This window comes from Peribacillus sp. Hz7, assembly GCF_042136355.1.
GTDB classification, from domain to species: Bacteria; Bacillota; Bacilli; order Bacillales; family DSM-1321; genus Peribacillus; species Peribacillus asahii_A.
On the sequence record NZ_JBHHJV010000001.1, the window covers coordinates 692,060 to 749,730 of the forward strand.

The 57,671-nt window shown below is 36.8% G+C and carries 51 protein-coding genes, 1 rRNA gene, 3 pseudogenes and 1 riboswitch (1 of these 56 cut by a window edge); of the genes and pseudogenes, 41 read left to right on the forward strand and 14 right to left on the reverse strand.

Going from position 1 to position 57,671, the window contains the following annotated elements; translation table 11 throughout:
- Positions 1 to 580 precede the first annotated feature (580 nt).
- The 7 genes from ACE199_RS03305 (at position 581) to ACE199_RS03335 (ending at position 7,858) form a co-directional block, all read left to right on the forward strand.
- On the forward strand, positions 581 to 1,288 hold the full coding sequence (locus ACE199_RS03305) for a cytochrome c biogenesis protein CcdA (RefSeq protein ID WP_375348554.1): 708 nt from the start codon (positions 581 to 583) through the stop codon (positions 1,286 to 1,288).
- 137 nt (positions 1,289 to 1,425) lie between these two features.
- The gene (locus ACE199_RS03310) at positions 1,426 to 1,785 is read left to right on the forward strand and encodes a response regulator (protein WP_375348555.1); all 360 of its coding nucleotides are present in this window, start codon (positions 1,426 to 1,428) and stop codon (positions 1,783 to 1,785) included.
- Positions 1,786 to 1,874: 89 nt separating this feature from the next.
- Positions 1,875 to 2,354: a CcdC family protein gene (locus tag ACE199_RS03315; RefSeq protein WP_252294751.1), complete on the forward strand. Its 480-nt coding sequence runs from the start codon at positions 1,875 to 1,877 to the stop codon at positions 2,352 to 2,354.
- 268 nt (positions 2,355 to 2,622) lie between these two features.
- On the forward strand, positions 2,623 to 2,877 hold the full coding sequence (locus ACE199_RS03320) for a hypothetical protein (protein ID WP_375348556.1): 255 nt from the start codon (positions 2,623 to 2,625) through the stop codon (positions 2,875 to 2,877).
- 146 nt (positions 2,878 to 3,023) lie between these two features.
- Complete coding sequence (locus ACE199_RS03325) at positions 3,024 to 3,455, forward strand: DUF2621 family protein (RefSeq protein ID WP_127759972.1); 432 nt, start codon at positions 3,024 to 3,026, stop codon at positions 3,453 to 3,455.
- Between the two features lie 126 nt (positions 3,456 to 3,581).
- A complete protein-coding gene (locus ACE199_RS03330; RefSeq protein ID WP_252294753.1) occupies positions 3,582 to 4,727 on the forward strand; it encodes an exonuclease SbcCD subunit D in 1,146 nt (381 codons plus the stop codon).
- The gene (locus tag ACE199_RS03335) at positions 4,724 to 7,858 is read left to right on the forward strand and encodes an AAA family ATPase (protein WP_375348557.1); all 3,135 of its coding nucleotides are present in this window, start codon (positions 4,724 to 4,726) and stop codon (positions 7,856 to 7,858) included. The genes ACE199_RS03330 and ACE199_RS03335 overlap by 4 nt, the downstream gene beginning before the upstream one ends.
- A gap of 3 nt (positions 7,859 to 7,861) precedes the next feature.
- Here ACE199_RS03335 and ACE199_RS03340 read toward each other — a convergent pair whose 3' ends face one another.
- Positions 7,862 to 8,269, reverse strand: a complete 408-nt coding sequence (locus ACE199_RS03340) for an Hsp20/alpha crystallin family protein (RefSeq protein WP_164853170.1) — start codon at positions 8,267 to 8,269, stop codon at positions 7,862 to 7,864.
- A gap of 202 nt (positions 8,270 to 8,471) precedes the next feature.
- Positions 8,472 to 8,618 carry a small acid-soluble spore protein P gene (locus tag ACE199_RS03345; protein ID WP_127759976.1) on the reverse strand — a complete coding sequence of 49 codons (147 nt, stop codon included), beginning with the start codon at positions 8,616 to 8,618 and terminating at the stop codon, positions 8,472 to 8,474.
- Between the two features lie 188 nt (positions 8,619 to 8,806).
- On the opposite strand from ACE199_RS03345, the gene ACE199_RS03350 reads away from it, so the two are divergent.
- The gene (locus ACE199_RS03350) at positions 8,807 to 9,067 is read left to right on the forward strand and encodes a hypothetical protein (protein ID WP_375348558.1); all 261 of its coding nucleotides are present in this window, start codon (positions 8,807 to 8,809) and stop codon (positions 9,065 to 9,067) included.
- Positions 9,068 to 9,121: 54 nt separating this feature from the next.
- Here the strand turns inward: ACE199_RS03350 and sspO are convergent, their stop codons facing one another.
- Positions 9,122 to 9,265, reverse strand: a complete 144-nt coding sequence (sspO, locus tag ACE199_RS03355; RefSeq protein ID WP_119118377.1) for a small acid-soluble spore protein O — start codon at positions 9,263 to 9,265, stop codon at positions 9,122 to 9,124.
- Between the two features lie 402 nt (positions 9,266 to 9,667).
- Here sspO and acnA point away from each other — a divergent pair, with 402 nt between their 5' ends.
- The 7 genes from acnA (at position 9,668) to ACE199_RS03390 (ending at position 14,852) form a co-directional block, all read left to right on the forward strand.
- The gene (gene acnA / locus ACE199_RS03360; RefSeq protein WP_375348559.1) at positions 9,668 to 12,379 is read left to right on the forward strand and encodes an aconitate hydratase AcnA; all 2,712 of its coding nucleotides are present in this window, start codon (positions 9,668 to 9,670) and stop codon (positions 12,377 to 12,379) included.
- Between the two features lie 174 nt (positions 12,380 to 12,553).
- A complete protein-coding gene (locus tag ACE199_RS03365; protein ID WP_375348560.1) occupies positions 12,554 to 13,090 on the forward strand; it encodes a peroxiredoxin family protein in 537 nt (178 codons plus the stop codon).
- 190 nt (positions 13,091 to 13,280) lie between these two features.
- On the forward strand, positions 13,281 to 13,409 hold the full coding sequence (locus ACE199_RS03370) for an FbpB family small basic protein (protein ID WP_252290536.1): 129 nt from the start codon (positions 13,281 to 13,283) through the stop codon (positions 13,407 to 13,409).
- Positions 13,410 to 13,467: 58 nt separating this feature from the next.
- On the forward strand, positions 13,468 to 13,611 hold the full coding sequence (locus ACE199_RS03375) for an acid-soluble spore protein N (protein ID WP_375348561.1): 144 nt from the start codon (positions 13,468 to 13,470) through the stop codon (positions 13,609 to 13,611).
- 75 nt (positions 13,612 to 13,686) lie between these two features.
- Positions 13,687 to 13,932 (forward strand): small acid-soluble spore protein Tlp, encoded by a 246-nt coding sequence (tlp, locus tag ACE199_RS03380; RefSeq protein ID WP_127762510.1) that lies wholly within the window; start codon positions 13,687 to 13,689, stop codon positions 13,930 to 13,932.
- 168 nt (positions 13,933 to 14,100) lie between these two features.
- On the forward strand, positions 14,101 to 14,523 hold the full coding sequence (locus tag ACE199_RS03385; protein ID WP_375348562.1) for an acyl-CoA thioesterase: 423 nt from the start codon (positions 14,101 to 14,103) through the stop codon (positions 14,521 to 14,523).
- Positions 14,524 to 14,558: 35 nt separating this feature from the next.
- A complete protein-coding gene (locus ACE199_RS03390) occupies positions 14,559 to 14,852 on the forward strand; it encodes a hypothetical protein (RefSeq protein WP_252291436.1) in 294 nt (97 codons plus the stop codon).
- A 25-nt stretch (positions 14,853 to 14,877) separates the two neighbouring features.
- On the opposite strand, the gene ACE199_RS03395 is transcribed toward ACE199_RS03390, so the two are convergent.
- Both ACE199_RS03395 and ACE199_RS03400 read right to left on the reverse strand, forming a co-directional pair.
- Complete coding sequence (locus tag ACE199_RS03395) at positions 14,878 to 15,168, reverse strand: HesB/YadR/YfhF family protein (RefSeq protein WP_375348563.1); 291 nt, start codon at positions 15,166 to 15,168, stop codon at positions 14,878 to 14,880.
- Positions 15,169 to 15,370: 202 nt separating this feature from the next.
- Positions 15,371 to 15,508 carry a YycC family protein gene (locus tag ACE199_RS03400; RefSeq protein ID WP_375348564.1) on the reverse strand — a complete coding sequence of 46 codons (138 nt, stop codon included), beginning with the start codon at positions 15,506 to 15,508 and terminating at the stop codon, positions 15,371 to 15,373.
- Positions 15,509 to 16,092: 584 nt separating this feature from the next.
- On the opposite strand from ACE199_RS03400, the gene ACE199_RS03405 reads away from it, so the two are divergent.
- A complete protein-coding gene (locus ACE199_RS03405) occupies positions 16,093 to 17,391 on the forward strand; it encodes a protoglobin domain-containing protein (protein ID WP_375348566.1) in 1,299 nt (432 codons plus the stop codon).
- Between the two features lie 131 nt (positions 17,392 to 17,522).
- On the opposite strand, the gene plsY is transcribed toward ACE199_RS03405, so the two are convergent.
- On the reverse strand, positions 17,523 to 18,113 hold the full coding sequence (gene plsY, locus ACE199_RS03410) for a glycerol-3-phosphate 1-O-acyltransferase PlsY (RefSeq protein WP_127759986.1): 591 nt from the start codon (positions 18,111 to 18,113) through the stop codon (positions 17,523 to 17,525).
- Positions 18,114 to 18,871: 758 nt separating this feature from the next.
- On the opposite strand from plsY, the gene ACE199_RS03415 reads away from it, so the two are divergent.
- From ACE199_RS03415 to parC, 3 genes are all read left to right on the forward strand, one after another.
- Positions 18,872 to 19,285, forward strand: a complete 414-nt coding sequence (locus ACE199_RS03415) for a CoA-binding protein (protein ID WP_375348567.1) — start codon at positions 18,872 to 18,874, stop codon at positions 19,283 to 19,285.
- Positions 19,286 to 19,594: 309 nt separating this feature from the next.
- Complete coding sequence (gene parE, locus ACE199_RS03420) at positions 19,595 to 21,568, forward strand: DNA topoisomerase IV subunit B (RefSeq protein WP_375348568.1); 1,974 nt, start codon at positions 19,595 to 19,597, stop codon at positions 21,566 to 21,568.
- Positions 21,569 to 21,570: 2 nt separating this feature from the next.
- Positions 21,571 to 24,015 (forward strand): DNA topoisomerase IV subunit A, encoded by a 2,445-nt coding sequence (parC, locus tag ACE199_RS03425; protein ID WP_375348569.1) that lies wholly within the window; start codon positions 21,571 to 21,573, stop codon positions 24,013 to 24,015.
- A 136-nt stretch (positions 24,016 to 24,151) separates the two neighbouring features.
- On the opposite strand, the gene ACE199_RS03430 is transcribed toward parC, so the two are convergent.
- Complete coding sequence (locus tag ACE199_RS03430) at positions 24,152 to 24,295, reverse strand: YuzK family famiily protein (protein ID WP_375348570.1); 144 nt, start codon at positions 24,293 to 24,295, stop codon at positions 24,152 to 24,154.
- A gap of 552 nt (positions 24,296 to 24,847) precedes the next feature.
- Between ACE199_RS03430 and ACE199_RS03435 the strand changes: the two are divergent.
- The 16 genes and pseudogenes from ACE199_RS03435 to ACE199_RS03510 all read left to right on the forward strand — a co-directional run.
- A pseudogene (locus tag ACE199_RS03435) lies at positions 24,848 to 25,047 on the forward strand (cytochrome ubiquinol oxidase subunit I); the annotation flags it as partial.
- 138 nt (positions 25,048 to 25,185) lie between these two features.
- Positions 25,186 to 25,953, forward strand: a complete 768-nt coding sequence (locus ACE199_RS03440) for a hypothetical protein (RefSeq protein WP_375348571.1) — start codon at positions 25,186 to 25,188, stop codon at positions 25,951 to 25,953.
- 203 nt (positions 25,954 to 26,156) lie between these two features.
- Positions 26,157 to 26,807 (forward strand): TetR/AcrR family transcriptional regulator, encoded by a 651-nt coding sequence (locus tag ACE199_RS03445; protein ID WP_375348572.1) that lies wholly within the window; start codon positions 26,157 to 26,159, stop codon positions 26,805 to 26,807.
- A gap of 70 nt (positions 26,808 to 26,877) precedes the next feature.
- Positions 26,878 to 28,017: an acyl-CoA dehydrogenase gene (locus ACE199_RS03450; RefSeq protein WP_375348573.1), complete on the forward strand. Its 1,140-nt coding sequence runs from the start codon at positions 26,878 to 26,880 to the stop codon at positions 28,015 to 28,017.
- Between the two features lie 56 nt (positions 28,018 to 28,073).
- Positions 28,074 to 29,711 (forward strand): AMP-binding protein, encoded by a 1,638-nt coding sequence (locus ACE199_RS03455; RefSeq protein ID WP_375348616.1) that lies wholly within the window; start codon positions 28,074 to 28,076, stop codon positions 29,709 to 29,711.
- 13 nt (positions 29,712 to 29,724) lie between these two features.
- A complete protein-coding gene (locus ACE199_RS03460) occupies positions 29,725 to 31,074 on the forward strand; it encodes an acetyl-CoA carboxylase biotin carboxylase subunit (RefSeq protein WP_375348574.1) in 1,350 nt (449 codons plus the stop codon).
- A 14-nt stretch (positions 31,075 to 31,088) separates the two neighbouring features.
- The gene (locus ACE199_RS03465) at positions 31,089 to 31,301 is read left to right on the forward strand and encodes an acetyl-CoA carboxylase biotin carboxyl carrier protein subunit (protein ID WP_119118397.1); all 213 of its coding nucleotides are present in this window, start codon (positions 31,089 to 31,091) and stop codon (positions 31,299 to 31,301) included.
- Between the two features lie 125 nt (positions 31,302 to 31,426).
- The gene (locus ACE199_RS03470; RefSeq protein WP_375348575.1) at positions 31,427 to 32,329 is read left to right on the forward strand and encodes a hydroxymethylglutaryl-CoA lyase; all 903 of its coding nucleotides are present in this window, start codon (positions 31,427 to 31,429) and stop codon (positions 32,327 to 32,329) included.
- An 11-nt stretch (positions 32,330 to 32,340) separates the two neighbouring features.
- Complete coding sequence (locus tag ACE199_RS03475) at positions 32,341 to 33,120, forward strand: enoyl-CoA hydratase (RefSeq protein WP_375348576.1); 780 nt, start codon at positions 32,341 to 32,343, stop codon at positions 33,118 to 33,120.
- Positions 33,121 to 33,276: 156 nt separating this feature from the next.
- Positions 33,277 to 34,812 carry an acyl-CoA carboxylase subunit beta gene (locus ACE199_RS03480; protein ID WP_127759996.1) on the forward strand — a complete coding sequence of 512 codons (1,536 nt, stop codon included), beginning with the start codon at positions 33,277 to 33,279 and terminating at the stop codon, positions 34,810 to 34,812.
- Between the two features lie 582 nt (positions 34,813 to 35,394).
- Positions 35,395 to 36,852 (forward strand): nicotinate phosphoribosyltransferase, encoded by a 1,458-nt coding sequence (locus ACE199_RS03485; protein WP_375348577.1) that lies wholly within the window; start codon positions 35,395 to 35,397, stop codon positions 36,850 to 36,852.
- 20 nt (positions 36,853 to 36,872) lie between these two features.
- The gene (gene nadE / locus ACE199_RS03490) at positions 36,873 to 37,703 is read left to right on the forward strand and encodes an ammonia-dependent NAD(+) synthetase (RefSeq protein ID WP_375348578.1); all 831 of its coding nucleotides are present in this window, start codon (positions 36,873 to 36,875) and stop codon (positions 37,701 to 37,703) included.
- Positions 37,704 to 37,889: 186 nt separating this feature from the next.
- Positions 37,890 to 38,212: pseudogene (locus ACE199_RS03495) on the forward strand (hypothetical protein); the annotation flags it as partial.
- Positions 38,209 to 38,838: pseudogene (locus tag ACE199_RS03500) on the forward strand (class I SAM-dependent methyltransferase). The pseudogenes ACE199_RS03495 and ACE199_RS03500, both read left to right, overlap by 4 nt.
- 269 nt (positions 38,839 to 39,107) lie before the next feature.
- Positions 39,108 to 39,281 carry a hypothetical protein gene (locus ACE199_RS03505; RefSeq protein WP_164853172.1) on the forward strand — a complete coding sequence of 58 codons (174 nt, stop codon included), beginning with the start codon at positions 39,108 to 39,110 and terminating at the stop codon, positions 39,279 to 39,281.
- 233 nt (positions 39,282 to 39,514) lie between these two features.
- Positions 39,515 to 39,693, reverse strand: a riboswitch (cobalamin riboswitch).
- Positions 39,694 to 39,973: 280 nt separating this feature from the next.
- Positions 39,974 to 40,708 (forward strand): alpha/beta hydrolase, encoded by a 735-nt coding sequence (locus tag ACE199_RS03510; protein ID WP_375348579.1) that lies wholly within the window; start codon positions 39,974 to 39,976, stop codon positions 40,706 to 40,708.
- A gap of 66 nt (positions 40,709 to 40,774) precedes the next feature.
- On the opposite strand, the gene ACE199_RS03515 is transcribed toward ACE199_RS03510, so the two are convergent.
- On the reverse strand, positions 40,775 to 41,488 hold the full coding sequence (locus ACE199_RS03515) for a DUF3298 and DUF4163 domain-containing protein (protein ID WP_375348580.1): 714 nt from the start codon (positions 41,486 to 41,488) through the stop codon (positions 40,775 to 40,777).
- 1,750 nt (positions 41,489 to 43,238) lie between these two features.
- Here ACE199_RS03515 and ACE199_RS03520 point away from each other — a divergent pair.
- From ACE199_RS03520 to abc-f, 3 genes are all read left to right on the forward strand, one after another.
- Positions 43,239 to 46,235 carry a PAS domain S-box protein gene (locus ACE199_RS03520; RefSeq protein ID WP_375348581.1) on the forward strand — a complete coding sequence of 999 codons (2,997 nt, stop codon included), beginning with the start codon at positions 43,239 to 43,241 and terminating at the stop codon, positions 46,233 to 46,235.
- 327 nt (positions 46,236 to 46,562) lie between these two features.
- A complete protein-coding gene (locus tag ACE199_RS03525) occupies positions 46,563 to 47,081 on the forward strand; it encodes a hypothetical protein (RefSeq protein ID WP_375348582.1) in 519 nt (172 codons plus the stop codon).
- A gap of 344 nt (positions 47,082 to 47,425) precedes the next feature.
- Positions 47,426 to 49,057, forward strand: coding sequence for a ribosomal protection-like ABC-F family protein (abc-f, locus tag ACE199_RS03530; protein ID WP_375348583.1), 1,632 nt, complete (start codon positions 47,426 to 47,428; stop codon positions 49,055 to 49,057).
- Positions 49,058 to 49,154: 97 nt separating this feature from the next.
- On the opposite strand, the gene ACE199_RS03535 is transcribed toward abc-f, so the two are convergent.
- On the reverse strand, positions 49,155 to 49,658 hold the full coding sequence (locus tag ACE199_RS03535) for a DinB family protein (RefSeq protein WP_375348584.1): 504 nt from the start codon (positions 49,656 to 49,658) through the stop codon (positions 49,155 to 49,157).
- 862 nt (positions 49,659 to 50,520) lie between these two features.
- Between ACE199_RS03535 and ACE199_RS03540 the strand changes: the two genes are divergently transcribed.
- Both ACE199_RS03540 and ACE199_RS03545 read left to right on the forward strand, forming a co-directional pair.
- Positions 50,521 to 50,793, forward strand: a complete 273-nt coding sequence (locus tag ACE199_RS03540) for a hypothetical protein (protein WP_375348585.1) — start codon at positions 50,521 to 50,523, stop codon at positions 50,791 to 50,793.
- Between the two features lie 216 nt (positions 50,794 to 51,009).
- Positions 51,010 to 51,951: a metallophosphoesterase gene (locus ACE199_RS03545; RefSeq protein WP_375348587.1), complete on the forward strand. Its 942-nt coding sequence runs from the start codon at positions 51,010 to 51,012 to the stop codon at positions 51,949 to 51,951.
- Between the two features lie 307 nt (positions 51,952 to 52,258).
- On the opposite strand, the gene ACE199_RS03550 is transcribed toward ACE199_RS03545, so the two are convergent.
- Together ACE199_RS03550 and ACE199_RS03555 are read right to left on the reverse strand one after the other, a co-directional pair.
- Entirely contained in the window at positions 52,259 to 52,837 is a 579-nt protein-coding gene (locus ACE199_RS03550) for a hypothetical protein (protein WP_375348588.1), read from the reverse strand.
- A gap of 99 nt (positions 52,838 to 52,936) precedes the next feature.
- Positions 52,937 to 53,752, reverse strand: coding sequence for a helix-turn-helix domain-containing protein (locus ACE199_RS03555; RefSeq protein WP_375348589.1), 816 nt, complete (start codon positions 53,750 to 53,752; stop codon positions 52,937 to 52,939).
- 204 nt (positions 53,753 to 53,956) lie between these two features.
- Here ACE199_RS03555 and ACE199_RS03560 point away from each other — a divergent pair, with 204 nt between their 5' ends.
- Positions 53,957 to 55,909, forward strand: coding sequence for a primary-amine oxidase (locus tag ACE199_RS03560; RefSeq protein WP_375348590.1), 1,953 nt, complete (start codon positions 53,957 to 53,959; stop codon positions 55,907 to 55,909).
- A 367-nt stretch (positions 55,910 to 56,276) separates the two neighbouring features.
- On the opposite strand, the gene ACE199_RS03565 is transcribed toward ACE199_RS03560, so the two are convergent.
- The 3 genes from ACE199_RS03565 to ACE199_RS03570 all read right to left on the reverse strand — a co-directional run.
- Entirely contained in the window at positions 56,277 to 56,594 is a 318-nt protein-coding gene (locus tag ACE199_RS03565; RefSeq protein ID WP_252294831.1) for a hypothetical protein, read from the reverse strand.
- A 530-nt stretch (positions 56,595 to 57,124) separates the two neighbouring features.
- Positions 57,125 to 57,242 (reverse strand): 5S ribosomal RNA (gene rrf / locus ACE199_RS23500).
- A 114-nt stretch (positions 57,243 to 57,356) separates the two neighbouring features.
- Positions 57,357 to 57,671, reverse strand: partial view of a uracil-DNA glycosylase family protein gene (locus tag ACE199_RS03570; RefSeq protein WP_375348591.1) — the end only. 429 nt of this gene lie beyond the right edge of the window; only the last 315 of its 744 coding nucleotides appear in the window; its start codon lies beyond the right edge, outside the window — the gene reads right to left on this strand; its stop codon occupies positions 57,357 to 57,359.

Here is a 57,671-nt window from a genome sequence, read left to right on the forward strand (position 1 = left end):
TTATCTTTGCATTTTCCTTTCTATACAGTTACATAACAACTTATTTTTATTAAAAGAAGATAACAGGACTGCGTCAAAGTATGAAAGAGAGAAAAAGTAAATCAATTTTGATGGGTTGTCAGGGAAGCGGTAGCTTTTCACAGAGAAAGGCGGTGTTAAGAAGGGGAGATAAACAGGGAAGTTTCATTATTCTTAAAAGTTAAAAATAGGTCAAGCGTGGCAGGATTCGAACCTGCAAAATACATTATTCACTATCGTATAATGTGAACAAGTCGCTCTATCCAGTTGAGCTACACGCTTGCAGATAACAAAGCAATAATCTAATCGTTGCTCTATGTTTCTTATTATGTACTTAATCAGCGTTTTTACTCATACAATTTTTTATTTCTTTACTACATGATTCCCTTTAATTTCATGAAGGTTGGAGTATTCGTACAACAAATCAAAGATAAGCCGAGTTTCTTCCTTATTATAAATGCCTCATCATATTTCGTAAGAGTATAATTGGAAACCAATAAATGTATTTTTATGAAATGCTTTGCTACAATGGATATATACTTTTTATCTAGGGGGGAAAGTATTGGATGATTTGAATATCTTTTTAGCTTTTGGAGCAGGGATACTGAGTTTTATTTCACCATGTTGTTTACCATTATATCCAGCTTTTCTTTCTTATATAACAGGGATGAGTGTAGGAGATATTAAAGCAGAACCGGTTATGCTCCAAAGAAGAAGTTTCTTACATACGCTTTTCTTTTTATTAGGCTTTTCTCTTGTATTTATTGCCCTTGGTTTTAGTACCTCTTTTTTAGGGACCTTTTTTTATGATTATTCTGATTTGATTCGTCAAATTGGGGCCATTCTTATTATTCTTTTTGGTTTAATTATTTTAGGAGTGTTTCAGCCACAATTTTTAATGAAAGATAAGAGGATTGAATTTAAAAATCGACCTACTGGTTATTTTGGTTCTATGATTATTGGTCTCGCGTTTGCAGCAGGATGGACACCTTGCACAGGACCTATTCTTGGTGCCGTTATATCTATGGGGATATCTCAACCGGCTTCTGCGATGTATTATATGATTGCTTATATTTTAGGCTTTGCGATTCCGTTTTTCATGCTATCTTTCTTTATTGGAAAAATGTCCTGGATTAAAAAGTATAGTTCTAGCATGATGAAAGCCGGTGGGTACTTAATGATTGTAATGGGAGTCGTGTTGTTTTTTGATTGGATGACCAAGATTATTAGTGTTTTATCTAGTCTATTTGGAGGGTTTACAGGATTTTAATGGGGATTTTAAACAAATTGTAACATAATATATCTTGATTAAAGGACTTAAGTCTTATATTCTAAAGATACTTTCTAGTTTTTGTATAGATATAGAATAAGATAGTGCTTCGTTGTATGAAATGAGGAGGAATAATCATGGCAAAAATATTAGTAGTAGATGACGCAAAGTTTATGAGGATGACCCTTTCTAACATATTGAAAAAAGCTAATCATCAAGTAGTTGGTGAAGCTGAAAATGGACAGGAAGCGATTGAGCGATATCGAGACTTAAATCCAGACCTTGTAACAATGGATATTACCATGCCGATTATGAGCGGGTTAGATGCGGTAAAAGGAATTAAACAGGAATTTCCTGCAGCTAAAGTGATCATGTGTTCTGCAATGGGGCAACAGAAAATGGTCGTTGAAGCGATTGAAGCAGGTGCCAAGGATTTTATTGTGAAACCTTTTGATGAGGGTCGAGTAATCGAGGCTATAAACCGTACTCTTAGTTAAAGTGTGTCTTCTTGCTTATCTGAATTAGGTAATATATACTTTTATTCGTAATATTATAATGTTACCTAATTTAGTTAAAGGAATGATAGATGGTGATTTATATATCCGCGATAATTGCTATTATTATGGGGATTACTGTATATAAGTTCAGGATGACCGAAACCGAAAGACCTGTGAATGTGAAGAAGATTATTTTGCCGCCTCTATTTATGAGTACGGGGGCTTTAATGTTTATTTTTCCGATGTTTCGCATAACCAGTTATGAATTTATAGAAGCATTTACAGTAGGGCTGTTATTTTCGATTTTATTAATTAAAACATCCAAGTTTGAAGTGAGAGACAATCAAATTTATATGCAGAGATCGAAAGCGTTTGTATTTATTTTGGTTGCTCTTTTATTAATTCGCTTAGTTGCTAAAATTATATTAGGAAGTACACTAGAATTTGGTGTATTAGCTGGCATGTTTTATATTCTCGCGTTAGGAATGATTGTTCCTTGGCGAATTGCAATGTATTTCCAATATCAAAAAGTAAAAGAGTCGCAGTTAGGTAACGGAAAAATGGCTTGATTAATCATATTGCTTAGTATAGTTAATAAGAGGTGAGACTACACAATAGTAGCTCGCTTTTTTTGTTGCTTATGAATAGGAAAGGAGCAATTTCGTTTTCAGGTTGCATGTAGCAATTATTTACATATGGAGTAATATTAATAATTCGTTAATAGTTGGTTAAGGTTTTGTTAACAAAAATGTAAGATTTATGATCAAGGTTTATAGTTCTTTTGTTTTATAATGTGATTAACTTAAATATATTATTATGGAGAATGAGGGAACAAATATGATGCAAGTGTACTGTTGTGAATCATGTCAAAAGGGCTATGAGAATTATCAAGACCTTCAACATATTGATTCCATTATAGAGCAGGGAATATGCTGTGTATGTCGAAACGATGCCGCTTATTGTACGCAATGTAATATGTATTATTTTTATGAGGAAGCTCATGCAATAATAGAAAATGAAAGTAATTTATGTACAGAGCATTATCAGAATTTTTTTGATAAAGAGTACAGTGCTACATTAGTGTTAAAATAAACAAAAAACACAATCGACTAAGAAGTTGAATTGTGTTTTTTGTTTTTTAAACAGAAATATGACATCTTTGAAATAAAGTTGTAAAAAAAAGGAACTTTATCTATAATATAAATTAAGAGAATCTTGTACATATGAGGTGAAGATTCATGCTTGAAGGTTGGTTTCTATGGTTTATTCTGTTTTGGGTCCTTACGTTAGTGCTGCTAATGGGAATTGGTGGTTTCTTTATGTTTCGAAAGTTTTTAAAACGGTTACCAAAGCAGGATGGAAAATCCGATATGGATTGGGAAGAATATTACGTGAAACAAACAAAGGAATTGTGGTCACACGATCAAAAAGTGTTATTAGACGATTTAGTTGACCCTGTTCCAGAATTATTTCGAGATGTTGCTCGTCAGAAAATTGCCGGTAAAATTGGTGAATTAGCATTGAAAGAGAAAGCGAACGAAATTACTGAGGATTTAATCATTCGTGGATATATTATTGCAACACCGAAGCGTGATCATAAGTTTTTAAAGAAAAAACTTCTTGAACGGGAAGTGAATATGAGCCTATATGAGCATTTGTTTGAATCATAACAACAAAATGGACAGGTTCTTTAAGAGCTTGTCTTTTATTACACAATAAAAAAGAACGTGTGTACGCTTTTAAATTTAATATGGATATTTTGCTATAATAATAGAAAAAGAAAGGACGTGAGAGGGATGAAGTTTATTCATACCGCTGATTGGCATTTAGGAAAGGTTGTACATGGTGTTCATATGACGGAAGACCAACGATTTGCGCTGCAGCAGTTTATAGAAGTAGTAGAAGAGGAAAAGCCGGATGCTGTTGTCATTGCCGGTGATTTATATGACCGCTCCGTTCCACCAACCGAAGCAGTGGAGCTTTTAGATCAAACATTATATAAAATCAATGTAGAAATGAAAACACCGATTGTGGCCATCTCAGGTAATCATGATTCGGCGGAACGACTATCTTTTGGTTCGACTTGGTATCGTCAAAGCCAGCTTTATTTAGAGGGGAGAATCGTCAATAGTTTTGAGCCTGCTCGGATTAATGGTGTGAATTTTTATAGTGTTCCTTATGCTGAACCTGGTGTTGTGCGTCAAATTATCGGAGATCCTCATATTCAATCGCATCAAGAGGCAATGAAAGCAATTACAGATCGGATTTCTGAAACGTTGAATCCAAATGAAGCGAATGTGTTAGTCGGTCATGCTTTCGTATTAGGAGGTAAGGAAAGTGATTCAGAGCGTGTACTATCAGTTGGCGGGACGGGGTGTGTGCACGTTGATGTTTTTGATGCCTTTGATTATACAGCGTTAGGACATTTACATAGTCCTGATGCAATCCGCCATCCGAAGGTTTACTATTCAGGCTCACTATTAAAATATTCTTTTTCAGAAGCGACTCAGAAGAAGTCGTTGTCAATTATTGAAATGAAGGAGAATGGTGATTTTGATTTACGCTATCGTTCGTTAACACCGAAGCGGGATGTACGTGAAATCGCAGGGTATATGGAAGAATTATTAGACCCTAGCTTCTATCAACATCAACAAATAGAAGATTACTTGAAAATTACGCTATTAGACGAAGGATCCTTGATAGATCCGATCAATAGACTGCGTCAAGTGTATCCTAATGTGCTTCACCTGGAGCGAAAATGGGATGTTATGGATTTGCGAAGAAAGCAATCTTTTTCTTCTATTAAAGATGAACGGAAATCGGAACTAGATTTATTTGAAACATTTTATAATGAAATGACCGATCGTGAATTCGATCAAAAGAAACGAGATGTCATGATTGCTGTGATTGATTCGGTGAAGCAAGAGGAGGGAGAAAAATGAAACCGCTGAAATTAACGATGCAGGCATTTGGTCCATATGCCAATTGTGAAACGATTGATTTTACTGAACTTGCTAATCGCACGATGTTTGTTATTTCTGGAAAAACCGGTGCTGGAAAAACGACCATTTTTGATGGGATTAGTTTTGCGATTTACGGAAAGGCGAGTGGTGAAGACCGAAATGGTACAGATTTAAGAAGTCAATTTGCAGAAGAGCATATGATAACAAGTGTGTCACTGGAATTTAGGCTACGTGGAAAAACTTATTTTATCCAGCGCTCGCCGCAACAAGAACGAAAGAAGAAATCAGGAGAGGGCACAACGACTATTGGGGCGAAAGCAGAGCTCTATGAATTATCTGTAGATGGTGATAAGAAATTACTTGGAGCGAATGTGCGTGAAGTAGATGAAAACATTAAACACATTATCGGAATTGATGCTAATCAATTTCGTCAAATCTTAATGATTCCACAAGGGGAATTTCGAAAGCTATTAACGTCTGAGAGTAAAGAGAAAGAACAAATTCTTCAGAAGTTATTTCATACAGAACAATATAAACGAATTGAAGAGAAACTGAAAGAAGACGCCTTATCTTTAAAAAGAGAATGTGAAAAAAATTTGCAAGCGCGTATGGATTTGTTAAAAAGTATTATCGTTTCCGATAATGAAGAATTGCAAACCGCGATAGCGGCGGCTGAACCGAATGAACAGCTCATCCTTCCTTTATTAGCAGACGAGATTGCAGCCTCCATCCAACAGCGGGATGCATATAACCGTCAACTAAAAGAGAAACAAGAATCTCGTGATTTATTACATCAAGAGATTACAAAGGCTGAACAAGTACTGCAACTATTTGCTGAAAAGGAAAAGCGACATCATGAGAAAGAAGAGTTAGCAGCTAAGCGAACTCAAATAGAAGAATGGAAAGAAAGTTTGAAAAGAGCTCAGAAAGCTTCGCTGCTTGAAAAGCAGGAACAGTATTATTTGCGTGTCGGTAGAGAAAAACAAAATAATGAAGAAGAACTAAAGAAGTTAGCTGTGCAAGCAGATCATCTAGCTGTTCAACATCAACAACTAGCACAAGTATATGAATCAGAGCTTTCAAAAGCAGGGGAACGGGAAGAAGCGATGCGTGCCGTTCATCAGCTGCAGCAACTAAAAGAGTCTATTTTTTCATTTGTTCAACTTCAGACAGACGTTCAACAAAGTGAAGAGAAGTGGAAGCAAAGTATTGTAAAACGAGAAGCAGCAGAGCAAACTTTAGTGGAAAAAGAACGATTAGTTGAACAAATTTTACAAACGAAAGCTGATGCTGAGCAAGCTACATTGCTTTATGCTGAGAAAGAACGGGAAGCGGAAAAGAATGAAGCATTGTTAACAAAGTTAAATAAGCTCTCGGACAGCCTAATTGCACTGGAAAATGCAGAACAACAAAAAAATGAACAACTACAGCAATTAAGGAATAAAATGGATCTGCAGGCTCAAGAGCAGCAGCGTTTTGCGGAGCTTGAAGAAAAATGGAGAGCAAGTCAGGCTGGTTTATTAGCAAGAACATTGCAAACAGGGCATGCTTGTCCAGTTTGTGGTGCAGAGGATCATCCGAACCCAGCCCATTTGCTTGAAGAAATGCCGTCAGAAGCAGATATGAAGCAGCAAAAGCAACGTTTAACAGAAAGGGAAGAGCAAAAACGCAAAAAAGAGAGTGAATTTTTTCAAGCAGAGTCCCAATTTAATTCGTTGCAAAAGCGGGTTCAGGAACAAGAAGAAGAACTAATCGAAATTGTTTCAACTTTTGAGCGTAATAAATTGTCCTCTTATCAACATGATTATCATGAACAAGCTGCTAGACTTCGTTTAGAGTTAGCTCAATTGCTTCAAAAGAAGCAAGCGCTAAAACATTTAGAAGTAAAACTTTTACAAGTAAAAGAAGAGGTACAGGAGCTAAAAGCAGGTCTTATACAATGGAAAGAAATAGAGGACCAGGCTAAAACGGCTTATATCGAACAGAAAACGAAGCTTACAGGATTAACAGAATCGCTTCCAGAACAAATTCGTACAAAACAAGCTTATTTACTTACCTTGAATGAAGCGATAGCCACACAAAAGAAACTGCAAGAAGCATTTGAGCATGCGCAAATGGCTTTACAAAAAGCGAAGGAACAGGAGTCTGCTATTCGTACGGAAAAAGAAATAGTAGAGAAAAAGGTGACCTCCTTACAGCGAGAATTAGATGAGGAACGAACAAAATTCAGTGCAGATATGACAAAGCAAGGATTTGCCACCTACAAAGAGTATGGGGCTGCGAAACGAACTGAAAGTGAAATAGAGTGGATGGAAAAAGAAATTCAACAGTACGAACAGCAATGGCAAACGATTACGAGTTTGTATCATGATGTTGAATTGAAACTTATGGGAGTTACTCGCCCTGATTTAATTAGTCTTCAAGCCACTTTTAAACGACTTAATGAGGAACTTGAATTGCTTCGTCATCAACAAAACGAAGTAACCGTAGCGCAGCAAAAGAACGAACAGATTCAAGCAACATTAATGGAAATGAAAGAGCAACAACAAGAAATGGAAGAAAGGTATAGTATCGTCGGGCATTTATATGAAATGGCAAGAGGACAAAACCCATTTAGAATCACGTTTGAGCGCTATGTACTCGCAGCTTTTTTAGATGATATTTTAAAAGAGGCCAATACACGTTTATTGAAAATGACGAGCGGACGTTATCAATTGTTACGTAAATTAGATCCGGCACGTAGAAATATTCAAAGTGGGTTAGAACTATCCGTATATGATCAATATACAAGTCAAGAACGTCATGTGAAAACATTGTCAGGTGGCGAAAGCTTTAAAGCAGCACTTGCTCTTGCATTAGGGCTTGCAGATGTTGTTCAAAATCATGCAGGCGGAATCTCATTAGAAACGATGTTTATTGATGAAGGATTTGGGACATTAGATCCGGAATCTTTAGATCAGGCCATTGAGGCACTAATGGATATTCAAAGCAGCGGCCGCTTAGTCGGAATTATTTCGCATGTGCCAGAATTAAAGGAGAGAATTGATGCGCAGCTTGAAGTAATGGCTACTCAAAAAGGCAGTCGAACGGCATTTTGCTTCTCAAGTTAGAAGCTATTCAATTTTAATCGTTGTTTGTATAGGGCAAGTATGAAATTTATGAATGCGAATAGTTAATAGTGAATAAGCATACTCAGCACGTATTTGATGATGATAAAGTGAAAAGGGGAAATGAATCACCCGTTCTATTATGTTTGGGTGTCCTTGTTTGGCTGAGCTAGATTTATCGTGCACGGAAATGGTAAGTGCATCATGTTGAAGTCTCACACTAAGATCTTCTGTTTTATAGTTTTCTAAAGCTGCTTCAATAAAATATTCGTCATCACTTTCATAAATATCAATAAAAAATGTTTCGGCATCTAAAATTTGAGTATGAGGATCGAGAAAAAATTTCTTCACCCATTCGTCAAATAATTGGGCCTCTGTCTGTTGTTTCTTGCTGTCTGGTTCTTGCATATTCATTCCCCCGTAACACCTTTTAAACCCTTTAACTTTATTGTATGTCATGAGTTTGTAGAAAGGTTACGGGATAAAAACTTATTTTTGAAAAGTTAAGTGAAAGAATATTTTTGAGTCACAAATGAACAAACGTTATTAAGCAGAACCTTTTAAAAAATGAATGAAAGTGCGGTGGCTGTTGTAGTCACCGCACTTTTTCATTGTACTACATATCATGATGGCTATTATGTTTTTGACGGCTATGGTTTCGATTTTTTACTTTATGGGAGCCGCTTAGTGGGGCGGGTTGTCCAGAATTATTTCTTCGCGCTGATTGCTTATTACTATTATTTTGCTCATCTTTTTTCGTCATTCGTAATCCCTCCTGTTTTTAGGCTAAGTGAATGAATAGTATGGATTCATACGATTTTTCGTATGAAACTGTGGCTTAACAGTGCCTTTTTTTAAGATAAGCAGTGTTTACAAAATTATTCTGTACATATTCTGTCCAAAAGCGTAACAAGCTATGGAAGCAGACTAAAGTAAGGAGTTGAAAGTGAAGTGCAAGATAAATATGATAAGCGACGTGCTTTTCAAGAAGCACAAAATCAGTACAAACAAGCAATAGATACGTTTCAAGGCATGGAGCCTGACAGTCCAGGGTATGGAAGCGAGCTAAAGCATGTTAAGCAAGAGGTGAATGAAGCCTATCAACAAATTCAAACCGCTTTGACAACAGCTTCTGAACACCAACGTGTGCAATTAGAACAATTTGAAAAAGATTTACAAGGCATTATCCAAGCGGTTAATGAAGAACAATAATAAAGATCTTTCTTATGCATAAACAGCATAAGAAAGATCTTTATCTAAAATAGATTATTGATTCTTCTTCCGTTTCTTATTATTTTGCTTTTGAGCTTCTGTAAGAGGCTCGTTGACAGGAAGTTCTGCATTAAAAGCAGCTCCTTTTTGAGCATCTGTTCCGTTCATCCCAGGATGACCAGCTTTTTGTTTCGACATAAAAATCACCTCCAATAATAGATTTCCATATTAAGTATTTTTTATGTAAAAAAAAGTATTTAAAGTATGCGGTGGTTTCCTAGTATAATATTATGGGATGTGAGTAAGGAGAGTTGTTGAAAATGATTCTCAGTATAGAGCTGTTCTTTCTGAAGATTTAAGAGTAAATACATTTTTTTATAAGAAAAACTTATCAAAAACAATAACTTTCTTGTTATTTACTTATACTATTTTTTATATTAAAATTGAAACGAAGGAAAAGTTAGGATGGAAGAAAAAACCAAAGTTTTCGACAAAACTAGCTTTTTTACTTATATGTAGTGTAGACATGGTTTTAATAAAAACCACGTTTTGCTTCTTTGTGCAGAATTTCTGCGAGTTTTAATAGGGGGTAATATTCTGATGACAAAAAATGATGTTTATCAAGCACGTAAGTCCTTTGAAGTAGAAGGAAAACAGTATAACTACTACAGCCTTGCTGCTGTTGAGCAAGCAGGTGCAGGACAAGTTTCAAAATTACCTTATTCAATCAAGGTACTTCTTGAAGCGGTTCTTCGTCAAGTAGATGGCCGAGTAATTACTAAAGAGCACGTTGAAAACCTTGCAAAATGGGGAACTAGCGAACAAAAAGAAATCGACGTTCCTTTCAAACCATCACGTGTAATCCTACAAGATTTCACTGGTGTACCAGCAGTAGTTGACCTTGCATCTCTTCGTGGAGCAATGGCTGCTGTAGGTGGAGACCCACAAAAAATCAACCCAGAAATTCCAGTTGATCTTGTAATTGACCACTCTGTACAAGTTGATAAAGCAGGTACAGCAGATTCTCTTGCAGCAAACATGGATCTTGAATTCGAACGTAACACTGAGCGTTACCAATTCTTAAGCTGGGCTCAAAAATCATTCAATAACTACCGTGCGGTTCCACCAGCAACTGGTATCGTTCACCAAGTTAACCTTGAGTACCTTGCTAATGTTGTTCACGCTAACGAAAATGCTGATGGCACATTTGAAACATTCCCAGATTCAGTATTCGGTACAGACTCTCATACAACAATGATCAACGGTATCGGTGTTCTTGGATGGGGTGTAGGTGGTATCGAAGCAGAAGCAGGTATGCTTGGTCAACCTTCATACTTCCCAGTTCCAGAAGTAATCGGTGTTAAATTAACTGGTCGTCTTCCACAAGGAACAACTGCAACTGACCTTGCATTAAAAGTAACTCAAGTTCTTCGTGCAGAAGGCGTTGTAGGTAAATTCGTTGAGTTCTTCGGTCCTGGAGTAGGTTTACTACCACTTGCTGACCGTGCAACAATTGCTAACATGGCTCCTGAATACGGTGCAACTTGCGGATTCTTCCCAATCGACGATGAAGCAATTGATTACCTACGTCTAACTGGCCGTGATGAAACACAAATTAAAATTGTTGAAGCATATTGCAAAAACAATGAATTATTCTACACAGCTGATAAAGAAGATCCAACATACACTAAAGTTGTTGAAATCAACCTTGCTGACATTGAGCCAAACCTTTCTGGTCCAAAACGTCCACAAGATTTGATTCCACTTTCTCAAATGAAACAATCTTTCCATGATGCAATCAATGCACCAATGGGTAACCAAGGTTTTGGATTAAGCGAGAAAGAATTGGATAAAGAAATCACTGTTAAATTTGCTGATGGTACAGAAACAAACATGAAAACTGGTGCTATCGCAATCGCTGCGATCACTAGCTGTACAAATACATCTAACCCATACGTAATGCTTGGAGCAGGTCTTATTGCGAAAAAAGCAGTTGAAAAAGGCCTAACTGTTCCTGATTATGTAAAAACTTCTTTAGCACCAGGTTCTAAAGTTGTTTCTGGTTACCTTCGTGATGCAGGTCTACAACCATACCTTGACCAATTAGGATTCAATATCGTTGGTTTCGGTTGTACAACATGTATCGGTAACTCAGGTCCATTAGCGGACGAAATCGAAGCAGCTGTTGCAGAAGCAGATTTATTAATTACATCTGTACTTTCTGGTAACCGTAACTTTGAAGGACGTATTCACCCACTAGTAAAAGGTAACTACCTAGCATCTCCAACTCTAGTTGTAGCTTACGCTCTTGCTGGTACTGTAGATATCGACCTACAAAAAGATTCTCTAGGTAAAGATAAAGATGGTAACGATGTATACTTAAATGACATCTGGCCATCAATCGAGGAAGTTAACGAAGTTGTTAAAGCAACAGTTACTCCTGCATTATTCCGTAAAGAATACGAAACAGTATTCACTGATAACGAGCGTTGGAACCAAATCGAAACTAGCAACGACGAAATCTATACTTTCGATACAAAATCAACGTATATCCAAAACCCACCATTCTTCGAAGGAATGTCAGCTGAACCAGGAACAGTTAACCCACTTAGCGGTCTTCGCGTAGTTGGTAAATTCGGTGACTCAGTAACAACTGACCACATTTCTCCTGCAGGTTCAATCGGTAAAGATACACCGGCTGGTATCTACTTACGTGAAAATGGTGTTGCAATTCGCGACTTCAACTCTTACGGATCTCGTCGTGGTAACCACGAAGTAATGATGCGCGGAACATTCGCTAACATCCGTATCCGTAACCAAATCGCTCCAGGTACAGAAGGTGGATTCACTACTTACTGGCCAACAGGCGATGTAATGGCTATCTATGATGCTTGTATGAAATACAAAGCTGATGGAACTGGCCTTGCTATCTTAGCTGGTAAAGACTACGGTATGGGATCTTCTCGTGACTGGGCTGCTAAAGGTACAAACCTTCTTGGCATTAAAACAGTTATCGCAGAAAGCTTCGAGCGTATCCACCGTTCTAACCTTGTGTTAATGGGTGTTCTTCCACTTCAATTCAAAGCTGGAGAAAACGCTGAAACACTTGGCTTAACTGGTAAAGAAGCAATCGCTGTTCAAGTTGATGAAACAGTTAAACCACGTGATCTAGTAAAAGTTACAGCTACTGCTGAAGATGGTTCTGTAAAAGAATTCGAAGTACTAGTACGTTTCGACTCTGAAGTTGAAATCGACTACTACCGTCACGGCGGTATCCTTCCAATGGTATTACGCGGAAAATTACAAGCGTAATTATAGTTGGGAAAACGGCAAACCTACATGTTAGGTTTGCCGTTTTTTTATTGGAGAAATACTTTCCATGTGTCGTTATTATTGATACTATTTAAAGAGGAAATGTAAAATTGTACTAATTAATGAGTGTGATTAATAAGGTAAACGAGAATGCCAACATAGGGAGGCTGTTTTATGATTAAAAAAGTTATTGCTTCAATTCTTTTACTTTCTCTTATCACTTTCTCTATTGTACAAGCAATGGATCAGCAAAAAGAAAAGAAAACAGAAGAGCTGGATCAATTAGGCGGATTAACGATTGGTGGAGAGGCTCCAGATTTTACGTTAAAAACACTAGAAGGGAAAGAAGTTTCTTTATCGGATTATAGAGGAAAAAAAGTGATGTTAAACTTTTGGGCGACATGGTGTCCGCCATGTAAAAAAGAAATGCCAGCTATGCAGCAATTTTCTGAAGAAGCAGGGGAGGATATAGTTGTTTTGGCTGTGAATATGGATCCAGAAAATGATGTAGAAGGATTTGCGTTAAATTATGAATTAACCTTTCCAATTGTCCTAGATCAGCCAGAGTCAGGAAGTCTTATCAGTGAACAGTATAAAATCATGAGTATTCCTACGACTTTTTTTATTGATCGTGATGGTATTATTCAACATAAGTTTTTTGGTGAGATGCAGTTGAAAGATATGGAACGAAATATGAATAGTATGAAATAAGGAGCTAAAAGAAGGCTCCTTTTTTATATTTTTTTGTAAATTTGGAAATAATAAAAAATACAAACTTTTACGATTAGTTAAATCATGGGACCTATACACATAGGTACCCGTCCCTTGAAGCTTAACTGCTTCTTCTTGTTTTTGAACTGGAAATTTAGATTTGCTATAAAAAATGGAAGTAGGTGATAAAATGAAAGGACGCAAAAAAACATTTGAACAGTTAATACAGGATAATAAAAGAGAGCTGCTAGAAGATTATAAAATGCTTGAAATCATTGAAGAGAGAATTGAGAAACGACATATGCAAAAAGCCGAGTAAAAACTGGCAGCTATATTTCTTGCTATTTGATGCAAATTAATAGTAGGAGGCGATATTGATGAGTAACCCCAAAAAAGATTCTAAACACTTTAATCCTAACCATGTTGGAACAAAATCAAGATCATTTGGTGGAAACAAAGGAAAGCAAATGCAAGATCAAACAAGTCCAACTCCTCAAGTGATTCAAACAAAAGGGGAATAGCTGTTACATCTACATTCATAACAAGCATCTTATAATTATGTTATGTAAACTAAAAAGTTAGTAGGGGGAAAAATGATGACTAAACCAAATCCAGATAATCGTGCCGATAACGTAGAAAAGCTGCAAACAGCTATTGAAAATACACGAGAGAATATACAGGCTGCAAATGAAGCAATCGAATGTTCATCATCAGCTGACACGGAAGCAATTCAGGCTAAAAATGAGCGAAGAATGGAAAGTATAAACTCGATGGAAGCTGAAATTGAAGATGAGCAAGCAGCTCGAAAAAACGGATATAAGAGCAGTAATCAGTTTCAATAACTAATGAAAAAAGGCTATCCAAAGTTTTTTATTTGGATAGCCTTTTTTCACTATTAGCAATGGGTACGGTAATTATTTTAATGTGAAGGCAACTCGAATATTCAGTTTTCCAATCGAAATTATGATAAGATGATGATGAGACACGTTAGTAAAAGGAGAGAGAGACTTATGCATATTGCTGAACATCAAATAGAAGTGCGTTACGCAGAAACCGATCAAATGGGCGTAGTCTATCATGCTAATTATTTAGTGTGGATGGAACTGGGACGCACGCAGCTAATACGTGAATTAGGCTTTGAGTATGCTCAAATGGAGGCTGATGGTATCCTATCACCTGTGATTGATATTCAAGTTTCTTATAAAACGCCAGTCCGTTATGGACAAGTGGCAATAATTAAGACATGGGTTGAAAGCTATGATGGAATTCGAGTCGTTTATGGGTATGAGATTTTCAACGGAAATCAAGACTTAGCTGTAACGGGTCAGTCCTCACATGTATGTGTGAAAAAAGAAAGTTTTCGTCCTATTTCTATTAAACGGCTTTTTCCTGAGTGGCACGAGGCCTATGAGAAGAATAAGAAGCTAGTTTAAAACGATAATTTACATAAGTTGAGGTGAAAAAAGCCTTGGCCTTCGGGATTAAGCGTAAAGATCTAGAAGAATGGAAGTGCCGAATTGATGCAGGGGAAATTGCTTTTTTAACACATTATTGGTTGGATGATCGATTTCCAGGCTGTAAAACGGTGACCAAAGTCGGTTGCAAAGATTTAGATCGTTTAGCCAAATGGGGACAACAGTATGGTTTAAAGAGAGAATGGATTGATCTTAGAAAAGATGGCTACTCTCATTTTGATTTACTAGGGGAAAAGCAAAAACAAATTTTAGCAGCAGAAGGAATTCACGAAAAGCTGATAAAATAACAACAGCGGCATTTAGCCGCTGTTGTTATTTTGCATACGAAAATTCTGGTTCACCTAGTTTTTCATTAAAGCGAATAATTAGGTCATGACCATCGAAAAACCAAAGGTCATTTTCTTCGATAAAGAAGGTTACTCCATCTTGCTCTGTTAATACAATCGGGTGAACTGGACGTTCCTGAGAAATACCTAACGAAAAGCCAGCTTGAATACTGCTGTGGCCGCCATACCTTACAAAAAAACGAATATATGCACCTGAAGATAAAGCTAGTTCCTCTTTATACCAATCTACTGCTTCATTAGAAATTTTAATATTCAATATGTCTCCTCCTTCTGTCGAACTCTCAATTTTGTATAGAGCAAAAGTTACATAAGTTGTGAAAAAAACAGAATATTATTTCTGCATATCATGAATAAATCATTTTCTAAAAGTGTCTAAAAAGTTCACAAATATAGGTGATATTTATAAAATGTAACATGTTTATTTGTGGTATTATAGGACTATAAATAGGTTTTAATGCCTATTTATTGTTTGCGTCTAATTCTGCTAGTTTTTTTAGAAGAATCGGCATGGGCATATGCATTACTTGTTCTAGTGGAACATTCAACGCTTTTGCTAGTTTGATGGCTGTTTCAGGTGAAATTTGTAATGGTTTCATAGTAGAAGCTCCTTATTTTTCAAGATTTTATAGATGAAGAATACATGTATTACGAAAACAAGTGAAACTTTACCCAGCAGGTTATTGCCCCTTTCCTCATATCGTTCCTCGCTTTTTCTCCATCTTGTGCTAGGTATTAACACCTATGTATGTAAGATTTATTGAAAGCTATATCAAGAAAAAATAAAAGTTCGCTTTAATCATTCCAACTAAATCTAAATAGAATCAGTAAAGCTTAAGATAAAAGAAAAAGATTGAAGCAAGCCATTTTTATAACGATTATTACTGAATCTGCGCCAATAGTTTTGGTAATAAGGATAAGCTAACAGCTTGGCTGTAAAACTCCTTGTATTGTAGCATGAATGTGGACAAAAAGCATGCTTGAGAAGTAGGTGAAGCATATGAATTTACACATAATACTTGGTTTTTTAGAGAAAGAAAAAGTCTTTGAATTCATTTTTCGGACATGTAGTGAACGGTGCAGACAGATTAACATATATAGGCGAAAGGTATAGCCGTTTTTTGAATGCTTTATATTTTTTCGCTAGGCATGTAACAGCGATTCTTTCACGGGAGGGAAGTAGATGAAAGTACTATCCAAGTTCAAGAAAAGTCAAATGAACAAAGTTTTGACAGTAAATCCGGCAGCAGGGGAGATAAAGGTAAGCGATCCAGAAATAAAAAAGCAGCTAAAAATGATTGATTTAACAGAGAATGACCTCCGTATCATTTTTGCGTTCGGAGAATTAATTTATGCCCAAATTGATGAACTTTTGGATGGCTTTTATCAAGCGTTATTGGAAGTTCCAGGGTTAAAGTCAATTATTACGAAGCATAGCACAATAGAGCGCCTGCGTTCTACATTATATACACATATTGTTACATTATTTGAAGGTGTTATTGATGATTCTTTTGTCGAAGCCCGTCTGCAAGTAGCTAAAAGCCACTATCGGATTGGTTTGGCATCGCGTTGGTATTTGTCCGCGTTCCAAAGCTTACAAAATTCAATGTTATCATTAATCTATACATACGTACATAATGAAGAAGAGCAACGAGCCGTAATCTTTGCTATTACGAAAATACTAAGCTTTGAACGGCAATTAGTTATTCAGGCTTATGAAATGGAAAATCTGAAAGCACGTGAAATAGAATATGAAAAAGTCAAAAAAGATGTACAACGTCATATTTTAGGGATAAGTGAGGAATTACTCATATTAAGTGAAGAAACACATACTTCAATTAAGACGCTAGGGTTTAACGGTCAGGAGTTAGAGGACATTGTTAGGATTCAAACGGAACAGTCGACTTATTCTAGAATGAGTGCCGAAGAAGGGCAGAGGTGCATGCTTCAACTAAAAACCAAATTATATGAACTGGTTGTATTTATGAATCATGTAGATCAAAATATTCACTCGCTGAATTCGTCCTTGCAGCAAATTACGGAGTTTGTTCAAATTGTCCAATCTATTGCGAATCAAACGAATTTACTATCATTGAATTCAGCCATTGAAGCAGCTCGTGCAGGTGAACATGGAAAAGGGTTTGCCGTTGTAGCAAATGAGGTAAGAAAATTAGCGGATCAAACGAAAGAATCTATTGCGCAAATAGATGCTATTGTTCAGACATCAAACGGTTATATGCAAAGTGTGCTTCAATCTGTTGTAGAAGTAAAAGAAGTGATGGAATTGGGAGAAAGAGAATCTACTGTAACGGTCGAATCTTTCGATAAGATTCTTGAATCGGTGGAGAAAGATGTTGTTGGAATGAATAAAATTAAGCAAAATATTCATTCATTTGTGATGGTTATTGATGAAATTAAAGGTGTAACAGAAAAGGTGGCATCTCAGGCGGAAACTTTGAATCAGACAGCCGCAGAGTTATAAAAAAAGCCCCATTATAGGGCTTTTTTATTCTATAGTAAATAATAATTCATGGTAAGTGCACATATTATTTCGGCATAGCCGTTAATTTTAGGGGAAACGTGCCAATCCCCATTTAGCTACATACTTGCTCACTATAACCATTTAATTTTTGGTTCGGTTTTATTCATAATTCGTTTAATATTGGCTCGATGGCGATAAAAAATAAAAATTGTAAGGACTGCGATGACCAAAATTAGTGGCCAATCGTCCAAATGGAAGATAAAGCAATACGTTAAGGAAGCTACAGCTGCAATCATGGATGATAAGGAAACATATTTTGATATGTATAAAGCAATGAAAAAGACTACGAGTAAAAATAAAAATAAGAATGGCTCATATCCGAGTACGACACCTGCAGATGTAGCAACCGCTTTACCGCCTTTAAAACTAGCAAATATCGGAAACATATGTCCAATGGCTGCTAACACACCGGCTAATAGCAGGTGAATATCGGCTCCAAGTAATCCAGGAATAAGGGTCGCTGCCGTACCTTTTAAAATATCCATCAATGTAACAGCAATGCCAGGTTTAATTCCAAGTGTTCGAAATGCATTCGTTGCTCCAAGGTTTTTACTACCATGTTCACGAATATCTACTTTATAAAAGGTTTTACCAATAATTAATCCAGATGGAATGGATCCAATTAAGTAGGCAAGTAATAGAGAAAGTATAATAATTAACATCGAATGGCCCTTTCTAATAAAAAATTCTTGTTTTTTTCTTTAATAAATGGCTATGTTAAACAATATTGTTGCTACAATTAAGTTTGGTTCGTTTTAGCCCCACTCCATGAAACAAAGGAGAAGCGTGTTTTCTCCAAGAGGTCCCGCACAAAAGAAGCCAAAAACAACAGCATCATATAACAAAATTTAATAAATGGCAAGTTAAATAAATGAATGGCTACTTTATCCCACTCTTAACGGGCAGTAAGACCCCCACCTCAAGAGTCAACAAGGAAGATAGGTGGGGGACAACTGCCCGTAAAGGTCCGATTGGTGAAATACAGTGAAACTTACCTTTGCGATTTTCAAAGGTAAGCTTTCACCAATCAGGTTTGTACGGTCACTTGATTGAAGCGAAGCGGAGATCTTAGTGACCGTAGAACGTGACTAACCATCAGTGGGGGATGAAGGAAAACCCCCACTGATGGAAGTTTCACTTTATTGTACCACTTTCTTGTTAAAAAGGACGGCCAAGTGATAAATTTCCTAAGAAAAAATCTCTCTATATTATGATTAGAACATCATATTTCTAAAACGAAACGGAAAAGCTGATAAACGAAAAAGATCTGAATATATTTCATCGTATATAAAGTATTAGACTATTGTACCGGAGTGAAGTATAGAAAATATCCCCTTGCTAATGGAAATCGAGGAAGATTCTTTGTAAAATGGTTGTTAAGATTTAAAAGTATACTATCTTTTGAAAAGGAATGATAAACATGACAATTATAAATCCAAGCAGAGAAGAAATCGGAAAAATATTAAAAAAAGCAAAACGAATTGCTGTTATTGGTTTGTCTAATAATCCAGATCGCACTTCGTATATGGTGACAGAAGCGATGCAAAACTGTGGCTATGAAATTATTCCGGTTAACCCAACGGTAACAGAGGTACTTGGGGTGAAAGCTGTTGCTTCATTAAAAGATATAGAGGGGCATGTTGATATTGTCAATGTGTTCCGACGTTCCGAATTTTTACCGGAAATCGCCAGAGAATTTGTTGAAATAGATGCTGATGTTTTCTGGGCTCAATTAGGAGTAGCAAATCAAGAGGCATATGATTATTTAACAGAGAAAGGCTATACAGTTATTATGGATCGTTGTATTAAAGTTGAACATGCCATGACAAAATAATAGATAAAATGAAGCTGCCATCAGTGAGAATCCTCATTGATGGTTAGTTAAATATATTGCTGATTTAAAACGTATTTGCTAAATAAACAAATACCATCTACAATTAATAGTTGGTATGCATCAAAATGAATAGTTAAGGTGCTAAATCAAGGGACGACAAAAATAGAACACTTGTTCCTTTTTGGAGAATGTATTATACTTAATTTATTCACAGGAGCTTTAACTAGACTAGATTGTTAAAGCTTAGAGTCATTTCATGGTAGTATGATTTGGCCCGGAAATTGGTTTTGTTTAGAAAGGGGAATTTCTGTGGCAAAGAACAGCAAAACAATTGAGTATAACGATGATGCAATTCAAGTACTGGAAGGATTAGAGGCGGTTAGAAAACGTCCTGGTATGTATATCGGCAGTACAGATGTAAGAGGACTTCATCATTTAGTATACGAGATTGTGGATAACTCCGTAGATGAGGCGTTAGCAGGTTTCGGAGATCACATAATAGTCAAAATACATAAAGATAACAGCATCAGTGTGACAGATAAAGGACGCGGTATGCCTACAGGAATGCACAAGCTTGGCAAGCCTACTCCAGAAGTTATTTTAACGATTCTTCATGCCGGTGGAAAATTTGGTCAAGGTGGGTATAAAACGAGCGGTGGCCTGCATGGTGTAGGTGCTTCAGTTGTCAATGCTTTGTCAGAATGGCTCGTTGTTACAATCAAGCGAGATGGCTATGTTTATGAGCAGCGTTTCGTAGATGGCGGGAAACCAGAAACGACGTTAGAGAAGATTGGCAAAACGAATCAAACAGGGACAAAAATACATTTTAAGCCTGATGCTTCGATTTTTTCAGTTACAACTTTTAACTATCAAACATTAAGTGAACGACTTCGAGAATCTGCTTTTCTATTAAAAGGAATGAAGATTGAGCTTGTTGATGAGCGACATGGTCAGCAAGAGCTGTTTCATTACGAAAATGGCATCGAAGCGTTTGTAACTTATCTAAATGAAGAAAAAGATTCGCTGCATACGGTTGTTAGCTTTGATGGTAAGCAACATGGTATCGAATTAGATTTTGCTTTTCAGTTTAATGATGGTTATTCTGAAAATATTTTAAGCTTTGTAAATAATGTTCGGACAAAAGATGGCGGTACACATGAAATCGGTGCCAAAACTGCGATGACTCGTGCTTTTAATGACTATGCGCGTAAGGCAGGCCTGTTAAAAGAAAAAGATAAAAATCTAGAAGGTACAGATATTCGAGAAGGTTTATCAGCGATTATTTCCGTTCGGATTCCCGAGGAGTTGCTGCAATTTGAAGGCCAAACGAAGAGTAAGCTTGGTACAAGTGAGGCTCGTTCAGCTATAGATGCGATTGTGTCTGAACATTTAGCGTACTTTTTTGAAGAGGATCCGACTACAAGCACCCTGCTCATTAAAAAAGCGATTAAAGCATTTCAAGCTCGTGAAGCAGCGCGAAAGGCACGGGAAGATGCTCGAAGCGGAAAGAAACGAAAAAAATCAGATGCGATTTTATCTGGTAAATTAACGCCGGCTCAATCGAAAAACCCAGATAAAAATGAATTATATCTTGTCGAGGGGGATTCAGCTGGAGGTTCAGCGAAGCAAGGTCGGGATCGTCGTTTTCAGGCTGTATTACCGCTTAGAGGAAAAGTGATTAATACCGAAAAGGCGAAACTTGCGGATGTGTTTAAAAATGAAGAAATTAATACGATTATTCATGCGATTGGCGCAGGAGTCGGGCCAGAATTTAATGTGAGCGATACGAATTACGATAAAGTAGTTATTATGACGGATGCGGATACAGATGGAGCACATATTCAAGTGTTGCTATTAACTTTTTTCTACCGGTATATGAAACCGCTTATTGAAGCGGGAAAAGTATTTATTGCCTTGCCGCCTCTTTATAAGGTGAGCAAAGGGAGCGGGAAAAAAGAAATCCTTGAATATGCATGGAGTGACGAAGAATTGCAAGCCGCTATTCAAAAAGTAGGGAAAGGCTATACGATTCAACGATACAAAGGTCTCGGTGAAATGAATGCCGACCAACTATGGGATACGACGATGAATCCAGAAACGAGAACGTTAATCCGAGTGAAAATTGATGATGGTGCACGGGCGGAAAGACGTGTGACGACGTTAATGGGTGATAAAGTAGAACCGCGCCGAAAATGGATCGAGTCGAACGTTGCTTTTGGTCTCGAAGAAGAATCGAATATATTGGATAATGAAAATATGTCGATTGCAGAGGAGGCTGAATAAAGATGGCATCAGAAGAAAGATTTCGTGATTTACCGTTAGAAGAAGTGATTGGTGACCGCTTCGGACGGTACAGCAAATATATTATTCAAGATCGAGCGCTTCCAGATGCACGCGACGGTTTAAAGCCAGTACAGCGCCGAATTTTATATGCAATGCATGTAGAAGGAAATGTACATGATAAAGCGTATCGTAAAGCAGCCAAAACAGTCGGAAATGTAATCGGGAATTATCATCCGCACGGTGATAGCTCGGTTTATGAAGCGATGGTAAGAATGAGTCAAGACTGGAAGCTGCGTAATGTGATGGTACAAATGCATGGAAATAACGGAAGTATTGACGGGGATCCGCCAGCTGCGATGCGTTATACGGAAGCAAGATTATCTGCGATAGCTTCTGAACTGCTCCGTGATATTGAAAAGCGGACGGTTGATTTTGTTCCAAATTTCGATGATACATCAGAAGAGCCTGTCGTTCTACCAGCGATGTTTCCAAACTTGCTTGTGAATGGTTCGACGGGAATCTCCGCTGGATATGCAACAGAAATTCCGCCGCATCAACTAGGTGAGGTCATTGATGCAACGATTATGAGAATTGATCATCCAGAAGCAACGGTTTCTGAATTAATGACGGTGCTGAAAGGACCAGATTTTCCAACCGGTGGTATTATTCAAGGGATTGATGGCATTAAAAAAGCATATGAAACTGGTAAAGGAAAAATCATAATTCGCTGTAAAGCCGAAATCGAAAGTATTCGAGGAGGCAAAGAGCAAATTGTCATAACGGAAATACCTTACGATGTGAATAAAGCCAATCTTGTGAAGAAAATCGATGAATTTCGTTTAGATCGAAAAGTGGAAGGAATTGCGGAAGTCCGTGATGAAACCGACCGTACAGGACTTCGTATCGTAATCGAGTTAAAAAAAGAAGCCGATGCACACGGTGTGCTTAATTATTTATATAAGAACTCTGACTTACAAATTGCTTATAACTTTAATATGGTAGCGATTTATAAAAAAAGACCAACTTTAATGAGTCTGCCTAAGCTGCTTGATGCTTATATTGAGCATCGACGGGAAGTAATTATTAATCGTTCTCGCTATGAATTGCAAAAAGCATATGATCGAGCTCATATTGTCGAAGGACTTATGAAAGCTTTATCTATTTTAGATGAAGTAATCGCAACCATCCGTGCATCTAAAGATAAACGTGATGCAAAAGATAATCTCATTGCGAAATTTGCTTTTACTGAAGCGCAAGCGGAAGCCATTGTTTCTCTGCAACTATACCGATTAACGAATACTGATATCACAGCACTTGAAAAAGAGGCGGCCGAGCTTAACGCAAAAATTGCTGAGCTTACAAAAATTCTTGAGAGCGAAAAAGCGCTTATGCAAGTGATGAAAAAAGAACTGAAAGCAATTAAAAAAGATTATAACGATACACGTCTATCGAGAATTGAAGAAGAGATTGAAGAAATTAAAATTAATCTTGAAGTATTAATAGCTAGTGAAGATGTCGTTGTGACTATTACAAAAGAAGGGTATGTAAAACGAACTTCTCTACGGTCATATGCGGCATCAGGTGGACAAGACTTTGGCATGAAAGATTCAGATCGCTTGCTGCAAAAGCTGGAAATAAATACGACAGACGTTGTTCTCTTGTTTACGAATAAAGGAAATTATCTGTATTGTCCAGTTCATCAACTACCTGATATAAGGTGGAAGGAAACAGGGCAGCATGTAGCGAATATTATTCCGATTGATCGCGATGAACATGTAATCAAAGCGATACCAGTTAAAGATTTTGAAGAGCCAAGTTTTTTATTACTTGCGACTCGAAATGGTATGGTGAAGAGAACCGAGCTCGCTTCCTTTAAAGCGCAGCGTTATTCTAAACCGTTGGTAGCGATGAATGTAAAAGGAGAAGATGAGCTTGTCGATGTCCATCTAACGGATGGAAGTTTCGATGTATTCTTCATGACTCATCATGGATTAGCGCTATGGTATGATGAAGAAGAAGTGAGCATTGTTGGTCCGCGAGCTGCAGGAGTAAAAGGGATTAACTTGAAAGAAGAGGATTTTGTTGTCGGTATGAAAGTGTTAGGAAAGGATACGGAAGAAGCGATTGCTATCGTCACACAACGTGGATCAGTGAAGCAGATGAAGCTGTCTGAGTTTGAAAAAACATCGCGAGCAAAGCGAGGCGTTGTTGTATTAAGAGAGTTAAAGGCTCATCCGCATCGGGTTATCGGCTTTGAAATGGTAACAAAATCAGATTGCCTTTCGATTCTTTCTGAGAAAGGGAAGCTTGAAACGGTCCAAGTAGCTTCATTAAAATATTCCGATCGTTATACAAATGGTTCATTTATTTTAGACGAAAGTGAAAGTGGACAAGCGAAAGAAATGTGGAAAAACTTAATCGAAGAAGTAGATAAAAGTATACATTAAACGAGAAAAATCCGTTCATCATAAGTGAACGGATTTTTCTCGTTTATAAAACAGTAGTATAGTAATCTCTACGTGTAAAGGAATTCTAGGAGGGAGTTATTGGTATGAGTATAGGTCATTGGAGTCAAGTTTGATGTTATTTTATAAACAGATTCGATTGGATTTTCTTTAATATACGTCTGCTTTGTGCATAATCCTGTTCGCGTGCTTTCTCAACTTTCAAGCGCTCATCAAGCTTTCGGCTATATTCAGCATAACCAATTCCATGAGCTTGAAACATAGCCTTTTCCATTTCTGCCGTGTACAGTAAAGCGAGAGTTTTGATAAAGAATCAATCCTTTCCGAAATAATTTCCTTCTTAATCGTATCATTGATTAAGAAAGGTCACAAAGTGGTTCTCGTTCTCTATTAGAGGAGATTAGCGCTTCTATACGCCTGTATAAAACTCATTGCTCACAGACGCCAAATCCCTGCTATTTCCTTTGTTTTCCTTTCCTTTTCGTACATTTAGTATTTTAAGAATGAACTCGCTAGCATATAAACTTTAAAATCTTAGATGCAGAACGGCATTTATATATTTAAAAATTAACCTCGCCAGAATATTTTAGTTAAACCTTAATTAAAAATAGTTGGTAATATACACAATCCAATTATTGGTATAAATTCTCTTGGCAGCTCATTAAATATTTTCCTTTTCTCGGGAAATACTATGAAGGAATTAAAACGGAAAGAGCGAGACAAAGAGAATGGATCAATTACAAATTGCTTGGGCAATGTTCGGAACGAATATGACTGTTCAGATTATTTTCGCGACCATTGGGTTTGGGCCTTCACCTCATTTGTATTAATTTCGAATGTTTATGCTTTTGAGGGTACATCAGTTGTTTTTCGTTTTGAAAACGGGGAGATTGTAGATGCTGCCCCATGGACGGCTTTTTTTATCCAATCTTTTTAGTAACAGCGGGACATACGGCATTAACAGCATATGCGACAGGTACTTTGGTCATTGCAGCTTTTAAAATGTTGAAAAATCCATTACTTCTTTTCGAGCAGTATGTATGTCGGCTTTGCGATCTTAGTGCCGGGTTTCTATTATTTCTGGTCTATCTTTATGAAGGATCAAAAAAATAAAAAAGAAACACATCTCACAATCGTAAGGAGCGGTTGAGAATGAAAGGTCATTTTTTACATGTATTAAAATATGCTGTACTGGTCATTTCTGTTTGTTTAAGCTATCAAGCTGTTGAAGCACATGATAAAGGGTTTAAGTCAAATGAGTTTTATGAGTCAATGAAGCGAGATGTTACCGGTGACAAAAAAGTGGATATTATTGAGTTAAAAGGTACACCAAGCAAGAAAAATCGTCATCTTTTAACGAAAATGGAACTTGTAGTGGAAAGCAACCGCAAGAGGATGTCCATCCCGCTTGAAGCAGGATATAAACCGAAGCTCGCTCTTGCTGATTTTAATAAAGATGGTGTGCAGGATGTCTTTGTTTCCTTTCAAAAACAGGATAAATCTGAATTATTTCATCAAATTTATTCTTTTAACAAAGGACAAGTAGCGAATATAGAGGTGCCGCCTTCTGTTCCTGTTACAGCTCAATTTCAAGACTATTATATGGCAGACATTACTGTCGAGGGGCAAAAGCCGGTCCGGGTGGATATTAGCAATCATAGAGAGGTGTATGAAGAGTTAGGGATTTATCAAAATGGAAAATTAAATGAAGCTACGGAGTTAATTATCCACCCTTATTTCGAATTAACAGTACGCTCTCAATTTGGACGCGGAAAGGGCTTAACTGGAAAACAATTAGTAAAAGGAATTGAGGGAGAAGAGGCTATTGCGACGATTTCTTCAGTGTGGACGTTTCAGGAGGGGGCTTGGAAGCTCATCAAAGCAAATGTTAAACCGTTAAAGAAAAGAAAGAATCGATAAAAGCTCATCTATTTGATGAGTTTTTTCTGTTTGTGCTGAGTTAATCTTATTGTTGGTTAAGTGATTTTTTAGCTAAAATAAGCCAAAAATCAACAATGTTATATAAAATAAAAAATTTTCTATAATTTTACATAGAAAAATATTGTAATATTTTTACATAATATGTTAGAATCATATTTAAGTTCAGTTATTACTATAAATAATTGAATGCTAGAAAATTTAAAAGGAGTGGTTGCTTTACGGAATTAAAGGACCGAATTATCGAAACGTCGTTAAGCCTCTTTGAACGACATGGCTTTCATGGTGTCTCAGTTCAAGAGATTGTGAAGAAAAGCGGTTCGAGCAAAGGCGGTTTCTATCATCATTTCCAATCGAAAGAGGAGCTTCTTTTTGTGATTCACGATTATTTTGTTTCCTATGTGTTGACGAAAGCGCAGGAAGCGATTTCATCAAGTATACGCCCCACAGATAAAATGCAAAGAATTATTCGATCTTTTGTAAAAGTGTTTGACCTCTATAAACCACATATTTCTGTTTTTTATCAAGAAAGCACATATTTAAAACCACCTTATGACAAAGCAATTAAGGAAAAAAGAAGTCAATATAAAGAAACGATGTTCTCAATCATCCGAGAAGGGATTGATAAAGGAGAATTTCGTCCAGAACTTCCTGTTCAAATTACCAGTATGTTCATTTTAGGTACGGTGAATTGGTCCTATAAGTGGTATAAGCGGGACGGGGAAAAGACGATTGATGAAATTGCCGACATTTATGTAGATTTGATTCTTCATTCATTACTAACGGATCAAGCGAAACAGGATCCGGCTTTTCAGTCTTATTTTTTAACGAATTGAATATGCCCTTTTGTAGGGCCTAACAAGACCAACTAGTCGGTCTTATATAAATTACGGGAGGTTTTTGACTATGGATTTTGATTTAACAGAAGAACAAGCCATGATACGTAAGTTAATTCGTGATTTTGCGGAAGCCGAGGTTGCTCCAGGTGCAGATCAAAGGGATCGTACTGGTGAATTTCCAAAGGAAATATTCAATCAATTAGCGAAGCTAGGGATGATGGGTCTTCCTTTTCCTGAAGAATATGGTGGTGGTGGTGGTGATACAATCAGCTTTGCCATTGCTGTAGAAGAGTTAAGTCGAGTATGTGGCTCTACAGGTATTACCTATTCTGCACATATTTCACTAGGGGGAGCTCCTATCCATTTATTTGGCACTCATGAGCAAAAGGAGAAATATTTAACACCACTTTGTACAGGGGAGTACTTGGGTGCTTTTGGTTTGACTGAACCTAATGCTGGTTCTGATGCAGGTGGAACTCAATCAACAGCGATTCTTAAGGATGGTCAGTGGGTGCTTTCTGGTTCTAAATGTTTTATTACGAATGCAAGCTACGCCAAAAACCTTGCAATTACTGCAGTAACAGATCGATCAAAAGGAATTAATGGAATTAGTGCGTTTATTGTACCTACTGATGCGCCGGGATTTACTGTAATTAGTAATTATGAAAAGATGGGACTTCATTCTTCAAATACAACTGAGTTAGTTTTTGAAAATGTAAGCGTTGCTAGAGAGAATCTCCTTGGTGAAGAAGGCAATGGGTTTAAGCAGTTTTTAGCTACTCTTGATGGAGGAAGAATTGGAATCGGGGCGATGGCCGTTGGAATTGCACAAGGAGCTTATGAAAAATCGCTTCAGTATGCAAAAGAAAGAAAACAATTCGGTAACAGCTTATCTTCATTTCAAGCCATTCAATTCAAGCTGGCTGACATGGCTATGAATATTGAATTAGCTCGTAACATGGTTTATAAAGCAGCATGGTTGAAAGATCAAGGAAGAGCATTTAAGAAGGAAGCAGCCATGGCTAAATTGTATGCTTCGGAAATATGCATGAAAGTATGTGATCAAGCGGTACAAATCCATGGAGGTTATGGTTATATGAAGGAGTATCAAGTTGAGCGCTTCTTCCGTGACGCGAAGCTTTTAGAGATTGGGGAAGGAACCTCTGAAGTACAACGAATGGTTATTGCTAAACAGCTAGGTTGTTAATCTTTCCAATAAGATAATTTAAATATAACTTGATGAGGAGGACTTTAATGACTGAATTGTTGCATGTCACGATTGGTCAGTTGCTAGAGCAAACAGCTCGTGTTTCAGGTGATAAAGAGGCGGTTGTATACCATGATTTAGGTCTTCGCTATACGTATCGGGAATTTGAGAAATTATGTCGAGAAGTAGCTCGCGGGTTTATGTCGCTTGGAATTGAACAAGGTGATCATATGGCTATTTGGGCTACAAATAAACCAGAATGGCTCATCTCCCAATTCTCAACAGCGAAAATGGGCGGCGTACTTGTAACAGTGAATACGAATTATCGCAGAAGTGAGTTAGAATATTTGCTACAACAGTCGGATGCGACAACGATTATTTTAATGGAAGAGTATCGCGGTCATTCCTTCATCGAGACGTTATATGAAGTTGTTCCTGAATTACGAGAATCTAAACCAGGGCAGTTACAATCAAAAAGATTGCCAAAATTAAAAAATGTCATTGTTCTTGGTGAAAATCGATATCCGGGCACGTATTCTTGGGATGATGTGTTGAAAGGAAAAGCTGATGTAACTGAGGAAATGTTAGATGAACGTATGAGTAATCAAAGTCCATCTGACGTGATTAACATGCAATATACATCAGGAACAACTGGCTTCCCTAAAGGTGTGATGTTGACTCATTCTAATCTTGTTAATAATGGTCTAAATATTGCAAGTTGTATGAAGCTGACAAACGAGGATCGCTTATGTATTCCTGTGCCGTTCTTCCATTGCTTCGGTTGTGTACTAGGGACAATGGCTTGTGTTTCTGTCGGAGCGACAATGGTTCCGATTGAAGAATTTAATCCAAGAGATGTATTGAGAACAGTTGCTGCCGAAAAGTGTACAGGGCTTCATGGTGTACCGACGATGTTTATAGCTGAACTGAATTTAGATGATTTCGATAGCTATGATGTAAGTACACTTCGAACAGGAATCATGGCAGGGTCGAATTGTCCAATTGAAGTAATGAAAAATGTCGTAGAAAAACTTGGGATGTCGGAAATTACGATTACATATGGACAGACGGAAGCGTCACCTGGCATTACGATGACTCGAACGGATGACCCGATTGAGTTACGTGTTTCATCTGTAGGAAGAGCGTTCCCTAATGTCGAAGTGAAAATTGTTGATCCAAGTACAGGAGAAGAAGTGTCACCGGGAGCACAAGGTGAGCTGTGTACGCGCGGTTACCATGTTATGAAGGGATATTACAAAAATCCAGAAGCAACACAAGAAGCGATTGACCATGAGGGTTGGCTTCATACGGGAGACCTCGCGGTTATGGATGAAAATGGATATTGTAAAATCACAGGACGCTTGAAAGATATGATTATTCGTGGAGGAGAAAATGTATATCCTCGTGAAGTCGAAGAATTTCTTTATCAGCATCCAGCAATTCTTGATGTACAAGTCATTGGCGTTCCGGATAAAAAATACGGAGAAGCTGTCATGGCATGGATTATTTTAAAAGAAGGCGAAACGCTGACAGAGGAAGAAGTAAAGGAATATTGTAAGGGTCAAATTTCTCACTTTAAAATTCCTCGCTATGTCCAGTTTACAAAAGAGTATCCAATGACGGCGTCTGGAAAAATTCAGAAATTCAAACTGAAAGAACAATCAATAGATGTAATCTCAGAATCTACGAAATAAGGAGGGCATGTCGATGATCCAGAAAATATTAATCGCGAACCGAGGAGAAATTGCAAGGAGAATTATTCGTACTTGTAAAAAGTTAAACATTCAAACAGTAGCTATTTATTCTGAAGCAGATGCGGATGCTCCATTCGTTTCTGAGGCAGATGAAGCCTATCTGTTAGGTGCGCCACCAGTACAGCAAAGCTATCTGAATGTCGAAAAGATTTTAGAGATTGCAAGTCTTGCAAAGGTAGATGCGATTCACCCAGGTTACGGTTTCTTAAGTGAAAATGCAGATTTTGCTCGTTCATGTCAAAGCGCTGGTTTAACATTCATTGGACCAAGTCCTGATGTTATGCAACAAATGGGCAGCAAGGTCGAAGCGCGAAAAACAATGGAGAAAGCAGGATTACCACTTGTTCCGGGATTATCTCGTCCACTTATTGATGCGGAGGAAGCGGTTGAAGTAGCGAAGCAAATAGGCTATCCGATTATGTTGAAAGCTTCTGCCGGCGGCGGTGGCATTGGGATGCAATCGATTGACAATGAAGCGGAGCTAATTAAAGCCTTTGAAGGAAATCAAAAGCGGGCACAAATGTTTTTTGGCAACGGTGATATGTTCATTGAAAAACGTATTTTACAGCCGCGTCATATTGAGATTCAAATATTAGCAGATACATTTGGCAATGCGGTGTATTTATGGGAACGAGAATGTTCTGTGCAACGTCGTCATCAAAAGGTCGTCGAAGAAGCGCCGTCTTCATTCTTAAGTGAAGAAACGAGACGTAAGATGGGGGAGGCAGCAGTAAAAGCTGTGCAGGCAATTGGCTATTATAATGCTGGTACACTTGAGTTTTTAGTAGATCATGAGCAAAACTTCTATTTCTTAGAAATGAATACACGTTTGCAAGTGGAGCACCCTGTTACTGAAGAAATTACAGGTTTAGATTTAGTAGAACAGCAAATTCGTATTGCTTGTGGCGAGAAGCTTTCCTTTACACAAAACGATGTAAAGCTGGAAGGGCATGCCATTGAAGTACGAGTGTATGCTGAAGATCCAAAAACGTTTTATCCAGCTCCAGGAAAAATTACGGATTTACAGTTGCCAAATGGAGAAGGGATTCGTCATGAGCTAGCTGTTCATAATCAATCCGTTGTTTCTCATTTTTATGATCCAATGATTGCAAAATTAGTCATTAAGGGAGAAACGAGAAACGAAGCGATTGAGAGGTTAAAAGAGGCGCTGGCTCAATATAAAGTACAAGGAATTAAATCAAATATTCCATTGCTAGAAGAAATCGCTGCTCACGAAGCATTTAAAAATGGAGATACAACAACAGACTTTATTGATAAATATATTAAAAAAATTACAGTTTAAGGGAGGAATTTTAAATGGCAGAATTAAAAGCGAGTATGGCTGGTAATGTATGGAAGGTAGTTGTAGGAGAAGGGGAAACGGTAACAGACGGACAAGATATCGTGATTTTAGAATCGATGAAAATGGAGATTCCTATTGCGGCAGAGCAATCGGGTTCTGTGAAGGAATTAAAGGTGAATGAAGGGGATTTTGTAAATGAAGGTGACGTGTTAGCAATCATTGAATAGAGTTCATCTAGTAGATTTTCTTTTAGGGAAGAGATACTGAGTGTTGGTTGAAGTCTCCCGCTTCGCTTAACGGTGAAGTGGGGGCTTACTATCTGCTCATTTGCGATAAAATGGAGGCGATGTAATTGAAATGGCCGGAGAAAATCATTATTAAGGAAGTAGGCCCACGAGACGGTCTTCAAAATGAAAAGCGGATTGTTCCAACAGATGTAAAGATAGACTGGATTAATGCTTTGTCTAACACAGGGCTTTCTTATATTGAAGCGACCTCTTTCGTTAATCCTAAATGGATTCCGCAGCTTGGTGATGCAATGGAGGTAATGAAGGGCATTAAGAGAAATCCGGATGTAACATATGCGGCACTTGTTCCGAATAAGAGAGGCCTAGAAGCTGCATTAGAAGCTAATATTGACGAGGTTTCTGTTTTTATGTCGGCAAGTGAATCGCATAATCAGAATAATATTAATAAATCAATAGCAGACACGTATCCTGTCTTGCGTGAAGTTATTGAGGAGGCAATTCAAAACGGAAAGACGGTAAGAGGATATGTGTCAACCGTTTTTGGCTGTCCATATGAAGGAGATGTGCCAATCGAGCAAGCGTTGCGTGTTTGTGATCAGTTATTTGATTATGGCATTCATGAACTTTCTCTCGGTGATACGATTGGTGTAGCTTCTCCTATGCAAGTGGAGCAGTTTCTTGAAGTAGCTCTTAAGCGATATGACAAAAGCAAGGTCGCGCTTCATTTCCATGATACGAGAGGAATGGCGCTTGCGAATATTGTGAAATCGCTAGAGTACGGGATTGTTACCTTCGATGCTTCATTAGGTGGGTTAGGAGGCTGTCCGTATGCTCCGGGTGCAAGTGGAAATGTTGCGACAGATGATCTTGTTCATATGCTAGATAAGATGGGAATTGAGACGGGAATTGATGCTGAGAAACTTATGCAGGCGAGTTTGCTTATTCAAAATAGTTTGCAAACGCCGCTGCCAAGTCATCAGATGGCCGTGTTTAATGCTAGTAAGTGAGGAGTGAAGATATGAAGCTGATAGAAGTGAATCGTGAAACAAAAGGTGTTGCGATTATTACGTTAAATCGTTCTGAAGCAGCTAATGCTTTATCAAAAGCATTGCTTCTTGAGTTAAATGAAGCAATCGCTGAACTACAAAATGACTCTCAGTTACGAGCTGTCATTGTAACGGGAGCAGGAGAGAAGGCATTTTGTGCGGGTGCTGATTTGAAGGAACGTGCCGGTATGGAAGAAGCCGAGGTAAAAGAGACAGTCAAACTGATTGGAAGCACAATTACAAAACTAGCAAACTTTCCGGTTCCTGTGATTGCCGCTATTAATGGTGCTGCATTTGGAGGAGGGCTGGAGCTCGCTTTAGCTTGTGATCTGCGCTTAGCTTCAGAAACAGCGAAAATGGGCTTAACGGAAACGGCGCTTGGCATTATCCCTGGCGCAGGTGGAACACAGCGCTTGCCACGTGTTATCGGGGTTGCTGCGGCAAAAGAATTAATCTATACAGCGCGTAGAATTGATGCACATACGGCCAATTCGCTTGGAATCGTTAGCCGAGTGGTGGCGCAAGGTGAGCTAATAGAAGAAGCGAAAAAACTCGCTCAGGAGATTGCTGAAAATGCGCCGCTTTCTCTACGAGCAGCTAAAGCGGCTATTAATGAAGGACTAGATGTTTCATTGGAAGCAGGATTAGCTATTGAAAAAATTCAATACAATACGACGATTCATTCTAACGACCGATTAGAAGGTCTGGCCGCGTTTAAAGAAAAGCGAAAGCCAGTCTTTACAGGGAATTAAGAAAAGCGTAAGGCGTCTGCAATCGTTGACAGATACATAATTTGTCTTTCGAAGAGGTTAGCTTATGACTTTGAGTCGGTAACGCTTGAATCTAGACACCAAAACGTATTGAAAGTTTTATATTTTCCTATCTTTTAAAAAAGCGGAGGGATTAGCATGTCACAATCAACGAAAACTACACTGAATGATATTGTGGAAACAATTAAAAAAGGTGGTTCTACTAAATATCATGAAAAAAATGCAGAAAAAGGTAAGCTATTTGTTCGTGAACGCTTGGAGTTATTATTTGATGAAGGAATTGAAATAGAGGATGCCTTTTTTGCTAATTGTACAAGTGAAGGGCTGCCAGCTGATGGTGTTGTAACAGGCATCGGGAAAATTAACGGCCAAACGGTTTGTGTAATGGCTAATGATTCTACTGTAAAAGCAGGATCATGGGGAGCTAAAACGGTTGAAAAAATCATTCGTATTCAGGAAACAGCGGAAAAATTACAAGTTCCTCTTTTATATTTAGTTGATTCTGCTGGAGCACGTATTACGGATCAAATCGAAATGTTCCCAGGTCGCCGTGGTGCTGGAAGAATTTTTTATAACCAAGTGAAGCTGTCTGGAAAAGTACCGCAAATTTGCTTATTGTTCGGTCCTTCCGCTGCTGGTGGTGCGTATATCCCTGCTTTTTGTGATATCGTTGTCATGGTCGATGGCAATGCATCTATGTATTTAGGTTCTCCGCGAATGGCTGAAATGGTTATTGGTGAAAAGGTAACGGAAGAAGAAATGGGCGGAGCGAAAATGCATTGCTCAGTTTCTGGATGTGGAGATGTGCTTGCTAAATCAGAGGAAGAAGCAATTGCATTTGCTCGCCGCTATTTAAGCTATTTCCCAACGAATTATCAACAAAAACCGACACCAGTAGAAGCCAAAGCACCTGCTTCTTTTGAAAAAACATTAGCAGACATTATTCCAGCTAATCAGAATGCTCCATTTAATATGCACGATCTAATCAATCGCATTGTCGATGAAGATTCAGTCTGCGAAATTAAGAAATTGTTTGCGCCTGAATTGATTACGACGTTAGCCCGTATTGATGGGCAGCCGGTCGGGATTATTGCTAACCAACCTCGTGTAAAGGGTGGCGTGTTATTCCATGATTCAGCGGATAAAGCCGCTAAATTTATTACGCTATGCGATGCTTTCCATATTCCGCTTCTATTCTTAGCTGATATTCCAGGATTTATGATTGGAACAAAGGTTGAACAAGCAGGTATTATTCGTCATGGTGCAAAAATGATTTCAGCGATGAGCGAAGCGACTGTACCGAAAATTTCCGTCGTCGTACGAAAAGCATATGGTGCTGGATTATATGCGATGGCTGGCCCTGCTTTTGAACCAGATTGCTGTCTTGCGTTACCATCTGCTTTTATTGCAGTAATGGGAGCTGAAGCTGCAGTGAATGCAGTATATGCGAATAAAATAAACGCTTTAGAACCGAATGAACGCGGTGCTTTTATTGCGCAAAAACGAGAAGAATATAATCAAGATATCGATATCTACCGTTTAGCATCTGAAATGATTGTCGATGCAATTGTTGCACCAAATGATTTACGTGCAGAATTAACAAGTCGATTTGCAGCTTATAATAGCAAACAGTTAACATTTACTGATCGAAAACATGGAGTATATCCAGTTTAAATTATGAATCTATAAAAAACCTACCAGTTTTGGTAGGTTTTTATATGGAAAAGGATAAGAATTCAATTAAACTTTTTTGGTTTCTTGTATTATAAGAAGCAAATATAGTAAGATAGTGTGTAATTACATATTTATACTTATAGTTTATTTTTGAATGCAATCATGGATGGTAACTACGATTGCTCAATCGTTTCTAATAAAGTGTTACTAATGAAAAGAAATAAGCTTGAAATCATTCATGTTTATAAACATCACTTGAAGAAAGTTTACAATTCGCATTTTACAGAAGGTATATGAAACTGATAAAAATAATACGAATGTTCATTATAGGACATTAGAACATTTTAAAGGCACGTTTGGAGCAACGATTTTATTTCACACTTAATGGGCAGTAGTTCCCACTTCAAGATTTTGAGAGAATAAAGAAGGAAAGTGGGAGAACAATTGCTGGTAAAGGTCCGATTGGTTCAATAACCATCAGTGGAGGCTAAATACCTCCTTACTGATGGAAGTTTCACTTTATAAACATAGCAACATGAAAAAAGAGGAGCGGCTTGCATTTCTTTTGGGAGGAACTATCAAATGGCAACGAAATATACCGATGACAGCTATACATTACACACTGATCTTTATCAGATTAATATGGTTCAATCTTACTGGGAAGATAACATTCATAATCGAAAGGCCGTATTTGAAGTTTATTTTCGAAAATTACCTTTTAAGAGTGGCTATGCTATTTTTGCAGGGCTGGAGAAAATCGTTCATTTTTTAGAACATTTCAGCTTTACAGAAAGTGATATCGATTATTTACGAACATTGGAGTACGATGAAGCATTTCTTACGTACTTAAGCGGGCTGCGTTTTTCAGGAAACTTACGTTGTATGAAAGAAGGAGAACTTGTTTTTGCGAATGAGCCGATGTTACGAGTGGAGGCACCGCTTGGAGAAGCTCAGCTTATTGAGACTGCTCTGCTTAATATTGTGAATTATCACACACTTATTGCAACGAAGGCATCACGTATTAAGCAAGTGCTTGGGGATGAGCCAGCGCTTGAGTTTGGTTCACGTCGCGCTCAAGAAATGGATGCGGCTATTTGGGGAGCACGAGCGGCATATATTGCTGGATTTGATTCAACAAGCAATGTTCGTGCAGGTAAGTTATTTGGAATTCCTGTTTCAGGGACACATGCTCATTCAATGATTCAAGCGTATAAAGATGAATATATAGCCTTTCATAAATACGCGAAAACACATAGAGATTGTGTGTTCTTAGTCGATACATACGATACCCTTCGTTCGGGTATTCCAAATGCGATTCGAGTTGCTCAGGAATTAGGCGATCAAATTAACTTTATTGGCATTCGTTTAGATAGTGGCGACCTTGCTTATTTATCAAAAGAAGCACGTAAAATGTTAGACCAAGCTGGTTTTCCTGAAGCAAAGATTGTCGCTTCTAATGATTTGGATGAATATACTATTATCAATTTAAAACAGCAGGGTGCATGTATTGACGTTTGGGGAATCGGAACGAAGCTTATTACAGCTTATGACCAACCAGCACTAGGAGCGGTTTATAAAATGGTGGCGATGGAAGAAGAACATGGTGAACTGGTGGATACGATGAAAATTTCATCTAATCCAGAAAAAGTCTCTACACCAGGTCTGAAGCGCATCTATCGTATTATTAATAAAATTAATCACCATGCTGAAGGTGATTACTTGACGATGGAGGATGAAAAGCCGCAAGAAGAAGAGAAATTAAAGATGTTTCATCCAGTGCATACATTCCTTAGTAAATTTGTGACTGATTTTGATGCGGTCGATTTGCATGAAGATATTTATGAGGATGGTATATTAGTTTATGAATTGCCAGCCATTGAGGACATTAAAGCTTTTTGTAAGCAAAATTTACAAGTGCTTTGGCCAGAGTACTTACGCGCGTTAAATCCGGAAGAGTATCCAGTCGATTTAAGTCAGAAATGTTGGGATAATAAAATGAGAAACATCGCAGAAGTACAAGCCAAAATGGTATCTAAATAATGTAGAAAGAGGGTAAGTAGATGCGTCCTTTACAGTCAGAAATTATTCAAAAACTGTTAGTTCAGCCTACGATTGATCCTAAAGTAGAATTTAGAAAAAGTGTGGATTTGCTGAAAGATTATGCAAAGAAGTATTCATTTATCAAAAGTTTTGTACTTGGTATTTCTGGAGGACAGGATTCCACTTTATGTGGTTATATCGCTCAAACAGCAGTGAATGAATTAAATGAAGAAAAGAATACAAATGAATATCAATTTATTGCAGTGAGTCTGCCTTATGGTGTACAAGCAGATGAAGATGATCGTCAGGTGGCTTTACAATTTATTAAGCCAAGTGTGAATGTGACGGTAAATATTAAAGCGGCTGTTGACGCTTCAATACAAGCGGTTGAAACAGCTTCTGGCCAGAAATTATCAAACTTTTTAAAAGGTAATACAAAAGCACGTGAGCGAATGAAAGTACAATTCGATTTAGCAGGTATTTATAAAGGCGTTGTACTGGGGACCGATCATGCTGCAGAAGCAGTAACTGGATTTTTTACGAAGTTCGGTGACGGAGCAGCTGATTTAGTTCCACTTTACCGTTTAAATAAACGACAAGGTAGAGAAATTTTGAAATATTTACAAGCTCCTGAACGCTTATATTTAAAAGTACCAACAGCGGATCTTGAGGATGACAAACCGTTAGTACCAGATGAAGTGGCATTAGGTGTTTCCTATGAGGAAATCGATGATTATTTAGAAGGAAAAGACATTCGCATAGAAGCAGCGGAAATTATTGAAAACTGGTACACAAAGACGGAACATAAACGAAATGAACCGATTCATGTATATGATACGTGGTGGAGATAAGAAGAAATTATCGAACTGACCTGGCTTATATAAGCAGGTCAGTTTTTTGAATTAGCAGACCATTTGACTTCTTACTTATGCAGTTTTAAGCATCATGTTCTTTTTCTTTTGCCTATGTTTTAAATCAATGTTGAAATTTGATATAATTTCGTGAAATTAACATAGCAACAAGTTTCTTTTAGATAGAGGCATAAAATTCTTGACTGCATAAGAGTATTTTTTGGTACAGGCTCTGTTGAAAGTTTTAAAGGTACAAAACCTTCTAAAAGGCTAAGAAAATCTCGTAAAAGAGGTAAGCAGGTTAAAAAGAGAGGTATAATGAATAGGTTTAATGGTGTTATAACTGTAACTATATGTACTGATTCAAATGACTTCAACTGTTTGAAAATGATAAAGAAGCAATAAAGGTAAAGAACTTTATGGTTCAATGTAATGTAGCCTATGCTTATACAAAAACAGCAGATTTTAAAGAAAGAGAGCTAATATTTGTAAAGGAGATTGAGGTATGACAGAATTTTGGGAATTAAGCTTTATAGAAAATCAAATGATGTGGGGATTTGAGCCTTCAGACTCCGCAATCTTGACAAAGGACTTTTTCCTTGAAAAGAAAGTTAAGGATATATTGATTCCTGGTATTGGATACGGTAGAAATGCAAAGGTTTTTATTGACAACGGAATACATGTAACAGGTATTGAGATTTCAAAAACAGCAATTGAATTGGCAAGGCAAAATGGACTTAATATTAGTATTTTTCATGGTTAAGTAACCGATATGCCTTTTGATAACAAACTTTATGATGGTATATTTTGTTATGCACTTCTTCACTTATTGAATAATCGTGAGAGAGATAAGTTTATTAAAGATTGCTATGATCAATTAAAGCCAAACGGATATATGATTTTTACTACTATTTCCAAAGAAGCCCCTATGTTTGGAAAGGGAAAACAACTGGGTAAAGACTATTTCGAGATAATGGAAGGGGTAAAAATGTTTTTTTATGATTCTGACTCGATAAAACAAGAATTTGGAAAATATGGACTTATAGAATTTTCAGAAATTGTTGAGCCGCATAAGAATATGGAAAATAAACCTCCATTTAAATTTATAATGGTAAAATGTCAAAAAGAACTATAATTACACTTGCATAAAAACTGGAAAAAGCGAATTGTTAATTGAGACGGCTTATGTGTAACCTATTCACTAAGACCTTTAAGTGCTTATGCATTATTAAAAGGCGAATTAAGGGAAGCCAAAGGGCTTCCTTTAAAATTGCTTAATTTTCAACACTATTTTGAAACATAGCCTTTCTTTTAAAACAGAAAAGAGGGCGAAATCATTGAAACTCTGTGAACTTGGTGTAAGATATATAGATATGAATACTTTTGATAAAGGATGAAGACAACTTGAATAAACTTGGCTGGATTATATCGGGGCTTGGTGCTTTACTGATTTTTAGTAGTTTGCTTTACCCGCTAGACGTTATTGAAAAAAACACATTTTTAGTTCTTTTATTAGGTGGGGCAGGTATTATGTTTGTAGGAACAATGATACGTGCTTTTTTAGGAAATAAGAAGTGAATAAAAACAGCTTCTAGGTCATGCCTAGAGGCTATTTTTATTTAAACATTTAAAAGAGCCGCGTGGAAATCGTGTTTATAGGTATACGCCCCATTTTCGAACTTAATGTACGGCTGAAGTGCTTGTTCAATATGTTGATTTTGGATAGAGAGGTCTAAAATTTCTGTTTGTTTTTTCGATTAACTCCTCAAAAATTAGAGCCCTCGTCCTATTCCCTCAAATCTCGAAGAAAATAGCACTATGCAATAAAAGTAGGTTTCCTGACTTATGCATCTCCCTATTTTAAGCCCTTCCCATAAATTACGGTGGGTTGTGCTTATTTCATCAGTATTTACAGTTGCGGGGACAGCTCTGGATTTTCACCAGATTCCCTTTTACGTTTATCATGAACACCTTTATAACAAATAATTTGAATGGTTTAATTGATTTTACGTTGTTTATTTTTATTATAGTAATACTACAAATAAAAACAAATATTTTTAGTTTCTACGTTTCTTGTTTTTAATATTGTTTAAATTGTCGAGAATAAAGGAAAAGATATTGACAGGTAATGATAGGATGTAGTATTTTACATTGGGTCATCAAAAAGTATATCGAAATAACATCTTGAAAAACGATAAAAAAGAAGTAATTTAGCAGTTGTCTGCTTTTATCCAATATGCAAAATGGGCAAGAAGAAAGGACGTTTATATATGAAAGTTGTTACACCTAAACCATTTATGTACAAGGGCGGAGAAAGAGCCGTTCTTTTATTGCATGGTTTTACTGGAAATACAGTGGATGTGAAGAGGCTAGGGAAATATTTAAATGATCGAGGATATACATGCTATGCTCCACTTTATAAGGGGCACGGTCTTACTCCAGAAGAGCTCATTGAGACAAATGTTGAAGATTGGTGGCAAAGTGTAGTAGAAGGGTATCAGTTTTTAAAAAGTCAAGGATATGAGCAAATAGCTGCAGTTGGTTTATCTTTAGGTGGCGTGTTTTCATTAAAGTTAGCCTATAATTTCTCAGTAAGTGGAGTTGTTACGATGTGCTCTCCTATGTATCAGAAAAAAGACGAAGCGATGCAAAAGCGTGTGATTGATTATGCCTCTAATTATAAAAAGTTTGAAGGGAAAAGTGAGGAAACTATTGAGGCTGAAATGGCGGAGTTTCAACAGGTTCCTATGAATAATATTTTGACAATTAGAGATTTTATTTTGGATGTGCAAGAAAACTTAGATCAAGTGTTTGCTCCGCTGTTTGTAGCTCAAGGACGTCTAGATCATACTATTAATTTAGAGAGTGTAAACAATATATATAACGGTGTTAATTCATATGAAAAAGAGCTGAAGTGGTACGAAGAATCTGGCCATATTATAACGCTAGGCCCAGAACGTGAACAATTATATGAGGATATTTATGAATTTCTTGAGTTGCTGTGACATGTCCTAATTGTATAGATGTAAAAAAAGGTGCAAATCTCGGGTTTGCACCTTTTTTTACATGCCTTATTTATAAACTGTACTTGGTATGTGAATAACTGGATTGCCTACTGCGTAAGGGGCTACTTCATATTCTTGGAAAATTAAAGCGATCCCTTTATCTGTATAATAAAATTGAGTGTTCTTATCGACTTTAAAATCATCTAATAGATAGCTCTCAAAAAAGATGTCTGGGTGTTTTGACATGTAACTCTTTACATATTTTGTGACCTTTGTATACTTTGCCTTGGATGTAAGAGTATTACTCAGTGTATAGTGCTTTCCTGTTTTTAAATTGAAATTATAGCTTGTGACCAAACCGGAACCGTGTGCACCGCCTGCGTACATCCAATCAAAGATAAGAATACTGACTTTTCCGTTTTTATTATATTTCACTTTATAGCTTGTTGTGTAATCATATTGACAAGCATACGGGTACTCTTTACATAGCGGGTCTCCTTGGAATTCTTCCATATCTTTCTTTAGTTGATTATAGCTTTTATAGGACCCTTGAATATGCTTCAAAAGAACACTGTTAATTTTCTTTTGAGCGGAGGTGCTCTTTAATCCAGAGACTTGAGGGTATTTCAAAAATTGTTTACTCTTATATGTTTTCGTTATCACCTTAGCCTTTGTAGAGGACGCAGCATAAGCGTCATTAGAGGGCAGGGAAAAAGAAGCGAACAACGCAAACATCATCAGCCAACAAATAATAAGCTTACTCCATTTGATGTTTTTCATAAAAACCTCCAAGTTAATGATTTACTAATTTGTATTATAAAGGAAAAAATATCCTCTGTCACAGCGTATGATAAGTTATCGATATTTTGTCTGTAAATAAAATATGCTTCTAAAAGGATTATGTTCTTTTAGAAGCTTGATAAATGGTTTATAAGGACAAATTTATTTTTCAGCTCTTCTTCGGTAATGGTTATTTTTCCTTGCAATCCTTCAGCTTGAAGAACAAAATTTTTGATACCTAAAAATTCTGATTCCGCGATTATGAAAAATGTTGTTCCTTTTATAAAGTTTGTTCCTGGTAAGTCTCTAATTAATTGTACCTGTTTTATTTGTGCTCACTCCTCGTGTGATTTAGACTATAATGTTATCATAATTGTCTTCTCGAGAACATTATACGAAGCGGTATTTTAGTGCTAGTAATTATCAAAGGGCCTATTGTTAGTTAATGGAGGGGCTAGATGAATGCTTATATTGAAAAGTTGATGGATTTGTATACGAAAAATTCTAATGTTGAATAGGCTAAGTGAAGAACATTATCCTTACGCTTTGGAATGTAACTGAACGAAAATCTCAATATACAGCAATAGAGGCATTAAAGCATATTTAATGAACTAACGTGGTTGACTTTTAAGTTGGACAAGTTAATCATTTTTATTATTATTTTATCTGAATTTAAAATGGGGAACACTTGTCTTACTATTTGAATAATATATATAAGACGTAAGGAAGCACCTTGCGTCACCTTAGACTGACTATAAAAAGTCAGTCTCTTTTTTTGAACTTAACTTACTAAAATTTCATAGTTATTTTTGAGGAGGGCCTTGCTGAAAGGTGTGTAAGACCAAGGTTTCACACGAGTAGGAGCCAAAAATCAACAACGTCCTACAACCGAGCTTTTTGGAAAAGGAACAAAGAATAAGCTATCAAGATTTTAAATTATACTCAATATGAGTTTAACGAAGTAAAATAGAATCAAGCCTTTTTTCATTGATTTGTGATACTGTATTTGAAGAAGATGAACTAATGTTTATTCAATATAAGTTTGACAAATCAAGCAAAAGAAAAATTGATTTATTTTTATAGTGAATAGTATCAAACAGCACTGAAAAAATTATATAATTATATTGAACTGGTAATCATTTAGATATTTCATCTTAGGAGAAATGTTACAACTTGACTCATGGATTACAATGTAAGTGAAAACTACTTACCGAAAAAGGTAATTTTATAAAAAAAACAGAGAAGCAATGCCGTACGTCTAAGTTAAATCGTTATAAGGATAGAGGTTCGTTGACCACCCCCATGGCTAAAGCCGCTGGGGTTCTTTCTCACAAATATCCCACTTACCATCTTCCATAAGAAGAGACAGAGGCGAGACTTGGGTGAGCAACACTTGAGAGAAAAACAGTCCTTCAAGAGGGAAAGGTCGGTGCCAACTACGCCGTTCAATCGGTGATACTTGTCTAGGATTACGATACCGCACTCTTTCTATGAAGAGTGTTGGTCGGCAGAACGTTGAACATTTTACATGACAGACGTTTTTCCTGTCACAACCACCTATGTTCAGTTTTCAAAGAATATCCTACGTACCAAATTATACCATTTTAAACGTATGGTGTACAGAACGTATTTTCGATAGTTTATCTGCACACCGCATTTGAGCGAGCATTCATCCCATCCTTAAAAAAGGGGGTGCCAGCGCACCGTAATGGGCTTTATTTTCGCAAAATCTGTAATTTGAGGTGCTACAATGCTGGAATCAAAAAATACCAATCAAATATGTATGTTAGAAACTGATCTTAGGACTGCACTTGAAAAGAAAGAGTTTAGTCTCTGTTATCAACCAAGACTCCATTTGGGTTCAGGAAAAATTAATGGAGTAGAAGCCTTAATTCGCTGGGAACATCCAGAAAAAGGAGTGATTTTACCATTAGACTTTATTCCTCTTGCTGAAGAAACAGGATTGATTATACCAATAGGTGAATGGGTATTGCGCACAGCTTGTGAGCAAAACAAAGCGTGGCAGGAAGCTGGTATATCCCCTATGGTGATGGCTGTTAACTTGTCCGTTTGTCAGCTTTATCAACCGAATTTAGTTGAGAGAGTACGGCTTATTTTAGAAGAAACGGGACTTGCTCCTGAATATTTGGAACTTGAAATTACAGAAAATATAATGATGAATGTTCAGGATGTTCTTCCTGTCGTAAAGGAATTAAAACGTCTCGGTATCCGACTTAGTTTGGATGATTTTGGAACAGGCTATAGTCCTCTACATTATTTAAAAGAATTTCCTATTGATAGTATCAAAATAGACCAATCTTTTATTTGTAATTGTAGAGTAGATCAGAAGGATGCCACAATTGTAAAAGCTATTATTGCAATGGCTCACCAATTAAAGCTGGAAGTGATTGCTGAAGAGATTGAAACGAAAGAACATTTAATTTTCCTTCAACAGAATCTTTGTAATATGGGGCAAGGCTATCTATTTAGTGAACCTTTACCTCCTGATCAATTGATACAGCAGTTTTATCAAATAGAACAGATTGTTCATCGAGAAGGGATTTCACAAGAATTCAGTAGACAAAAATGGTTAGAGGAAGAGTTAGAACAAGCACGTCAAGAATTGCGGGATACCTTAAGGCAGCAACAAGGGATGATGTTTAAATTTATTGAATATAATAAAAAATTTATTCATACCTTATGTGATGGGGAATTGCTATACCGAATGAATTTCACACCTGAACAAATCTTAGGAAAGGGACTACGAGATTTTCTACCTGATGATTTAGCAGAAAGAAAAGCTCATTATTATCGAAGAGCTTGGGAAAACAAGGAGAATGTTACCTACGAAGAGGAAGTCAATGGCGTTTGGTATCTTGCCTCTTTGCGTCCTGTCCAAAGAGGTGGAGAAGTAGTTGAAGTTATTGGTTCCTGTATTGATATTACCGAAAGAAAAGAAAGTGAAGAGCGATATCAAAAAGTAGTTGAATATTCTCCTAAAGGGATTGTCATTCATAGGGATGGAAAATTTCTTTATGCGAATCCCTGCGCTTTGAAAACGATAAAGGAAGAGGACGTAGTAGGGAAAGAAATCTCCATCTGTCTTCACCCAGATTCTTATGAACTTTCTAAAAAGAGGCTAGCTCAAACTGAAGTGGGAGAAGAACTGCCGATAACAGAAATGAAGCTGATAGCACAAGATGGAGAAGTGATTGATGTCGAAATCGGCAGTGTGTCTATCCCTTATGGTGGAAGTTCGGCCATTCTAACTATGTATAGTGACATCACCGATAGAAAAAAGGCGGCACGAGACCTTGAAGAAAGTAAAGAACGGTATAGAAGGTTAGTAAATTTATCTCCAGAACCGATTGTCGTACACAGTCAGGGGATTATTAAATATATGAACAAAGCAGGAGTGGAAATTTTAGGATTTACCCATCCTAAAGAATTACTTGGGAAGCCTATTTTAGATTTTGTTCATCCGGATGATCGAAAGATGGGGTTTGAACGGATACAATGTTTAGCACAAGAAAACGAGAGTGAAGTCGAACTTTGGGAATATAGAATGATTCGTCCTGATGGAACAATCTTTTATGTGGAAGGTACAGCAACTGGAATTATGTATGATGGAGAGCCGGCTATTCAAGGAATGTTCCGGGACATTACAGCAAGAAAAGAAGTAGAAGAAGCTCTCCGTCAAAGCGAAGAAAAATATCGCCTCATTGCAGAAAATATGCAAGATTTAATTGGCGTGTTGGATACAAAGTGTATAGTTCGCTACGCATCGCCCTCTCATGAGACTATATTAGGATTTCCAATTGATGTATATGAAGGGAATAGAGCTTTTGATTTAGTCCATCCTGATGATATTTCTTATGTGCAAACTCAGTATGAAAACTCAATTTCATCGAAGACACCTTGCTATATTGAATTCCGATGTAAACATGTTAGTGGAGGTTGGGTCTATGTAGAGGCTTGGGGAACTCCTGTACTGGATGGAAATAATGAAGTTGAACATCTTGTCATAGTAGCTCGTGATATTTCCGAACGAAAAAAGGCGGATCAATTAATACGCAAATCAGAAAAACTTTCCGTTGCAGGACAGTTGGCTGCGGGAGTAGCACATGAAATAAGGAATCCACTGACTTCAATAAAGGGATTTATTCAGCTATTACAAAAGGAAACAAATAACCCCTTGTATACGGATGTTATCTTGTCTGAAATTGATAGATTAGAAGATATTGTTCAGGGTTTTTTATCACTTGCCAAGCCTCAAGCACCGCAAATGAAAGAAATAGATGGAAGGCTTCTTTTACAACAAGTGGTACTTTTATTTGAGACACAAGCTTTATTGAAAAATGTTCAAATTGTGCAAGAGTATAGTGAAAATTTACCGCTTATCTATTGTGACGGAAACCAAATGAAACAGGTGTATATGAATATTCTTCAAAATGCAGTAGAAGCTATGCCGAACGGAGGAGTCATTAAAATTCAGGTTCTTTGGCACAGTGCTGACTCTATTTTGTTTAGATTTATTGATCAGGGCCAGGGGATATCTAAAGAACGGATTAAAAATATTGGCGAACCTTTTTTCAGTACAAAAGAAAAAGGGACAGGACTGGGGCTAATGGTTAGCCAAAAAATTGTCCAGGAACATGGAGGGACAATGGGTATAGACAGTACCGTTAATCAAGGAACTACAGTAGATGTTATTTTGCCGATTAAGCCTTCTTTTGTACGTGAATAGATTTCTATTCATAATCCTGTGTGTCGATTTAGATGGATGATAAAGTAATCTCGCAGCACTGTAATACGGTTCAAGAAAATCCATCGGTTCACTGAGGAGATAACGTTCCAACTCAGTTAATGTAAAAAAACAAATAGTGGTGATTAAAAGAATCAGTCAATGGCTGATTCTTTTTTCATCCATTTTCGATGCAGGTATTTCTTAAAGTCTTGTTTTTTATGTCTTTCTTAATGTCTCGACTTGACAACATATTTTGTCCATTAATCGGGAACTCTAGTTTTAAATTGCTAACGTATATAAAAAGGGAATTTTAGAGGAAGGAAATGATTGAAGTATTTTTCTAAAGTTTTAATGACTATTTCTTTATCATTTTTTCTTATGTCTGTCTTTGGTTGCAGTAATAATGAAGAAAATAATAACACTAATGAAAATCAAACGACAGAGGAGACAAAGAAGGATGAAGAAACTACTAAGAGTAAATATCCATTTCCAAATGACACAACCGCTAAAGGGAATGGGAAAATTATGTTAAGTACTGCTGCTGGTACATCTGAAAATGGAAATACTCCAGTTTTATTTGTTTCTGAAAAGGATATCCTTATTCAAATTGGCATGGATGCTGAAAACTTTGATGGAAGCAAACAATCGTTTGTGTATGTGGATAAGCTGTTTTCTAATACAGAACAGTTTGGAGAACTAACACAAACATCAGTGAATTTGCAGGAAAGTATGTTAAGGCCAGGAATACACACAGTATCAGTCGTTCAATTTAATAACGATGATCCCAATAATGGTTCTGTCACAGGTTATACAGAGGCGAAATACGAAGTAAAAGAGAAGAAATAATTAACGTTAGTCTAGAGAAAAAATTATGGATTTCATATTGAGTTGTTAGGATTTAAAGATTCTATATAACTGGATTTACTTTTGTTTTTAAAGATGAGTTTGTGCTATACTAATTTTAATAATATTCGAAGGGATGATGGGTGGACGATGATTAACTAATCTTATTTTTAAAATTTGAAATCGCATATTTCAAATCATAACAAATAGGATTAGTCTGCCCATTTTCTATAAATTGTAGAGCTATTAATGAAAATAGCTTATTTGATTATGCAAAGGTACGGCTAATCCTTCCAAATGAATGGGAGGATTTTTTTATTCTCCCTTTAAAGAGAGGGATAGATTATATGAAAGAACTATTGAAATTATCTAATATTAGCTATACAGTTATGGACCTTAACGTTTTTGAAGATCTAAATGCTAGTGTTCAGCAAGGAGATATCATCGGTGTTATTGGCAAGAATGGTGCAGGTAAATCTACATTATTGCAATTAATTAACGATGACTTAGTGCCGGAACAAGGACATATACAATGGCTGCAACAAGACTTAAAAATGGTTATGGTTGAACAAGAAACCGAGTCGTATTCTTCTGAAGACAAGACTCCTTTTGAAGTTAAATTACTAGAGAAGTGGCATGTACCAACCCATGATTTTTCACAATTGAGCGGTGGAGAAAAACTAAAAGCACGCCTTGCAAAAGGTTTTTCAAAAGATGCAGACGTTTTATTATTAGATGAACCGACGAATCACCTCGATGAGCAAGGTGTAGAATTGCTTAATAGACAAATGAAGAATTATAAAGGTACGATTATTTTTGTTTCGCATGATCGTTATTTTTTAGATGCCATTGCAACAAAAATATGGTCGATTGAAGGAAAAAAGCTGATTGAACATAAGGGTAATTATTCTAGTTATATGGAGGTTCGTAAACAGAAAAGACTTACCCAGCAGCGTGAATATGAAAAACAGCAAAAGATGGTTGAACGGATTGAAGGACAAATGAATGAACTGACTTCTTGGTCGAAAAAAGCTCATGCACAATCGACGAAAAAGGAAGGAGTTAAAGAATACTATCGCGTAAAAGCAAAGCGTATGGATGCACAAGTCAAATCCAAACAAAAGCGTCTTGAAAAAGAGCTTGAAAAAGCAAAAGCTGAACCTGTTGAGTCAGAATATACGGTACGTTTTTCAATGAAAGCAAACAACAAAGTAGGAAAACGATTTTTAGAAGTTAAGAAGTTAACAAAGTCCTTTGACGGACGAACATTATTTAAAAACGTCAATTTTACGATTCAGCATGGTGAGAAGGTTGCAGTAATAGGTCCAAATGGTAGTGGCAAGACGACATTATTGAAAGTAATTACTGGACAGGAAGCTTTTGCGGGCGATGTATGGATTTCACCATCTGCAAAAGTTGGTTATTTAACGCAAGAAGTGTTTGACTTACCGCTTGAACAAACACCTGAGCAGCTTTTCTTTCAAGAAACATTCGAGGCAAGAGGGAAAGTCCAAACTTTAATGAAGCATTTAGGATTTATGACATCTCATTGGACAGAACCGATTAGGAATATGAGTATGGGTGAGCGTGTAAAGTGTAAGTTGATGGCATATATACTAGAAGAAAAAGATGTGCTTATCTTAGATGAGCCGACGAATCATCTTGACTTACCTTCACGTGAACAACTTGAAGATACGTTAGCGCAGTATAACGGAACACTAATCGTCGTTTCGCATGATCGATATTTTCTTGAAAAAACGACAAGTAGCAAACTCGTTATTTCGAATAACAGCATACAAAAGCAATTGAATGAAGTGTCTCCAAAAAGAGACAATCTCGATGAATTGCGTTTAAAGCTTGAAACAGAAAGACAAGAAGTTTTAGGAAAGCTTAGCTTTATGACCCCAAAGGATAAAGCGTACGCAGAACTCGATAAGAAATTTAAAGAGCTTACGAAACAAATAAATAAACTTTTGTAATAATTTATATCTTAAACCTCATCCCAAACAACACTATATTTTGCACAAAAAACGCTTGGAAACAAGCGTTTTCTTTTAGATTTCTTTTAACTTTTTATTAAAGTGGAGGATTTTCGACACCTAAATTTACCCAATCTTCCTTTGGAGGTCCATACACCCCGAAAGGTTTTAACCCAGCTTGACGAATAAGAATAGTCAATTGCCCTCGATGATGAACGATGTGTTTGATTAGTCCCATTAAAATCTGAGCATTTGTTTCTTCTCTGCCAAACGCCTTTTGTATTTGGCTCAAAGAGTTATCGGTCCACTGTTGTTCAATAGTTTGAGATGCTTCAGCACTTACCTTTTTAAAGGTTTCCGCAATCTCTTTTGCTGAGGATGGAACATTCTGTGCATTATCAACTTTCTTCATGTCCAATCCGAAATTAGTTAAATAATCTGTAATGTTTGTTGTGAAATGCCAAGCAATTCGCCCTAAAGTTCGTCCTTCTGAATAAACCTTTTGTTTTAAAGAGTCATCTGTCAAACCATCCAAAACCTTTTGAGTTAGCATTGCTTCTCTATTCCATTCTTTAATAAAATCTGAAATTGTTACATACATATAAATTTCCTCCATAATTAATTCAATTGATATGTTATTTTATAAGGTATATTATAAAACGTTTGTTCGCTTTTTTTCAAATTACCTTATAACAGATTGTTTTGTATTTAATTTAGCTGAAAATTTAACACATCCATTTTATAACGGACAACAATTATTGTCCTTGTAAAAAAGGGTATTAATATTATGGTTATTTTCAATGTCCATTCGTTATAAGTGTTGATATAACAATAAAAAGACAGACAAAATTGCTATACGGATTCGTCCGCTAATTTATACACTAATTGTACATTTTCTCTCCCTTATCGGAACCCGTTCATCTATTTTGTTGTGTTTTTGCTTTTTTGTGGAACAAATTATTTTGATTAAAATTATGTCCCCTATATGTAATTTTAGTGACAATTAGCCTCATACTCAAAACTGATTTACAATTTATGTTAATATATGGTAGATAGGAGGGGCAGTTAAAAAATGACTATAAAACTCTGTAAAAATCTATAAAAATTTTATAAGGGAGGTGAAACCGTTAGCCAAAACATTTGTTTGTTTTGGTAAATTCCGATACACTTAACCTACCTATTATGAATCCCGTACATTGCGAAAGTGGTGTAATCATCGAGTAGAATCGTGAGGGTGTTTAGGTTTTAAAAATGACGAAAACCAAGTCGAACTAAGAGTTGAGAACTTTCATTTTACAAGAAAACTCAACTATGTAGGATTCGTTGTATCCGAATTTACGCTTGTGGAGTGTCACACCAAACGAAAGTAGCTTCGGTAAAATCGGGCACGTAGAAGCAAGAAGCAAACAAGAACTTATAGACTTTTATAAGGTTTTGGCAACGGTTGTTAGATGAAATATATCATGCAAAATATAAACGCATACTCAGGTCAAGTATTAAGAGAAACTGAATTTAAAGATCAAACCAAGATTGATACATTCATTAAGCATTATGAACGACTTGATTCTAAACTTAATAAAGAAATGATGCTTGTTCTAGTTGACAAGGATAGAGAAGCTTGGAATGCAGGTTATTTAGGATATGTAGTGGATAATACTAAAGAAGACGCAGGGATTATTTCGTATAAATTTGTGTTTAAAGTGAAAAAGAGTAATTATAGAGTTAGAATTAAATAGAACAGGATTAAACTTAGCATCCAAATAGGATGTTATTTTTTATGTACGTAACTGAAATCAAAATTTCATTTTTAATTTTAGTTATCAAAATTGTGAACATGTTAAAATATTACAAAAGTAATGTAAATATGGATAATTCCTCTATCCTTATAAGCTATGATAAAAAGGAACTTATCATGTTATTCTTGTCCTTAACAAGAGAAAGGGGAATTATTCATGTTTTCTAATCAAAAAGGACTGACAAACAAACTAAAAGGCATAAGTGCTGCTGCTATACTCGGAATCACGCTTGTTGCCACGAGTCCAGCTACATCAGTTTTTGCGAAAAGTGAGGAAAAGCCAAAATTCGAATTCGGACTTGTCCCGGATATACAATATTGCGACTGTGACGCATCTGGCACACGCTTCTACCGTAATTCAGTGGACAAGCTCAAGGCTGCCTCTCAAACCTTGAATCAACATAATCTTGGTTTCACTGTTCAAACTGGTGATCTTATCGACAAAAACATCTCTAGCTTCTCTACTATTCTTCCTATCTACAACATGATTGAAGGCCCTAAGTATCATGTGCTTGGTAATCACGATTTTCCTGTAACAACTGAAAAAGTAGTCGACATACTGAATATGCCAAACCAGTATTATGATTTCAAATATAAGAACTGGCGTTTTGTCGTGCTGGATACAAATGACCTTAGTCTTTATGCAAATCCTGAAGGCTCAGAGAAATATAAACAAGCCGAAGAAATGTACAATTCGTTAAAAGAGAGCGGTGCAGTTAACGCCCAAACTTGGAATGGTGGCGTTAGCAATGAGCAATTAACATGGCTGCGCGGTGTACTTGATAAAGCGGCACAAACAAACGAAAAAGTGGTGGTCATCGCGCATATGCCTGTCTATCCTGAAAATAATCACAATGTTTGGAATGATGATGCAGTCATAAAAGAACTCGAAGCGGCTGGAAATGTAGTCGCCTATTTTAATGGACATAACCATGCTGGAAACTATGGGATGAAGAATGGAATTCATTATGTGAATCTTAAAGGTATGGTGGAGACAGCGGATACTACTTCATACTCAATCGTAGAAGTTTACAAAGATCGCTTAGAAATCGATGGCTTTGGCCGTGAACAGGATCGTGTATTAAAAATCCAAAAATAAAAAGATAGGACCCCATTCGAGTGGTGGCGGTTGATTCAGTCGAGAAACGTGTTAAACTTAAATCTTTTTTAACAAGGGATAACTCTATATAACCACCTTTACCGGGGCCTTAGACCAAGGAGATGGAAGTACTAAAGCACTAGTGTGCAGAATCTTTGAATTTAGCCAGCGGCGAGCTTTGAAGTTTTATGGGAATAAACAAGAAAACAACCTTTATTTTTAAGAATAAAGGTTGTTTTCTTTTGAATTTCATTACATAGTGAGAAGAGCTTTACTAAGCATTATAGAATGCGGAATTCCAACAATGTTAATGATGATGACTATGTTCCGATGAATCAATTTTATCAGTCGTCCCCTTCGTATCGATGGTTTGCAGAATGGGGAGAAAACAGATCAAACAAACATTTATAAGGAAGAACACATAAAAGGACGCCGGTTTACTTTTTAAAATAGGTTTCTTTTTTTCCAACTGACGATTTGCCAATCCAAGTAGGATTGAAAAAACACTGATAAGAAAAATAAGATCCATGGCGATAATCATAATGTTTACTTCATTTGGCTCCAGCATGACGCCTAGCATCGCTCCCATCATGGCCCCCATTAAACTTGAAGATTGTGCTTCGATAAATCCATTTATTCCAAACTTTCTTCCTATGAAACTACCGAGGATGCTGCTTAAAACGATTGATAGAATAGTTGTGACCGCAAGTCGATCCGGCATCCAGGTACCAATTACTAAACCGACTGTTAAACTGCTTGTCATTCCGAGAATCATCGGAATGCATTTGACCCATGAGTGGTTTTCTTTGCAGTTTGTTGGATAGCTGGAGAACGAAAAATATAGGCTATATCCAATTACCATCAGCAAACTAACTAAAGTAGGCATGTTATGCCCTCCTCAAAAGTGGATTTCAATCGATTTCTTTTTTTAGATGGAAATAGCTACTAAAACATATCCTCTTTCGATTGGTGCTTATAATTTAAATTAAGAGTAGCTGACTGACTTGTATGTATTAATATATTGTTTGGGCGTTAGATTCATATATTTTTTGAAGCCTTTGTAAAAATGAGATTTATCATAGAAACTAAAATCATCGATGGCTGTATTTAATAGTTGATTACGGTGAAGCAGTTCTTGAATGGTGTATTGCAATCGAATAATCTGACACAATTGTTTGGGTGAGAAGCCGATATATTCTTCGAATTTCCTTTGTAGGTATCTACTTGAATATCCGGTGTCGGATGCCAATTGATTTATATGGATGATACCATTCGTGGCATAAATACTGTTTAGGCAATATTTGATGAGGTTTTGATCGTAGTTGGTCTCTTGCTGTTTTTGTTGAAAAAATGAGATAAACCATTTGATTCGTTCTGGAAAACTTTGAAGTCGTACCATGTTTTCGAGTAGAGATGAATCAAATTGTACCATTTCAAATAAAGGAATTTGCTGATGCTGAATCAATTCTTTAATCGAACATGGAAGAGTAAGAAGTGTTTGTTCTGGGAAAAGTCTGACACCGAAATAAACACAATTCGGTTTAAAGTGGTAGAGACAACGAGATTCAGGACTAGTAGCAAGGATAGCAAAGGGGTGAGAGGGATCGCAACAAAAAAGTAGGTCTAAACATCCGTCTGGAATAACTGGGAGGTGAGCCGATGTATGTTCACCTGTCATTAATTGATAAAATAAGATTACTTCATTTTTTAAAAGACCTTTTGGCTGGTTCTCGAGATATAGCTGAGAATTAGACTTCATTTCCGGTTGAATTGGATAGAAAGAAAAACCTCTGTCCCCCATTATTTCACTTCCTCTTTTATATAATTTATTTTAATCTCACAAGGTTTAAGATTATTAAGTTGATTATAGTATAAAAACGAGAAGATGGTAGTATGTGGAACTGATTTATCGCCTAAAAAGTAAGTTTAGTTCCGATTTTTACAATGAATTCCTAAAAATTTAGAGGTATATTGAGTACACTTACAATGTTAGGAGGAATCATTTATGCAAGTACATGAAACCATTAGTAGTGCCGTGAAGCATCCGTTGGAACCACTAACAGGTCAAGAAATCAAAAAGGCTGTTGAAATCATACGGACGGAGAAAAACCTAAGTCAATACGTACGATTTGTCACAGTCACACTAAAAGAGCCAGCGAAGGATACTGTACTTAATTATGAAGCTGGAGATACAATTACACGCGAAGCATTTATGATTCTTTTAGATAATAAAACAGAAAAAACATATGAGGCGATTGTTTCTATTACAAAAGGAAAAGTAACATCTTGGGAGTATATCCCAAATGTTCAACCAGGGGTTATGTTAGATGAATTCGAGGAGTGCGAGCAAGTTGTCAAAAATAGCCCTGAATTTCAGGAAGCTTTATTGAAACGCGGCATTACAGATTCTAATTTAGTCATGATCGATCCTTGGTCAGCCGGCTATTTTGGCATAAAAGAAAATGAAGGAAAAAGATTGGCCCGCGCAATTTGTTGGGTGCGAAAATTTCCAAATGATAATGGTTATGCCTATCCGTTAACGGGGATTGTCGTATTTGTTGATTTAAATAAAATGGAGGTATTAAGAGTCGAAGACCATGGTGTAAGACAGATGCCTCCATTAGATGGTAACTATTCTCCTGAAACATCTGATAGCATTGCACTTCGTACTGATTTAAAACCTCTTGAAATTGTTCAACCAGAAGGGCCTAGCTTTGAAATAGATGGCCATATGATTAAATGGCAAAAGTGGAATATTCGATTCGGATTTACACCGAGAGAAGGATTAGTTCTACATACAGTCGGATATGAAGACAAAGGTAAGGTTCGTCCGATTTTGTATCGTGCTGCCTTGTCAGAGATGGTAGTTCCTTATGGTGATGCTAGTTTTGTCCATAATAGTCAAAATGCCTTCGATGCCGGTGAATACGGATTAGGACAATTAGCGAATTCTTTGGAATTAGGATGCGATTGTCTAGGTGAAATTTGTTATTTTGACGCGGTGATGACGGATAGCAGAGGAAATGTACGAACAATTCCAAATGCCATCTGTTTACATGAAGAAGATTACGGTGTGGCATGGAAGCATACCGATTGGCGAACAGAACAAGTGGAGGTGCGCCGCTCACGTCGATTGGTTCTTTCGTTCTTCTGTACGGTCGGTAATTATGATTACGGTTTTTATTGGAGCTTCTATCAAGATGGAACGCTGGAAATGGAAGTGAAATTAACCGGTATGTTGAATACGGGTACATTCGATGATAGCGGTAAGTCCAAATATGGAACAGAGGTTGCCCCAAAATTGAATGCGGTTTATCACCAACATTTCTTTAATTTCCGCTTGGATACGATGCTGGATGGTTCGAAGAATTCTGTAGTGGAAATTAACACGCTTCCAGAAGAAGAGGGACCGAATAATCCGTATAGTAATGCGTTTTATATTGATTCCAAAACATTTAAAACAGAAGAAGAGGCCAAGCGTAATCTAGATATGGCTACTCAACGTACATGGAAAATCATTAATCCGAATTCCTTGAATGCGGTTGGCACACCGGTTGGCTATAAAATTATGCCAGGTGAAAACTGTCTTCCATTTGCAGGTGATAATTCGAGTGTAATGAAACGTGCTGGTTTTCTGAAGAATCAATTACACGTTACGCCATATGATCCAAATGAGATGTATGCAACAGGAAAATATCCGAACCAACATAAAGGCGGCGATGGCTTACCAAAGTACACGGCAGCAAATCGGAATATTGAAAATGAAGACGTAGTTGTGTGGTATACAATGGGACATCATCATATCACAAGACCAGAAGATTGGCCGGTTATGCCGACAGCGTACATTAATTTTCAATTAAAACCGGTTGGATTCTTCGACCGTAATCCAGCGCTCGATTTACCTCGTCCAAAGCCAAAAACAGCATGCAATTCAAAAAATGGATCTAATTGCCATTGATTCTTAGATAATCAATCTTGAGTGATTCAATATACCAAAATCCTAGTAGGGGAGTTCAACGATGGAATAAAAGGAGCATGTGCTTTTCTTTTTATTCCATCTTCCTCTATGGGTTTACATGCTTCGAACAAGCCCAACTGATTATCTGTGGAATGAAGGTGATGCATATGCTGAAAAAAGGACAACTTCAACAAAAGGTGAAGTCTGTCCAAAGCGAGATTGGATTCATACATAAATTATTTCAGTATCATCATTTATAGATGAAAAGGATATTGAGATTCTATGTTTCTAATAACACTAGAACGCTAAAAGTATGGACGAATTAAATGACCTTCGTTTTAAGTGAGTACAAGGGGCATCCCCGATATTATTTCTTCTCCACTTTTACTAATCCTTTACCTAAATTATTCTTTTCAAAATAGCATATTACCTCATCATGAACTTGTATTTTATCTCCCGAAAGGATGTTTTTATCAGAAAAACGAATCTCGGTCCCGTCATCACCTTTTCCATAGTACTGATTACCATTAATATTGGTAATCTTGTATTCCACCGTAGTATATTCAGAGGAACCATTGCTTTTAGGATTTGTATTGTTAACAGGAGCAGCTGTATGAGTTCTAACCAATACTAATACTAATAATATTGATGAGAGCATCACGAGGATGATTGCTTTTTTGTACATGTTACTCTACCTCCTTCTATGTATTTTAAGAGATAAAAGAGGAAAGTAAATCCTTCTATTTTCCTTTCCTTTAGTCTTTATACCTATTTGAGGAACCATCCACATTTTTTAATGATTTCCTTTATCTTTTTAGCCAAGAAGACTCCCATCTTCAAGCCGTAGCAATGCGATAGCGAGCAAAGGGGAAGTGGAAGGTGAAATGCTCATACATAAAGGAACTGGCGTTCTGTTTGGCGCTGAAAAAGGGTGAAAGCCGCTTATTTTTCAAAACGATTCTATAAGAACAAAGAGATAAAAATCAAATATCACCCGTACCTAGTATCGTTTTAGCTTTTGACGTAGGACTTCAAACAGAATACAAAGAGGGACAATAAAGAATATATAATGTTATCAAATAGAAAAGGAGTTGGGAAAAGCCTAGCCCTAACGAGGCCAACATAGGGAGATAATCATAAACTTTCGAAGAAGCAAGCCTTTTAAATCTAAAAGGTGTCTGTAAAGGAAGACCTAAGAAATACATAGAGAACAATAGAAGTTCACAATCTACTTTAGCAGGGGGAATCCCCAACTATCATCGGTGCTGAAGAGCTTAACTTCTGTGTTCGGAATAGGAACACGGAAGTTAAACTCTTCGCCATTATTACCAGCTTGGTACTAATGACCTGCATGCCAGAGTTAACTTTCGAGTGTTCGATTCTCTGGCTTTTATTGGGTAAGGGGTCTCTCCTTATCTCGTAAGATAAGAGTGATAATATTGCCAATTTATAAAACGCCTAACGATTTATGTGTAAAATAATTTTCCATTTGTCTTTTCATAACCTCTTTATTTTCCCGAAATTGTCTGTGCCGATGACCATTACTCCCTGAAGGATGAGGGAATCCCTTTAAAATAGGTTTATTTTTGTAAAAATAGTCGAGAACTTTGCTTACATTTACTCCTAAAGGAATAATAAATGGATTTTCCATTGTCGAGATATCTTTAATAAAATAATTTTTTACATATTGTAATAGCATTTCGGTTTTTAAAATATTGGGCCGTGAACCGTTAAAATTTTGATGATTGAAAAATACAGCATA

Bases quoted from the DNA above. Each gene is read 5' to 3' on its own strand.
- ACE199_RS03310 (WP_375348555.1), top strand. From the start codon at position 1,426: ATGGCAAAAATATTAGTAGTAGATGACGCAAAGTTTATGAGGATGACC.
- ACE199_RS03315 (WP_252294751.1), top strand. From the start codon at position 1,875: ATGGTGATTTATATATCCGCGATAATTGCTATTATTATGGGGATTACT.
- ACE199_RS03320 (WP_375348556.1), top strand. From the start codon at position 2,623: ATGATGCAAGTGTACTGTTGTGAATCATGTCAAAAGGGCTATGAGAAT.
- ACE199_RS03325 (WP_127759972.1), top strand. From the start codon at position 3,024: ATGCTTGAAGGTTGGTTTCTATGGTTTATTCTGTTTTGGGTCCTTACG.
- ACE199_RS03330 (WP_252294753.1), top strand. From the start codon at position 3,582: ATGAAGTTTATTCATACCGCTGATTGGCATTTAGGAAAGGTTGTACAT.
- ACE199_RS03335 (WP_375348557.1), top strand. From the start codon at position 4,724: ATGAAACCGCTGAAATTAACGATGCAGGCATTTGGTCCATATGCCAAT.
- ACE199_RS03340 (WP_164853170.1), bottom strand. From the start codon at position 8,269: ATGAATATGCAAGAACCAGACAGCAAGAAACAACAGACAGAGGCCCAA.
- ACE199_RS03345 (WP_127759976.1), bottom strand. From the start codon at position 8,618: ATGACGAAAAAAGATGAGCAAAATAATAGTAATAAGCAATCAGCGCGA.
- sspO (WP_119118377.1), bottom strand. From the start codon at position 9,265: ATGTCGAAACAAAAAGCTGGTCATCCTGGGATGAACGGAACAGATGCT.
- acnA (WP_375348559.1), top strand. From the start codon at position 9,668: ATGACAAAAAATGATGTTTATCAAGCACGTAAGTCCTTTGAAGTAGAA.
- ACE199_RS03365 (WP_375348560.1), top strand. From the start codon at position 12,554: ATGATTAAAAAAGTTATTGCTTCAATTCTTTTACTTTCTCTTATCACT.
- ACE199_RS03370 (WP_252290536.1), top strand. From the start codon at position 13,281: ATGAAAGGACGCAAAAAAACATTTGAACAGTTAATACAGGATAATAAA.
- ACE199_RS03375 (WP_375348561.1), top strand. From the start codon at position 13,468: ATGAGTAACCCCAAAAAAGATTCTAAACACTTTAATCCTAACCATGTT.
- tlp (WP_127762510.1), top strand. From the start codon at position 13,687: ATGACTAAACCAAATCCAGATAATCGTGCCGATAACGTAGAAAAGCTG.
- ACE199_RS03385 (WP_375348562.1), top strand. From the start codon at position 14,101: ATGCATATTGCTGAACATCAAATAGAAGTGCGTTACGCAGAAACCGAT.
- ACE199_RS03400 (WP_375348564.1), bottom strand. From the start codon at position 15,508: ATGAAACCATTACAAATTTCACCTGAAACAGCCATCAAACTAGCAAAA.
- ACE199_RS03405 (WP_375348566.1), top strand. From the start codon at position 16,093: ATGAAAGTACTATCCAAGTTCAAGAAAAGTCAAATGAACAAAGTTTTG.
- plsY (WP_127759986.1), bottom strand. From the start codon at position 18,113: ATGTTAATTATTATACTTTCTCTATTACTTGCCTACTTAATTGGATCC.
- ACE199_RS03415 (WP_375348567.1), top strand. From the start codon at position 18,872: ATGACAATTATAAATCCAAGCAGAGAAGAAATCGGAAAAATATTAAAA.
- parC (WP_375348569.1), top strand. From the start codon at position 21,571: ATGGCATCAGAAGAAAGATTTCGTGATTTACCGTTAGAAGAAGTGATT.
- ACE199_RS03430 (WP_375348570.1), bottom strand. From the start codon at position 24,295: ATGTTTCAAGCTCATGGAATTGGTTATGCTGAATATAGCCGAAAGCTT.
- ACE199_RS03440 (WP_375348571.1), top strand. From the start codon at position 25,186: ATGAAAGGTCATTTTTTACATGTATTAAAATATGCTGTACTGGTCATT.
- ACE199_RS03450 (WP_375348573.1), top strand. From the start codon at position 26,878: ATGGATTTTGATTTAACAGAAGAACAAGCCATGATACGTAAGTTAATT.
- ACE199_RS03460 (WP_375348574.1), top strand. From the start codon at position 29,725: ATGATCCAGAAAATATTAATCGCGAACCGAGGAGAAATTGCAAGGAGA.
- ACE199_RS03465 (WP_119118397.1), top strand. From the start codon at position 31,089: ATGGCAGAATTAAAAGCGAGTATGGCTGGTAATGTATGGAAGGTAGTT.
- ACE199_RS03475 (WP_375348576.1), top strand. From the start codon at position 32,341: ATGAAGCTGATAGAAGTGAATCGTGAAACAAAAGGTGTTGCGATTATT.
- ACE199_RS03480 (WP_127759996.1), top strand. From the start codon at position 33,277: ATGTCACAATCAACGAAAACTACACTGAATGATATTGTGGAAACAATT.
- ACE199_RS03485 (WP_375348577.1), top strand. From the start codon at position 35,395: ATGGCAACGAAATATACCGATGACAGCTATACATTACACACTGATCTT.
- nadE (WP_375348578.1), top strand. From the start codon at position 36,873: ATGCGTCCTTTACAGTCAGAAATTATTCAAAAACTGTTAGTTCAGCCT.
- ACE199_RS03510 (WP_375348579.1), top strand. From the start codon at position 39,974: ATGAAAGTTGTTACACCTAAACCATTTATGTACAAGGGCGGAGAAAGA.
- ACE199_RS03515 (WP_375348580.1), bottom strand. From the start codon at position 41,488: ATGAAAAACATCAAATGGAGTAAGCTTATTATTTGTTGGCTGATGATG.
- ACE199_RS03520 (WP_375348581.1), top strand. From the start codon at position 43,239: ATGCTGGAATCAAAAAATACCAATCAAATATGTATGTTAGAAACTGAT.
- abc-f (WP_375348583.1), top strand. From the start codon at position 47,426: ATGAAAGAACTATTGAAATTATCTAATATTAGCTATACAGTTATGGAC.
- ACE199_RS03535 (WP_375348584.1), bottom strand. From the start codon at position 49,658: ATGTATGTAACAATTTCAGATTTTATTAAAGAATGGAATAGAGAAGCA.
- ACE199_RS03540 (WP_375348585.1), top strand. From the start codon at position 50,521: ATGCAAAATATAAACGCATACTCAGGTCAAGTATTAAGAGAAACTGAA.
- ACE199_RS03545 (WP_375348587.1), top strand. From the start codon at position 51,010: ATGTTTTCTAATCAAAAAGGACTGACAAACAAACTAAAAGGCATAAGT.
- ACE199_RS03550 (WP_375348588.1), bottom strand. From the start codon at position 52,837: ATGCCTACTTTAGTTAGTTTGCTGATGGTAATTGGATATAGCCTATAT.
- ACE199_RS03555 (WP_375348589.1), bottom strand. From the start codon at position 53,752: ATGGGGGACAGAGGTTTTTCTTTCTATCCAATTCAACCGGAAATGAAG.
- ACE199_RS03560 (WP_375348590.1), top strand. From the start codon at position 53,957: ATGCAAGTACATGAAACCATTAGTAGTGCCGTGAAGCATCCGTTGGAA.
- ACE199_RS03565 (WP_252294831.1), bottom strand. From the start codon at position 56,594: ATGTACAAAAAAGCAATCATCCTCGTGATGCTCTCATCAATATTATTA.